Source organism: Mesonia maritima (genome assembly GCF_042433895.1).
Classification (GTDB): domain Bacteria; phylum Bacteroidota; class Bacteroidia; order Flavobacteriales; family Flavobacteriaceae; genus Mesonia; species Mesonia maritima.
Genome location: NZ_JBHLUA010000003.1, coordinates 1 through 57671, shown reverse-complemented (window position 1 = coordinate 57671; position 57671 = coordinate 1). Strand labels below are relative to the sequence as shown.

Sequence of the window (57671 nt, the reverse complement as noted above, 5' to 3'; positions counted from 1 at the left end):
AAATAAGAATAGCATTTGGTGGAACTTTTCCTCCGCCGGCGCCACGTTCTCCGTAAGCTAAATAAGGCGGAATAATAAATCTTGCTTTTTCACCTGTTTTCAACAATTGTATTCCTTCGTCCCAACCTGGGATAACTCTACCTACACCGATAGGTAATACAGCTGGTTGACCTCTATCGTATGAAGAATCGAATTTTGTTCCATCGGTTAACATTCCATTATAATGCACACGAACAAATTCTCCAGCTTTGGGTGTTTCACCTTCTGGATTTTCTTCTATCATTTTGTAGCGTAAACCGCTATCGGTTTTTTCGTAACCTTCAGCTAAAGTTTTAATTTCGTTTTCTAAAGCCTCTTTTCTTTTTTCTTCTTCCTCTTCTAAAGCGGCAATTTCTTGTTTAAAAACTTTAGGAGCATTAAAATTCTTTGCGTCTTCACCTTTTCGAATGATGTTGATTTCTTTAATAATAACATCTTCAGCAGGTTTGTCTTGCGCAGCTGTTTTTACTTTTCCGATAGAATCTACCACTGCTTGACCTTCTACCACTTTACCAAAAACGGTATGTCTTCCATTTAAATGTGGTGTTTCTTTAAGAGTAATAAAAAACTGACTTCCGTTGGTATTTGGGCCAGAATTTGCCATCGATAAAATTCCTTTGGAATTGTGCTGAAGCGTATCGTTAAATTCATCTGGGAAACTATAACCCGGTCCGCCAGAACCATTTCCTTTAGGATCTCCACCTTGAATCATAAAATTATCGATTACACGGTGAAAGCTTAAACCGTTGTAGAATTTTTTACCGGCGTAAGAAGAATCTACTTTTTCGTTGGTTCCTTCAGCTAAACTAATAAAGTTTGCTACTGTTATAGGTGTTGCTTTGTAATATAATTCAGTTACAAAAGTACCTTTATTCGTTACAAATTCTGCATAAATTCCATCTTCTAGATCTGGATATTTATTATTGCAGGATAATGCACTAAATGCAAATGCTAAAAGTAAAAGTAAGTGTTGTTTTCTCATTGATTTATGGATTATTTTGGTTTTCATTTTCAATTTTTTCAATAGAATTTAAGGTAATTGTAGAACGAATTGGTGTATTTCTGCCAATTCTGTCATTATCACCATAATACCCAAATGCTTTATGCGAAGGAAATAAAAATGTAGCGGTTTCTCCTTCTTTTAAAAGTTTTAATGCTTGGCGCAAACCGGTAAATAAATTTTCTTTATCCATTACATATTCTCGCAAACCTATTTCATCTTTAGAATAGATGGAATTCCCGTTTAAGGTAGCAATATCATAATTAAAGGTGACTAAGTCTCCAAATTGAGGTTTTAATAAAGAATCGGTTTGTACTTTGGTGTTGTAATAATACCAAAATCCGTTGGTAGAACTTAAATAATTATTGGTTGAATCTTGATGAATAATATTCAGGATTTTATCTTCCTCTTGCTTAATTAGTTTTTTATTTCGCTGAATTGATTCGTTTATAAATGAACCTGAATTATGAGAAACCGGTTTTCTAGCTTCAGGCGTTTTACAGGCTACCATACTTATCACAAGAAGTAGCAAAATGCTTATTTTGGTTTTCATGAGTTCAATTCTTTTTGATGCTTTTTTACAATTTCTTCGAAATAAGCAATTGTTTCTTGTAAGTTTTTATCACTTTTTCCTCCGGCTGCATTAATATGTCCGCCGCCATCAAAATATTTGCGAGCGAATTGATTCACATCAAAATCACCTTTAGATCGTAACGAAATTTTTATAATGTTTTCAGCTTTGTGTTCAATAAAAATAGCGGCAAAAACTATTCCTTTTACCGACAGTCCGTAATTTACAAAACCTTCAGTATCACCTTTTTTAAATTTATGATCGTCCAATTCTTTTTGTGAAAGACTAATATAAGCGGTATTGCAATCTTTTAAAACTTTTAAATTATTTAAAGCAACACCTAATAATTGCATTCGCTCATAAGAATTCGTATCGAAAGTTTGCTGATGAATAAGTGCGTTTTCAGCTCCTTTATCAATTAAATCGGCAATGACGCGATGCGTAATACTGGTTGTTGAAGGAAAACGAAAGCTTCCCGTATCTGTCATCACACCAATATAAAGACAAGTTGCAATTTCGGGTGTAATTTTATCGGTTTCTTCTAATTTTTCAAAAAAATGATAAACCAACTGGCAAGTAGAGGAAGCTGAAATGTCACTATACATAAACTTCGCGTAATCATCGGGTTGTTGATGATGGTCGATCATTACGTAGGTTGCAGAAGCCTTGCTTAAAACTTCTTCCATTAAACCACTTCGTGAAAAATGATTAAAATCGAGTGTAAAAATCAATTCCGCTTCGTTAACTAATTGTGTAGCTTTTTCAGTTTCATTTTCAAATTTAATAACTTCTTCTTCTCCAGGTAACCATTTTAAAAATTCAGGATAATCATTTGGAGAAACCACATGGCAATCGTGTCCTTTTGCTTTTAAAAAATGATGCAGCGCTAGCGTAGAGCCAATCGCATCACCGTCTGGGTTTTTATGCGGAACGATTACAATTTTTTTAGGCTCTTCTAGTAGTCCTTTTAATGTGGTTATTTCTTTTGAAGTCATAAGAAGCGAATATACAATTTATAATTTTTTTTCATATAATTTGCGGCTAATATTAAGGAACTGTAAAAAATTAGGTTTTACGTTCTAAATGATTACTTTTGCACAAATTTAAAAATTACGTGATGGCAGGAAATAAAACATTCACAATGATTAAACCTGATGCTGTTGAAAATGGACACATCGGCGCAATATTAGAACAAATTACCGCTTCTGGCTTTAGAATTGTAGCCATGAAATTAACGCAAATGACTAAAGCTGACGCTGAAGAATTTTACGCAGTTCATAACGAACGTCCGTTTTTTGGAGAATTAGTAGAGTTTATGACTCGCGGACCGATTGTAGCGGCAATTCTTGAAAAGGAAAATGCAGTTGAAGATTTTAGAACGCTTATAGGAGCGACAAATCCTGAAGAAGCTGCTGAAGGAACTATTAGAAAAAAATATGCAACTTCTATCGGTGAAAATGCTGTTCACGGAAGTGATAGCGACGAAAATGCTCAAATTGAAGGAGCGTTTCATTTTGCCGGAAGAGAAATGTTTTAAATCATTTCTTTAGAAGAAAAATATAAAAAAAGCGTTCATCAAATTGAACGCTTTTTTTATGAATAATTTTTAGTGAAGTTTTCCTATCGTAACACTAATTTTTTAATTAAATCTTTTCCTAACGCTTCGTTTAGCATTCTTATAATTTTCTCTTTTCCGTAGCTTAATTCTTCGCGAAGCACAGAAGAACTTAATTGTACGTAAAGTGTTTCGCCGTCTAACTTAATTGCGGTTGTGTAATTTTTTATTGCCGGTCCCATTTGGGCTTCCCAAACTTCCCGAACATTTACCTTATCGAGTCCTTTTTGTAATTTATTTTCATCTACAAAACTTTTTAAAACTTCGCTGATGCTTTTATGTTCATCACTTCGTGCCATCTTCTAAATATCCATTAAATCGTTCGTAAGAATATTCTATTCCGCGGTCATTTTTCACTTTAAACTTATCTTCTTCAAGTTCAATAATAGTTTCTTTCCACGAATCCATTTCAGTTGTATAATATAAATTAAACTGATTATCTTCAATTTTTGCTTGAAGTTGCTCGCGGTCGTTAAAAACTTTATACGTTCCGTCTATTTGCGGCTTTACTTTTTTTCTGAAACCGTTTCCGGTGCTATCAATCGAAATAAAATCGACCATTTCATTAAATTTATAAGCTTTTTTGGTGCCATCTTTTTGGGTAACTTCTTTAATTTCCCAATAGCCATTAAGTTGTTGTAAATCGTTTAATTCCGGTTTAGAATTACACGAAATTAAAAGCAAAAAACAAAGTGCAGAAAAAGTTAAACTGAATATTCTCATACACGCAAAGCTAATTTTTTTCAGAAAGGCAGACTAATTTTTGGCGTTAAAAACCGAATTAAAGTTGAATCATTTTATAATCTTGCGCGCTAGATTTTACTACATTTTCAGTCCGTTCGGCGTGCGTATCGCTTATAAATAATTGTCCCAAATCATCTTCAGTTACTAATTGAATAATGTGCGCAACGCGATTTTCATCTAATTTATCGAAAACATCATCTAATAATAAAATCGGTTTGGTTTGGGTTTGCTGTTTTATAAAGTCGTATTGAGCTAATTTTAAAGCGATTAAAAACGATTTTTGTTGCCCTTGCGAACCAAATTTTTTAACTGAATGATTTTCAATTTTCAAAATTAAATCATCTTTATGCGTTCCTACGCCGGTATATTGCAAGGCGCGATCTTTCTGTAAATTTTCAGCTAATAAATCTTTTAAATTATTATCGAATAACTGACTTTTATATCTCAGCTGAACCGTTTCTTTTGCATTGCTAATACTTTGATAACGTTTATTGAAAATAGGAATAAACGCTTCTAAAAAATCGATTCTCTTCGCATGAATTTTCTTTCCGAATTCTACTAGTTGTTCGTTGTAAATTTCCAGCGTAGTAGCATCAAACGTGTGGTTTGCGGCAAAATATTTTAATAAAGAATTGCGTTGCGAAAGGGTTTTGTTGTATTTCAGTAAAGTTTCTAAATAATTTTTATCGTGTTGAGAAATAATTCCATCAACAAATTTTCGGCGTGTTTCGCTTCCTTCCACAATTAAATCGCGATCTGCCGGAGAAATAATAACCACCGGAATTAAGCCGATATGTTCGCTAAATTTTTCGTAGGCTTTGTTATTTCTTTTTATAACTTTTTTCTGACCTTTTTTAGCGCTTACCACAATTTTTTCTTCGCGGTCGTTTTTTTCAAAAGTCCCGTCAATTACAAAAAAATCAGCTTCATGATTAATATTTTGACTCGTAACCGGATTAAAATAACTTTTTCCATAAGCCAAATGATAAATACTGTCTAAAACATTCGTTTTCCCGACACCATTAAAGCCAACCAGACAATTTATTTTGGTGTTAAACTGAAAAGATTGTGATTCAAAATTTTTATAGTGAAATAAAGAAAGATTTTTTAAGATCATAGAAAACTGATATTCAGTAAGTTTTTGGTTTTTAAGTAGTTTTTCTACAGCAGAAATCTATTCGAGCCAAAGTATTAAAAAATAACAAAACTTTTCTCTTTTAAATATGAATAAAAATTTTATTTTTGCCCTTCAATTAAGCAAGTTTTATGTCATCATACCAGAAAAGAGGTTACAAACCTAAGAATAAAAAAGAAGAAGAAGTTGTAACTGAAGAACAGTCAACAACAGCAGAAGTCTTTAATAACTTAGATGAAGGCGCAAACAAAACCGAAGAATGGGCTGCCAGAAACCAAAAACCAATTATTGTAGTAATTGCAGTAATTGTAGTGGCGGTACTTGCCTATTTAGGTTATAATAAATTTATTGCGCAACCTCAAGAAATTGAAGCTGCCGATGAACTTTCGCAAGCACAAGTATATTTTGAAAGCGCATTAGAAGCAGATATTTCAGAGCAAGATTCGCTTTATACCTTATCCTTAAATGGCGGAGCAGGAAAATTTGGTTTTGTTGATATTACTGAAGAATATGCCGGAACAAATGCAGCGAACTTAGCACATTATTATGCGGGAATCGCTTATTTAAATACTGGTGATTATCAAAAAGCAATCGATCATTTAGAAAAATTCTCTAGTGATGATGAAATTTTAGCGCCACTTGCAAAAGGAGCGATCGGCGATGCGTTTATGCAATTAGAGCAGCCTGAAGAAGCGTTAAGTTTTTACGAAGAAGCAGCATCAATGCGCGATAACGATTTTACTACACCAAGATTTTTGCTAAAAGCCGGAACAACCGCTTTAAAAGTTGGTAATGCTGATGCAGCTGAAAAACACCTTTCTCGAATAGAAGAAGAATATTCAGAATCTCCAGAAGCAGAAGAAGTTCCTGTATATTTAGGACAAGCCAAGGCAATGAAATAATTTATGGCAACCGAAGGAAAAAACTTATCACATTATAATAAAGAAGAAATCCCAAACGCGAAAAATTTTCGGTTTGGGATTATTGTTTCTGAATGGAATAGCAATATAACAGAAAACCTCTTTCAAGGCGCTTTTGATGTTTGGATAGAAAATCAGGTTTTTAAAGAAAATATTGTTCGTTGGAATGTTCCCGGTAGTTTTGAGCTCATCTACGCATGCAAAAAAATGCAAGAAACTTTCGAAATGCTCGATGCTATCGTGGTAGTTGGAAGTGTAATTAAAGGAGAAACCAAACATTTTGACTTTGTGTGCGAAGGTGTAACACAAGGCATAAAAGATTTAAATATTCAAAGTGACATTCCTGTGATTTTTTGTGTACTTACCGACGATCATATGCAACAATCGATTGATCGTTCTGGTGGAAAACACGGAAATAAAGGAGCCGAAGCTGCAGTTGCGGCTATAAAAATGGCACAATTACGAAAAGACGCTAAATTTTATAAAGGATAAATTCAATTTCCCTTTTTATTTTCTATTTAACTGTACAAATTTTTACTTTTCCAACTCGGCATTGTATTTGATTTTAAGTAACTTTGAAATCACTTATAATTATGGGAATTTTAAAGTCAAAATCTAACAAAAAATTTAGTTATTCGCCTCGTTATTATGACGATAAAGGCAAAGGGAATCCTTTTGAAATTCATTCAAAATTCGATGATTTCCGAAAAGCTACCGTCGATAATAAAGGCTTAGCAAATAAATTTAAAACTGCTTGGGCAGATTTAGAAGAAAAATCAGATCGAAAAACCAATACGCGTTTGTACATTATTATTGCGATTTTACTTTTAATTTTCTTGTTTATCATCGATTTTGACTTGTCAATATTCTATTCAAACTAATGACAGATATCATTCAGGTACTTCCCGATCACGTAGCTAACCAAATTGCTGCAGGAGAGGTGGTTCAACGCCCGGCTTCCGTAGTAAAAGAACTTATTGAAAATGCTGTAGATGCTGGAGGAACACGTATTGATTTACTTATAAAAGATGCCGGGAAAACATTAATTCAGGTTTCCGATAACGGCAAAGGAATGAGCGAAACCGATGCTCGTTTAAGTTTTGAGCGCCACGCGACTTCTAAAATTAAAATGGCTGAAGATCTATTCGACCTAAAAACGAAAGGTTTTCGTGGCGAAGCTTTAGCTTCAATTGCCGCAATTGCGCACGTAGAACTTAAAACCAAACAAACCGATAGTGAAATTGGTACGCAAATAAAAATTCAAGGAAGTAAAGTGGCTTCTCAAGAACCTTGCGTAACTTCTAATGGAACGGTGGTAAGCGTTAAAAATTTGTTTTATAATATTCCCGCAAGAAGAAATTTTTTAAAATCTAATTCAGTTGAAACACGTCACATAATTGATGAATTTCAGCGGGTAGCTTTGGCGCATCCACAGATTAGTTTTTCGCTTCATCATAACGGAAATGAATTATTTCAATTGCCGGAAACAAATCATAGACAACGTATTGTAAATATTTTTGGAGCGAAAACTAATGAGAAATTAGTTCCGGTAGAAGAGGAGACAGATTTGGTGAAAATCACAGGTTTTGTAGGAAAACCAGAATTTTCTAAACGAACTCGTGGCGAACAATTTTTCTTTGTAAATAACCGCTATATTAAAAGTCCGTATTTAAATCACGCGGTAAATGCTGCTTTTGAAGGATTGCTTAAGGACAAAAAAAATCCTGCTTATTTTCTATATTTATCGGTTGATCCTAAAAGTATCGATATAAATATTCATCCCACAAAAACTGAAATTAAGTTTGATGATGAACACGCGCTTTATGCGATTTTGCGAAGTTCAATTAAACACAGTTTGGGACAATTTAATGTAGCGCCGGTTTTAGATTTTGAACGTGATTCAAATTTAGATACGCCTTACGATTATAAGAAAAAGCCAATTTCAAATCCTACGATAGAAGTAGATCGTGATTTTAATCCGTTTGAGAGTTCTAATTTTTCGGAAAAAAGCACTCAACCCGTTAAAAGAAATTCCGGGAATTTTCAAAAACGAAGTTCTTCAGAAAGTTGGGAAACCTTATATAATGGGTTACAACAGGAAAATGCTGACAATAATTTTACAAACATTGAGTTTGAAAGTGAAGAAGTAAGCGGACATTTATTTGAAGAAGAAAAACAGGAAACACAAACGGGAACTTTTCAGCTTCAAAAAAAATATATCATCAGTTCTTTAAAAAACGGAATGATTGTCATCGATCAACATCGCGCACATTCCCGTATTTTGTATGAAGAATTACTGAAAAATATCACGGTAAAAGCTGCAGTGAGTCAACAATTATTATTTCCGTTACATTTGCAATTTAATGCACACGAGACAGCAATGTTAGAAGAATTGAAACCTTCGTTAGAGCAAACTGGTTTTGTATTTTCAAAGCTAAAAGCAGATGATGTTGAAATTACCGGAATTCCTAATTTAATTGCTGAAAGTGAAGTTTCAATTTTACTAGAACAATTACTATCAGATTTTGAGCATGAAGTTCCTGATAGTGGTTTTCTACAAACCGATTTATTGGCAAAATCATTAGCAAAAAGTATGGCCATAAAAGCCGGAACTCTGCTAAATATGGAAGAACAACTTGCTATTGTAAATGGTTTATTTGCGTGTAAAGAAGCAAATTTAACCCCGTATAACAAAAAAATCTTTATTCGGTTAACCGCAGAAGATTTAGAAAAAAAATTCATTTAAATGGCTAGAATAACCGAAACTGTAAAAATATTATTGGTTGCAAATATCCTATTTTTCTTAGGAACTCAATTTGTAGGTGATTATGCTTATCAATTATTTGCGATGTGGTTTCCAGAAAATGAAAATTTTAGGATTTGGCAAATTTTTACGCATATGTTTATGCACGGCGGTTTTACACATATTCTTTTTAATATGTTTGCGCTCTTTATGTTTGGAAGTATGCTGGAGCAAACCTTAGGGAAAAATAAATTTATTTTCCTTTATTTTTCTGCAGGTTTTGGGGCGGTTTTACTACATACGCTAGTAAATTATTTTAATTTTCAGTCGGGTTATAATGCGCTTGCAGACGCAGGAATGAGCAGCACGCAAATTCAAAATTTATTAGATAAAGCATTTAGAAGCTTAATGAGTTCGGGAAATTATAATGTAAATATTCCTGACACTGTTGATGGTTCTACTGTAAAATCTATGATTGGCGCGTATTCTTCTTCAGCAGTTGGAGCATCGGGTGCAATTTACGGAATACTTGTGGCGTTCGGGATGTTATTTCCGAACGTAAAATTATTTTTGATGTTTGTACCGATTCCTATTAAAGCTAAATATTTTATTCCGGGTTTAATTCTGTTAGATTTATTTTCAGGAATTACCGGTTATTCGTTAATGGGCGCTGGAATTGCACATTTCGCACATATTGGCGGTGCTTTGTTCGGTTTTATTACGATGTGGTATTGGAAAAGAAATCAGTTTAACAACAATAGGTGGAACTAATGCATTGGAGAGATCGTTTACAATATCAATACAATATGGCTGGAATGGTCGAAAAGCTTATTGCAATAAATGTGATTGCTTTTGTATTGACGTTCCTTTTTAACACGATTACTTTTTTATTTGATTTACCTGATGAATTTTTATTGAAATGGCTTGTATTTCCTAAAGAAATAGGAGAATTTATTTTTAAGCCATGGTCAATTATAACTTACGCTTTTTTACATAGCGGAATTTGGCACATACTCTCGAATATGATAATTCTCTACTTTTCGGGACGAATGTTTTTAACATTTTTCTCTGCAAAACGTTTACTGAATTATTATTTGTTAGGAGCGGTTTCCGGCGCGTTATTATATATGTTAAGCTATAATTTATTCCCGGTATTTCAAGGAACGGGACGTTCTTATTTAATAGGCGCTTCTGCCGCGGTTATGGCAATTCTGGTTGGTGTCGCTACGCAAGCACCAAATATGCAAGTGCGATTGATGTTTTTAGGAAATATAAAATTATGGTGGATCGCCGCTTTTTTTGTGGTCTTAGATATTGTACAAATCCCGATGAATAATCCCGGCGGACATTTAGCACATTTAGGTGGCGCTTTGTTAGGCTATATGTATACCTCACAATTAGCAAAAGGAAACGATATCGGAAGTTGGTCTGAAAATATAATCAACAGCATTGGGAATTTATTTTCAACGCGGAAGCAAAAACCGTTTAAAAACGTTTATCGAAATACAAAGAAAACACAAACTAGCGCTAAATCATCTAGTTTAAATAAAGACGAAAAGCAGAAAAAAATTGATGCAATTCTCGATAAAATAAGCAAAAGCGGCTACGAAAGTTTAAGTAAAGAAGAAAAGGATTTTTTATTTAACGCCGGTAAAGAATAAGAAAATGAAGAAGTTATCTATATTCGATAAATTCATTTTCTTTTTAAACATTTTGTTTTCTACCGCTTTATTGCTGGCTTATATTTTACCCTATATCCCGCCGAAAACTTTTCCTTTTTTATCCATATTAAGTCTCGGGATTCCTATTTTATTAATCAGTAATATTATTTTTCTTATTTATTGGTCGGTAAAACTAAAAAAGCAACTCATTTTATCGCTTTTAGTTTTGGTATTAGGCTTTAATCATATTATATCGCTCTATCGCGTTTCTGAAACAATTCATACGCCCAATGCGCAAGAAATTAAATTAATGAGTTACAATGTTCGGCAATTCAATAGATTTAATTGGATTAAAAACGATTCGGTTACCGAACAGATTATTCAATTTGTAGGAGATAAATCGCCCGATATTTTATGTGTTCAAGATTATTATCATAAAGAGAATGTTCGCTTTAAGAATTTCAAGGAAGAATATATTGAGTTAAAAGGAAATTCTTCCAAATTCGGGCAAGCCATTTTTTCTAATTATCCAATTATAAATAAAGGTTCGTTAGATTTTCAGGATACCTATAATAACGCTATTTACGCCGATTTAAAAATAGGGAATGACACTGTTCGTGTTTTTAATGTGCATTTAGAAAGTTTAAAATTGATTCCCGAAGTAAAAAAATTACAAGAGGAAGACAGCGATAAATTAATTCATCGGGTTGGGAAATCCTTCAGAAAACAACAATCGCAAACCGAATTAGTCTTAAAAAAAATAAAGGAAACACCGTACAAAACCATCATTTGCGGCGATTTAAATAATAGTGCTTTTTCTTACGTGTACCGAAAATTATCTGAAGGTTATACCGATGCGTTTACCGCGGCTGGAAATGGTTTTGGAGAAACTTATGTGTTCGATTTTATTCCGTTACGAATCGATGTAATGTTAATCGATCCTGCTTTTCAAGTAAATGAATTCAAGAATTTTGATGTTCACCTTTCAGATCATTATCCTATTATGTCGCGATTAAGCATTAAAACTGAAAAGAAGAAAAAATAATGAGCTAATAGGATATTTTAATTGAATTTTTCCTTTTCAATATTTCTTTAATAAAGCTTTCGTTAGTATCTGGGCTTATATAAATTTCGTTGTATTTTCCATATTTTATAATTAAACCGTTTCTTGCTGTAGCCGGTTTAAATCCTGCCCACATTGTATTTCCAACTTTTATTTCTTCAATTTCAGCAATTAAGATAGATCCGAAAATTGGTCCGCTTCGGTAAATTAGTTTTGTTTCAGTAATTATATAATAGGTTCTAAAATAAATCCAGAGTAGAAGAATTATAACTAACAGAGGGAGAATATTTAAAAAAATATTTCCGTTGTGCATATCCTCTTGAAATGAAAAAATAATAATACTTCCAAGGAAGAGAATAGCTATTAGAACTAAAATTTTAAAAGCTATATCTTTTCTACTTTTAAATTTCAATTTAAGAAAAGGTTAGCGGTTGATTTTCTAGATAATTCAAGGAATTCGGACCTTCATTAAACAATAAATCTAAAATGGAAAGATTTTTAAGAAATCCGAATTTTTCTTCAAATACTTGTGTGTATTTTTCCTGCGAAAATGGAATCGATTTTTTAGCTTCAATTAAATTGCGAGCATCAATAATTTCCTGTGATATTTCTTTATTTAGTTTAAATTCTTCGGCTTTTTTTAGTTCTTTTTCTAACTGAAGACAGTCCGAAATTACTTCAAAACATTCCAAATTAAAATCGAATAAAAAGGAAAACTTTTTTTCATATAATGGCTGAATTTCATCTTCGTAAAATTCAAAAAAAGGAGAAGTTCTATAAGCAGCTTCTAATGATCGCCAATGATTGGTTTGCCAGCGAAAATCATTTTCAATCTTAATATCTCTGTATTTTTGATGCTCTTTTTTTCCGCTGTGTTTAACCGGAATATTTAAAAGCAATTTCCCATTTGCGCCATAAATATATTGTCGCGTTCTATAGGTTTGCTTTTGGTAGTTGTCGTGCGCTTCAAAAATTATTTCTTGTGCTTGACTAATAGCTGAAAATTGATGAATCGAGCCAAAATAAGCCGGATGAATCAAAATTTTTTCCATTTAAATGTTAGGATTTTTTTCGTTTTCTGAAGAAATTAATTCCTAAAATTACGATTAAACCGATGAGGAAATAGTAAAAATAGGATACTGGTTTTCCTTCGCCACCAACGGTTGTAAAAAGTCGTTCCCATCTAATTTTATCGAAACCTGAAGCGTTGCTATCTAAACTCATCCAGATAAAAACAGGTTTTCCTACAATGTGTGTTTCGGGTACAAAACCCCAAAATCTACTATCTTCACTATTGTGTCTATTGTCACCCATCATAAAATAATAATTTTGTTTGAGGATGTAATTTTTAATCGGTTCACCATTTAATAAAATTTGTGTTCCGTTTTGGGTAAGTTTATTATCAATTCCCATTTCTTCGCCTTCATAAACTTCAATAATTCGCTTATAAAGTGGAAGTGATTCTGGCGTTAAAGCTATTGTTTTTCCTTGTTCAGGAATATAAAGTGGTCCAAATTGATCACGATTCCATTTTAAATCTTCGCTCTGCGGAAAAATAGATTGTTCAGCTCTTTCTGCAGGAGCTACAATTTTTTCAATCGAAGCTACATTCGGGTGGTTTTTAAATTTTTGAAAAGCTTCTTCTGAAATGGATACAAATCGATATAATCTTCTATCGCGATCTATCATTTCTATTCGATCGGTAATACCATAGTTTTCATAAAGTGCACGTAAATCAAACCCTTGACCTTTTCCTTGAACAATATATGAATATTGGGGTTTTGCACGATCTGGCAATTGCAACGGATTGTTATTAATGAACACTTTTCCATCTACAATTTTTAATGAATCACCAGGAATTCCCACTGCTCTTTTTACGTAATTCGATTTTTTATCGATCGGTTTTTTAAAGGTTTGGTTCCCGCGATAACCAAAAAACGGAACCGTATCTACCGGCCAGTTAAAAACAACAATATCATTTCGTTCAATATCTTCAAATCCTGGAAATCTAAAATAGGGGAGTTGTGGCCAATTAGTGTACGATTTTATTCCCAGACCTGGAATTGTATCGTGAACCATCGGAAACGAAATAGTGGTTTGTGGAGCACGCGCGCCATAATTTACTTTACTTACAAACAGAAAATCGCCAACCAATAAAGTTTTTTCCAATGAAGAAGTAGGAATGGTAAACGGTTGAATAAAATAAGTGTGAACAATAGTCGCGGCAACAACGGCAAAAAGTATAGAACTTACCCATTCTCCGGCAGAAGTTCGTGGTTTTAAACTTCGCTCTTCAATATAAGTAACATCTAGCGTATAATTTACATAGAAAATATAAAATCCTAATGTTAGAATAGTTAACCACGTATCTGTAGCAGAATGTCTTCCGAAACTGCGAACGGTTTCTACCCAAACCACCGGAATCATAATTAAATTTACAATCGGTATGAATAGTAAAATTGTCCACCACCAAGGGCGATTGATAATTTTCATTAAAATTACCGCATTATAAATAGGAATTAATGCTTCCCAAGCTTGTCTACCCGCTTTTTTATAAAGTTTCCAGGTTGCTAAAAATTGAATGAGTTGAATTACCAGAAATACGATTAACCATTGCGTAATTGTCATGCTATAAAATATGTTTGTTCAGTTAATAAGTATCTAATTTCATGAAATGTTACACATTTAAAACATCTTTCATGGTAAAGATACCCGTTTTATCTTTTAAAAATTCGGCTGCAATTATTGCGCCTAAAGCAAATCCCTCTCGAGAATGGGCGGTGTGCTTTATTTCAATATCATCAATGTCAGATGCATAATTTATGATATGCGTTCCGGGAACATCTTCAATTCTTTTTGCAGTTACGGGAATAGTTTTTTCTGAAATTGAGGTGTTTTCTTCCTTTAATTCCCAATTTGTATAAGCTGAATTTGCCAATATTTGTTCAGTTAGTGTTATTGCCGTTCCGCTAGGTTTATCTAGTTTTTTGGTATGATGAATTTCTTCCACATCAACTTTATACTGATCAAATTTTTTCATCAATTTAGCCAGTTGAGTATTCAGCTCAAAAAATAAATTTACGCCTAAGCTAAAATTAGAAGCGTAAATAAAAGCAGCATTTTCTTTCTTGCAAATTTTTACAGCTTCATCATATTTTTCTAACCAACCCGTCGTACCGCAAACTACAGGAATTTGATGCTGAAAGCACGTAGTGATATTTTTAAAAGCTGCTTCAGGAATGCTAAAATCTATGGCAACATCAGCTTTTTTTAATTCATCTTCTTTTAAACCAGAAGAAGTTTTGTAAACAATAGAATGACCTCGATTTTCTGCCAATTTCTCAATTGTTTTTCCCATTCTTCCGTATCCTAAAAGTGCAATTTTCATAGTGATAAACTTCTAAAAATTAAAATTGAGTGAAAGATTATAATTAGCTTTTCCTGAAAATTCATCTATGCCAAAATTTGGCCGTAAAGCTAAATCTTCACTCACGTTAAACTGACGTAAATGCGCTTCTACATTGGCGTCGATAATATTTAAAGCATATGCGGCAATTGTGACCAGCAGCGAAATTTCTTTATTTCTGCGGAATCTTTTTTGCGCATCAACCAGCGCGTCATCAGAAAGAATATTCATAAATTCATCATCTGTTTCGCCCGCTAATCTACTTTTATAAGCATCTCTATATTTATGATACTGCTTATTATTATAAACGTAAGCGTAAATTCCACCGCCAATCGCGCCGTAAACTAAAGGAATTTTCCAATAACTACCGTTGTAAGCTTGCCCTAAACCTGGTAAAACAGCAGAATAAAAAGCAGCTTTTGCCGGCGCTAACGGATTGTATTGTTCGAAATTTTTGGTGGTTTCAGGATTTACTTGCGAAATTCTTTCCGTTCGCATAGCGAGTGAATCCTTTTGCGCGTAACTAAACGAACTTAAAAAGAAAAAAATTGAAAGAAAAAACAGTAATTTATTCACCTTCAATTAACTTTTTTAACCGATTGAAATCTTCTTCCGAAGAAAAAGGAATAATTAATTTTCCGTTTCCTTTTTTCGAAACTTTTACGTCAACTTTGGCTCCAAAATATTCTGAAAAGTTTTTTACCGCACCTTTTATTTCTTTAGGAACTTTGGAAGTAGTAGATTTTTTTGACGAACCTGAACTTTTTTGTTGATTTTCGCGAACTAATTTTTCAGTTTCTCGAACCGATAAAGAGTTTGCTATAATCTTTTCGTAAATCGATAATTGCTCATCTAATTTTTCAAGATTTATTAACGCTCTTCCGTGACCCATCGATAAAAAGCCGTCGCGCATTCCGGTTTGAATAATCGGATCTAATTTTAATAAACGTAAATAATTAGCAATTGTAGAACGATTTTTTCCAATTCTGTCGCTTAATTGTTCTTGCGTTAAATCAATTTCATCTAACAAACGTTGGTAAGAAAGTGCGATTTCAATTGGATCTAAATCTTGACGCTGAATATTTTCAACAAGCGCCATTTCTAGCGATTCTTGATCGTTCGCAATTCTTATATAGGCGGGAATAGTTTTTAAACCGACTAATTTTGATGCACGATATCTGCGTTCACCAGAAACTAATTGATATTTATTGAAATCAATTTTTCGAACCGTAATGGGTTGAATAACACCAAGTTCTTTAATAGAAGATGCTAATTCTTGCAGCGCATCTTCGTTAAAACTTGTTCTGGGTTGAAACGGATTAACTTCAATCGCTTCTATATCAAGTTCAACAATACTACCAACAACTTTGTCGGCGTTTTTGTCTTTAGCTGATTTTATATCGTTGTCGGGATCTTTCAATAAAGCCGAAAGTCCACGTCCTAAGGCTTGTTTTTTTGTTGCTTTCGCCATGAATCTATCGGTTTTTCTTTATAATTTCTTCCGCTAAGCTTAAATAATTGCTAGCACCGCGACTTCCCGCATCATAATTTATAATACTTTCACCGTAACTTGGGGCTTCGCTTAAACGTACATTTCGCTGAATAATAGTTTCGAAAACCATTTCATCAAAATGTTTTTTCACCTCATCGACTACTTGATTTGAAAGTCGGAGACGAGCATCGTACATTGTTAATAAAAGTCCTTCAATATCTAATTTGGTGTTGTGAACTTTTTGAACACTTTTTATAGTATTCAACAATTTTCCTAAGCCTTCTAAGGCAAAATATTCACATTGAATAGGAATAATTACAGAATCTGCAGCGGTTAACGCATTCAGCGTAAGTAAACCAAGCGATGGAGCGCAATCTATTAAGATATAATCATATTTATCGCGTAAACCTTCTACCGCTTTTTTCAGCATCGACTCGCGTTGGTCTTGATCTACCAATTCAATTTCAATCGCCACCAAATCGATATGCGCCGGAATGATATCTACATTTGGAGATTCTGTTTTTATAATAGCGTTTTCAGCTTTTTGCGTATGTTCTAGTAATTGATACGTGCCTAACTCTACAGTTTCTACATCTATTCCTAAACCGGAAGTAGCGTTTGCCTGTGGATCTGCATCGATCAATAAAACTTTTTTTTCTAAAACTCCTAAAGAAGCAGCCAAATTGACTGATGTTGTGGTTTTTCCTACACCACCTTTTTGATTAGCAATTGCAATGATTTTACCCATTAACTCGTCTTAATTTAGAGAGTAAAAATACAATTAATTCTTCCAATTGAAAATGGAATTTGTTAACACTTTTTTGAAATGTGAATAACTAAAATTAACTATTTTTTTTCTGCTTAATCATTTGCTCTAATTGATCCCACATTTCTTCTGGAATTTGCTCTAATAAATTGAACTGTCCGGCGCCTTTTAACCATTCACCACCGTCTATTGTAATTACTTCGCCATTTACATAAGCAGAAAAATCTGACACTAAATAAGCCGCTAAATTGGCTAATTCTTGATGTTCACCAACTCGTTTTAAAGGAACTTTTTTAGCTAAATCGAATTTTTCTTTTAAATCGCCGGGTAATAATCTGTCCCAAGCACCTTTTGTAGGGAATGGACCCGGTGCGATGGCGTTAAACCGAATCCCGTATTTTGCCCATTCTACCGCAAGTGAACGCGTCATCGCTAAAACACCGGCTTTTGCTGTTGCGGAAGGAACCACATAAGCGGAACCTGTCCAGGCATAAGTGGTGACGATATTTAAAACGGTTTTATCTTTTTCTTTTTTGTCGATCCAATGTTTACCAAAGGCTAACGTACAGTTTTTACTTCCTTTTAGAACAATATCGATAATGGTATCAAAAGCGTTTGCTGAAAGTCGCTCGGTAGGAGAGATGAAGTTTCCTGCGGCATTGTTCAGCAACACATCTACGCTTCCCATTTTATAAATGGCTTCATTGCGCATTTTTTCAACTTGATCATAATGACGAACATCGCATTGAATGGCAAAACATTTTCCGCCAGTTTCTTTTTCTAATTCTTTGGTAGTATTTTGAAGTTTTTCTAGATTTCGGGAAGTAATGGCTACTTGTGCTCCCAGTTCTAAGAAGTATTTGGTCATGGCTTTTCCCAAACCACTTCCGCCGCCAGTTACTACAATATTTTTTCCTTTTAAAGCATCATCGCGAAGCATTTTTTTATTGAAATTCATGGGATTTAGTTTTCATTAAAAATATAACTTCTTTTAAAAATGACATCATTTAAGCATGAAAAATTAATACTATTCAAAAAAGAATTCAATTGTATGAGTGGCATTTTCGTATCCCTCTCTTTGATATTTTGTGTAAAAATTAGCTTGGTTTGTTTCAATAGAAATAGCCGATGAAAGATCCTTATTGGTTAAATGTGTAGAATGCTCTAAATTTTCTATAGCCTCTGTCATAGAAGAGCCGTAAACTTCGCTGCAGAATAATCTTCTTACTCGTTTACCAAAGGAGTTATCCAGTACAAAAGATTTTGTGTTTTTAATGCTTGAATAGCTGATATTAACTGTAGTTCCATTTGCCATTTCTATAGTTGTAAGATTATTACTTTCATCATATATAAATTTATTTTCAAAATCCATTACACCATCTAAATCTTGATCAATACCGGCTTTTATGACATTATCATTATTATCAAATTTTAAAATATGTCTTATGATAACTTCTGTATTAGGATTTTCAAGAGAACCTGTTAAACGTTCAAAATAGTCAATGTTATTTCCATTATGAATTATTCTGTAATAGCGGTTTATTTTTTCCCAATAGATCCCCGATAATTTTGAGTTATTGTCATAAAATAACTGCTGAGTTGTTCCTTGCGTTTTTTCAGAAATAGGATAAAATTCTGTAGTTTTTTCATTCTGATAGATGAAATAGTTGTATTGATTATCTTCCTTCAATTCATCATCAAAATAAGTTTCAACCGTATAATTCATAAATTTATTTTGAACAATATCGCCAGCAGTTATTTCTTTATAACTTTCATACCCATCAATAGCAGGTCTATCAATAGTTTCTTTAAAGGAATTAATTGTCAGGGATGATACAGTAGGATTAGTTGTAGAATCTACATCATCATCATCATCATCATCATCAGAATTACACGAAAATAAGATAAATGCAGATAAAATAATTAAAGCGTTTTTCATAATAAATAGGTTTATTTATATATGAAACGTTACGTTTTTTATTTAGTATTTACAAATAAAAAAAGAGAACGAATGTTCGTTCTCTTTTTTAAAAAATTTTCTATTGAAATAAAATTATTCAACCGAATCGATCAAGATTTCTAAAATCTGAATAGCAGCCTCACTAATTTTTGTTCCGGGACCAAAAACAGCTACCGCTCCAGCATCAAATAAATAATCATAATCTGCGGAAGGAATTACTCCACCAACAATTACCATTATATCTTCGCGACCGAATTTTTTTAATTCTTCAATTACCTGCGGAACCAAAGTTTTATGACCAGCTGCTAAAGAAGAAACACCTAAAACGTGGACATCATTTTCTACTGCTTGTTTTGCAGCTTCTTGAGGTGTTTGAAATAACGGACCAATATCTACATCAAAACCGACATCGGCGTAACCTGTCGCGACTACTTTTGCACCGCGATCGTGGCCATCTTGCCCCATCTTGGCAATCATAATTCGTGGACGTCTACCGTCTAATTCCGCGAATTCATTTGCTAATACTTTTGCTTTATTGAATGAAGCATCGTCTTTAATTTCTTTACTATACACGCCACTAAACGATTTAATTTGTGCTTTATGTCTTCCGTAAACTTTTTCTAAAGCCATACTAATTTCTCCAATGCTAGCTCGTTCTCTTGCTGCATCTACTGCTAAAGCTAATAAATTTCCTTCTTCTTTTTCCGCGGCTTCCGTTAATTTCGCTAAAGCTGCTTCTGTTTTTGAAGTGTTTCTTTCGGCTTTTATTTTTTCTAAACGTTCAATTTGTTGTTTTCGAACGGTTTTATTGTCAACTTCTAGTGTTACAATTGGGTCTTCTTTTTCTCTACGGTAACGATTTGTTCCTACAATAATATCTTGTCCGCTATCGATTCTTGCTTGTTTTTTAGCCGCAGCTTCTTCAATGCGCATTTTCGGGATTCCTTTTTCAATCGCTTTGGTCATTCCGCCTAATTCTTCAACTTCTTCAATAAGTTTCCAGGCTTTTTGCGCAATATCATCAGTCAGTTTTTCAACATAATAACTTCCTGCCCAAGGATCTACTGTTTTGGTGATTTGGGTTTCATCTTGTAAATAAAGCTGCGTATTTCTCGCAATTCTCGCAGAAAAATCGGTAGGTAAGGCAATTGCTTCATCTAAAGCGTTCGTATGTAAACTTTGCGTTCCACCAAATGCTGCTGCTGCAGCTTCAATACAAGTTCTCGCTACATTATTAAATGGATCTTGCTCGGTTAAGCTCCAACCGCTTGTTTGGCAATGTGTCCGTAACGAAAGCGATTTTGGATTTTTTGGGTTGAATTGTTTGACCAATTTAGCCCAAAGCATTCTTCCGGCGCGCATCTTAGCAATTTCCATAAAATGATTCATCCCAATTGCCCAGAAAAAAGAAAGACGCGGAGCGAAACTGTCAATATCCATTCCGGCTCCTAAACCTTTTCTAATGTATTCTAAACCGTCGGCTAAAGTGTAAGCTAATTCAATATCACACGTTGCGCCGGCTTCTTGCATATGATATCCTGAAATACTTATGCTGTTGAAACGAGGCATATTTTTAGAAGTATATTCAAAAATATCTGAAATGATTTTCATGGAAGGCGTAGGCGGATAAATGTAGGTATTTCGCACCATAAATTCCTTCAAAATATCATTTTGAATAGTTCCTGAAAGTTGTTCAGGTTTTACACCTTGTTCTTCAGCAGCGACAATATAAAATGCCATAATTGGCAAAACAGCGCCATTCATGGTCATTGATACCGACATTTTATCTAACGGAATCTGATCGAAGAGAACTTTCATATCTTCAACAGAATCTATCGCTACGCCTGCCATACCAACATCGCCAGCAACGCGTTCGTGATCGCTATCGTAACCGCGATGGGTAGCTAAATCGAACGCAACCGAAAGTCCTTTTTGTCCCGCCGCTAAATTTCTTCTGTAAAATGCATTACTTTTTTCCGCAGTAGAAAAACCGGCGTATTGACGTATGGTCCACGGACGTTTTACATACATTGTAGAATAAGGTCCGCGTAAATAAGGCGGAATTCCCGCTGCATAATTTAGATGCTGTAAATTTTCGAGATCGTCTGCTGAATATACTTTTTTAATTTTTATATTTTCAGCAGTTTTATAAGTCGCATTTTCCTGTTTTCTTGCAGGTGCTTTTTTGAGTTCTATATGTTGAAGGTCTTTTCTGCTCATCGTCTTTACTGATTCTCGGTTGCTAGTCGTTGTTGTTCACTTTTTTCAGCGAGGCGTTTTTGAATAATGGGTGCGATTAAAGTTTTACGTTTTTCATGTTTTAAAAACGGGTAAACTTCAATGTCTTGCTTCATTTTATCTTCTTCATTCAGATATTTGTTGGTGCCGACTAACGTGATTTCACCATTATCAAATTGGGTTTGTTCTTTATCGGCACTTTCTTTTATTTTTCGCTGAATTGTTCCTTCTTTTAATTCCTTTAAAAATCCACCACTTTTTTCGATGGTTTTAAAAACTTCTAAAGCTTTTTCTGCTAATTGTTCTGTAAGGGTTTCAATGTAATAACTTCCGTCGCTGATATTTGCTACTTTATCAAAATAGCTTTCGTTTTTTAAAACTAAAAGCTGATTTCTGGCAATTCTTCTTCCAAATTCGTTGTCGTGATGATAAATTTCATCGTAAGCAAAATTGCAAACCGAATCTGCGCCGCCTAAAATTCCGCTCATACATTCTGTTGTGGTCCGTAACATATTTACGTTATAATCGTAGAGTGTTTTGTTCCGTTTGGTCGGAAAAGCGATAATACTAATTTCTTCCGGCATTTCATAAGCTGAAGCAATCGTGGCATACAAATTACGTAAAGCTTTCAGTTTAGCAATTTCAAAGAAATAATTAGAACCTAATGCTATTTTAAAAGTCGGTTTAAATTTTTTAGCTTCTGTTGGGAAATTTGCTGAAATATGATTTAAATATTCATTAACGTGCGCCATTGCATAAGCCAATTGTTGCGTACAATTTGCCCCGGCGTTTTGATAAATTTCCGTATTAATGGAAATGCTACTTTCTAGTGAATTTTGTAATTCAATAAAAGCTGCAAGGTTTTCGTGATCGGCATCTATGTTTTGAAACCAATTTCCGCTTTCGGCAAGATTTCCGATTATATCGATTCCGACAGAAATTTTATGCTTTTTATCTTGAAGAAAAGCGGTTAATTCTTCGGCTTTATTTTTATTTAAAAACTGAAATTCTAAAAATATGGGAAGTTCAGCTAAATCTAATTTTTCTAGAATTTTAATAATATTTACTTCTGCTGAAGTAATTTGGAGCCACAAACTTTCAGAACCTTTTTCTAAACTCTCTTGGAGTTTTATATGAATATTTTCTTCGTCTTGAATTACAAAACGCTCGGTAATTTTCCAATCGGTTGGCGTTGCTGAAATAGTTTTTTCGGCTACATCTTCTTGATGATAAAATGGTTTTATATCAATTCCTTCATTGGTATGAAAAATAAGACTTTCATAATCGGCTCCTTTTAAATCTACCTGAATTTTTTGTTTCCATTCTTTGGCAGAAACCTCCGGAAAATCATTAAATAATTTTTTACTCATATTAATCTTTTTTGAGGCTGTCTTGGTATTCAATAATAAAGACTTCTTCGTTTTCGCGTTTCATAAAATATTCTTCACGGGCAAATTTTTCGAGTTCAAACGAATCGTCTAAACCTTTAATGATGGCTTTATCTTTACTGATTTCGGTTTGGTAATATTTTTTATTGTCGTTAAGATTGTTGATTTCTTGATCTAATTCGCGATGCACGAGCCAAGAATTGCTGTCGAGAAAAAACATCCAGATACCAAAAAATAAGAGAATAAGCACATATTTATTGCTTATAATCTTAAACCATTTTTTATCGCGAAGTTCTTTTAGACTCATCGCTACGAAGATACAAATTTAGTCTAAACGTTGCCTGATAATTGTTTGAACAATATCAACAGCTACGGTATTGTAACGATTATTCGGGATAATAATATCGGCAAATTCTTTCGTTGGTTCTATGAATTGCTGATGCATAGGTTTTAACGTAGTTTGGTAACGATTTAATACTTCGTCTAAATCGCGACCGCGTTCTTCAATATCACGTTTTAACCTTCTAATTAATCGCTCATCGCTATCTGCGTGGACGTAAATTTTTATATCGAATAATTTCCGCAATTCAGGATTGGTGAGAATTAAAATTCCTTCTACCAACATCACTTTTTTTGGTGGTGTTTCAATGGTTTCGCCGGTTCTGTTATGTTCTTTAAAAGAGTAAACCGGCTGCGGAATTGATTTGCCTTTTTTTAATTGCTTTAAATGTTCAACTAATAATTCAAAATCAATGGATTGCGGATGATCAAAATTTATTTTTGTGCGCTGTTCATAGGAAAGATCGCTGGTGTCGCGGTAATACGAATCTTGTGAAATTACAGCCACTTCTTCGTGTTGCAATTCTTCAATAATAGTATTTACAACGGTAGTTTTTCCGCTACCGGTTCCGCCGGCGATTCCAATAATGAGCATAATCTTGATTTTCCTGCAAAATTAATCATTATTTCGTGTTATGAAATACTTCCGCGAAAAATGAAAATTAATGATGATGACCTCCTTCATCTTTTTGAGATTCCGCTAATAAATAATACGCATTGTTGTAGGAGAATTTTGTATTAGGAGCTATTTCTTCTAATAAATTAAAAGCGATCCATTTTCCATCTTGTCCGGTCGGTTTTATTTCAATTGGTGTAAATATCCAAGTTGAATTTTTTTGTTCTGCTTTAAAAATAAAATGCTGATCGCCTTCTTGTACAATTGCACTTTCTGGCATCGCTAATTGCGAATTTTCTTCGGTTTGAATTTTTCCCTGAATATACATTCCCGGAATTAGATGTTCTTTTTTATCTTTTATTTCGGCGTGTACGTGAACCGCTTTTGGTTTTTCTTCAAACGTTTTACTAATGGAATAAATTTCGGCAGCTAATTCTGTATTGGCTAACGATTGCACGGTGAATCTAATTTTTTGTCCCTTTTCAATTTTATGAACATCTTTTTCATACACCATTAAATCGGCGTGAATGTGATGTGTATTTATAATTTCAAATAAATTGGTTTGCGGTTGTACAAATTGTCCTGTTTTCACTTCAACTTTTTGCACAAAACCTTCAATTGGACTTCGTAAAGCGACTTTTTCCTGAATATTTCCAAGTTGAATTGAATTCGCGTTTAAATTCAATAAACGTAATTTGGCTTCTAATCCGCTAACTTTTCCTTTTGTAGCACGATAATTGGCTTCAGCTTTTTGAAAATTCATACCCGATCCAACGCCACCTTCGTGTAATTTTTGCTGACGGTTAAATTCTTTTTCCAGAAATTGTAACTGATTAAAACTTTCGATATAATCACTCTGAAGTTCAATAATATTGGGATGCGATAGATACGCAACAATTTCTCCTTTTTTAACTTCATCGCCTTCAATTACTTCTATGGAAACTACATTTGCACCAATAACCGTAGTAACTGTAGCTTCGTTTTGTGGTGGAACTTCCAGTCGACCATTCGCTTCTACATAACCGCTCATATTTCGGTGAGTGAGCGTATCTACTTTTAGTTGAAGCGCGTTAAATAGTTTTTCTGAAAGTTTAATTCCTTCTTCGGTTTGTGTAATTTCTTCTTTTTGCGGTGTTTCTTTTTCTTTCTTTTCTTGTTCACACGAAGTGATTAAAATTAATAAGCTGAATAAAAAATATATAGGTTTCATAAGTTTTGTATTAAAGTTGATAGTATGCTAATTCAAAAAGTGCGTTTAAATAATTTTGATGCGCGTTTATAGCATTTAATTCGGTTTCTAAGGTTTCTTTCAGCAGTTCAGTAAAATCTCTAAAATCTATTGAACCTTCCCGATAAGCCAATAAAGCGCCTTTTTTTTGTTCTTCGGCTAAAGGCAAAGCCTCTTCTATATAAAACTGATAGGATTTTTGCCACTTTTCAAATTTTTGATAAGCAGAAGCATATTCAGCTTTTAACGCTTTTTTTCGGAAAGCCAATTCATTTTCTGAACGTTCAATTGCGATGGCAGAACTTTTCTTTATCTGTTTTTCATTTCCAGAAAATAAAGGAATTGAAATACCAGCTTGATAAGAATAATAACCGTTATTTCCACTTATTTGCTGGAAACCGTATTGCAAATTAAATTTTGGTAATAAATCTGCTTTTGCCACTTTATATTTGGCTTCAGCGGTTTCCAAATCACTTTTTAATAAGGAAATTTCAGGATGATTTTCAAGTGATATTTCTTTTGAATAAGGCTTTTCAATCATAGGATTTCTCTAGGAAACATCGTAAAACTCTTCAGTACTTAACCATAAATTTAGTTCTTGCAATTTCGCTTGATAATCGCTAAAAGCTTGCTCTTTCTGAAGTTTAATTTGAAGGGCTTTATTTTTCGCTGAAGTATAGGTGAGTTTTGAGATCGATTCTACCTCATAATTTAATTCTACAGCATTGAGAAATTTTTGATATAACGAATCTAATTCTTGATAAATAGCATAGGTTTTTTTAGCAGCGTAGGCTTTTACCCAAGCTTTTTTTACGGCTACTGCAACTTGTTCTCGCGATAGTTTTTGAGCATTTTCAGCGGAAGCTATTTTTAAATTCAAATATTTTTTCTTTGCTGAAACGCCCAATAAATCTATATTTTGCTGCGAAAAACCAATCACAGTATAAACGCCATTTTCTTGCTGAATTTCTTCTCCGCTGGTAAAAATTTTGGTAGACCCTAAATCCCAAACCTTACTTTTATACGTTTTCGATTGTTCAATATCGAGTTCAGTATTTTTTAACGGAATATAATTTTCCTGCGCCATTTTCACCGCTTCATTTAAATCGATTTCTGAACTTTTAGCTTTTTCTAAATCTTGACTGTTTGCAGCTGTTGGCAAAAAGAAAAAACCAATTATAAAAACAGGAATAATTTTTTTAAATGAAAATTTAGAAGTTGAATTTCTGTTTTCAATCCATTTATAAAGTATAGGAATTATAAATAAGGTTAGTAAAGTTGAGGTAATTAATCCGCCAATTACCACCGTTGCCAAAGGCCGTTGAACTTCCGCGCCCGAGGAAGTTGAAATTGCCATAGGTAAAAATCCTAACACATCAGTAAAAGCAGTTAGCATAATTGGGCGAACTCTTCTTCGGGTTCCTTTTAAAATTCGTGTCGAAAGATTATTTTCTCCTTCACTTTTTAATTCGTTTAACCCGTTAATTAACACTAATCCGTTTAAAACCGCTACGCCAAAAAGTACAATAAAACCAACACCGGCAGAAATGCTAAACGGCATATCACGTAGCCATAAAGCGAAAATTCCACCAATCGTTGCCATCGGTATCGCTAAATAAATCATCAAGGTTTGCGAAACCGATTTTAATGCAAAATAGATAAGAATGAAAATTAAAATTAAGGCAATGGGTACAACCGTTTGTAAACGATCACTCGCTCGTTCTAAATTTTCGAAAGCACCACCATAACGAATGTAATAGCCGGAAGGTAAATTAAATTCTTTGTCCAGTTTTTGCTGAATATCTTCCACCACCGATTTTACATCACGATCACGAATATTTATACCTACGTAAGTTCTTCGGTTGGTATTATCTCTACTAATTTGCATCGGTCCGGCTTGGTAGCTTATTTCTGCAACTTCACGTAAAGGAATTTGATTTCCATCGGGAAGATTTATAAATAAATTTTCTACATTTTGAATGGTACTTCGTTTGTTTTCAGCTAAGCGAACCACTAAATCATAGCGTTTTTCACCTTCAAAAATAACGCCTGCTTTTCCTCCTGCGAAAGCAGTTTGAATTAACGTGTTTAATTCATTTATTTCTAAACCGTATTGCGCTAATTTTTGTCGATTATAATTTATGGTAATTTGTGGTAAACCGGTAGTTGCTTCAACTTTCATATCGGCAACGCCATCTACGCTAGAAATTATTTCGCCCATTTCTTTGGCTTTATCTGCCAAGACTTGTAAATCTTCACCAAATAATTTTATAGCTACATCTTCACGAACACCAGTCAATAGTTCATTAAAACGCATTTCAATGGGTTGCGTAAATTCATAAGAAATACCGGGCAAAATACTTATCGATTTTTTTATTTTTTCAATAAGTTCAGCTTTACTATCGGCTGAAACCCATTCGCTTTTTGGTTTTAAAATAATAAAGGTATCGGCAATATCCATCGGCATCGGGTCGGTAGGAACATCGGCGACACCAATTCTGCTAATTACTTCTTTTGCTTCTGGAAATTCAGCTTTTATGATTTGTTCCACTTTTGTAGTGGTTTCTGTGGCTTCGGTTAGTGAACTTCCTGGTTTTAAAATTACGTGAAAAGCAATATCGCCTTCGTCTAACTGCGGAATAAATTCGCCACCCATTTTAGTAAAGGAGAAAATGGCTAAAATTAATAGTGCAATTGCTGAAAGAAAAACCCATTTTCCTTTTTGTAAACTCTTCAGCAATAATTTTTCATATTTATTTTCAACCCAAAATACAAATTTATCTCCCCAGCTTTTTTTCTCTTTTTTTGATACTTTCAGAAAAACTGAAGAAATCATTGGGACATAGGTTAAACACAAAATCATCGCGCCAAGCATTGCAAAAATGAAGGTAAGCGCCATGGGTTGAAACATTTTTCCTTCGACGCCTTCTAAAGCTAGAATAGGAAGAAATACAATCATGATGATTAACTGCCCGAAAAAGGCAGAGTTCATCATTTTTTTTGAAGAATTTTTTGTGAGTTTATCTTTCGTTGAAGAGGAAAGTTTTTCTCCTTTGTTGGCATAACGTAAGAATAGAAAAACGGTACTTTCTACAATAATTACAGCGCCATCTACAATAATTCCGAAGTCAATCGCGCCCAAACTCATTAAATTTGCCCAAACATCGAACACATTCATAAGAATAAATGCAAATAAAAGTGCGAGTGGAATAGTGGAAGCGACAATTAAACCGCCACGCCAATTCCCGAGTAAAAGCACGAGGATGAAAATAACAATGAGTCCGCCTTCTAATAAATTTTGTGTTACGGTTGAGGTTGTTTTGGAAATTAAATTGCTTCGATCTAAAAAAGGTTTAATGTGAATTCCTTCGGGAAGCGATTTTTCGATCTGAACGATGCGATCTTTTACGCGTTGAATCACTTCATTAGAATTTGCGCCTTTCAGCATTAAAATCATTCCGCCGACGGCTTCGCCTTTGCCGTTTTTTGTTAAAGCGCCATATCTAACCGCGTTTCCTATTTTTACTTCAGCAACATCATTTATTTTTATGGGAACGCCGTTTACATTTTTTATAACCATTTGCTCAATATCTTGAACATTTCTGGCTAGACCTTCGCCTCGGATAAAATTAGCACGATGATTTTTTTCAATATAAGCACCGCCGGTATTTTGGTTATTATTCTGAAGAGTTTTAAAAATTTCAGAAATACTGATGTTAATTGCTCTTAATTCATCAGGTTTTACGGCAACTTCGTATTGTTTAATTTTTCCACCAAAAGCGTTCACTTCAACTACACCGGGAACTAAAGCCATTTGTCGACGAATAATCCAATCTTGAATGCTACGCAGTTCGGTTAAGGAATATTCATTTTTATGTTCGTTCTCGATTTCTAGCGTATATTGATAAATTTCACCTAAACCGGTAGAGATTGGTCCCATTGCAGGTTTCCCGAAGCCTTCAGGAATTTTTTCCCTGACTTCGGTTAATTTTTCCGCAACTAATTGGCGCGGCAAATAGTTACCGGCTTCATCGTTAAAAACAATTGTCACCACCGATAAACCGAAACGGGAAACCGAGCGAATTTCTTTAACTTCCGGCAAATTACTCATCGCGACTTCTACGGGATAAGTGACAAATTGCTCGATATCTTCGGTGCCAAGATTGGGCGCTTGGGTAATTACTTGAACTTGATTGTTGGTAATGTCTGGCGTGGCATCGATAGGAACTTGTTTCATACTCCAAATTCCTAAGCCAATCCACGAAATTATAAACAACCCGATAATAAATTTATTACGGATTGAAAAATCGATGATTTTATTAATCATGAAAGTAGATTTAATTCAGTTAATTAAAATTTTTCCGCGATAGCGAAAAGACGTAGGTATTCTATTAAACTGAATTAAACGCGCGGAGGTTGCAGTAGCTCTTGGCTAAAATCTATTCCTGAATTGTTAAAATGAAGTGTTTCTTCTTTAGAGATTTCCGGTGCTAAAACTTCAAATGAAATGGGTGCGAAATTTAGCATATGAACGTGGCAGCAATGACATTGACAAAAAGGTGTGCACAAATCTGCTGCTGAAGAATGGTGATTATTATTTTCTGAAACTACTGAAACCGTATCTGTTTCTTGCGAATCACTATCACTACAAGGAATGACGGCAAGACCTAAAAAATAGAATGAGAATAAAATGGTCAGTAATTTCATAGTACAAATATATAAAATGAAAAATTAGGAACCATTTTAAATTGAATGAATTACGTAAACTTTTAAAAAAATATTGAGAGTTAAATGATTTTAAAAATAATAAGCTGCTATTAATTTTAACTAGAAGGAAATTTTTCCTAATAAATTTCTGAAAATTGTTGCTTTAATATTTTAAGATTAATTTCCTTTTGGGGTTGAAGAACTTTTTTTCCGTAGGCAGTAAAATAATTATGGTATTCTAAAAAATCGATATTCAATTTTACCCATTCTTTATTACTAAAACACATTTTTAAATGCTCGCTCCATTCTTTACGTAATAATCTATTTTTGGAGATGAAATTTTCTTTGCCCAAATGTGCCAAATCTGCATCGCAAAGTATTTCTTCCAACAAATTAGTAGGTGATTGTGGCATTCTGGTAGCCAAAATACATTTTACCACTTTTTCAATTTTGGCCGAATCAAAATTAATATTGTTCAAATATTCTGAAGCTTTTTTAGCACTTACATCCTCATGACCTTTAAAACAATCCATATTGCCAGTATCATGAAATAAGGCAGCTAGAAGTACAATTTCTAAATCATCCTCAGATAAATTTTCATGAGCACCAATTCTTTTAGCACTATTAAATACTTCTTTCGTATGCTGAGAGTTATGAAAAGCTAACTCATTACATCGACTTTCTGCAAGTAGTTGTTGACAGTGATTTTTGGTTCTTTCTAATAAAGCGTTCATACAGTTACATCTTTGAAAAGTAACTTTATATCATAAATTTGATTTTATTGATTAACTAAATTAATAAAAAAATATTGTCTAAGCTGTTAATTGAATTCTAATTAATTACCTCAATAATACTGCCACAACCTAACATGGAAGCACCGTAATAGGGATTTTTAATTTCTTCTTCTAAGCTTAACCATTTGGCTCCCTGATTGTTATTGGCCATTGGACATTTTTGAATGAATAGTTTTTTGGTTTGCTCAATTTGTTTAGAAACTGTAATCATTTCTTCAGAAAGTGAAATAAAAGCTTTTCGCTGTTTTTTTATGTCATTAGATTGACTCACAGCAGAGAATCCGTCATTTAAAGATTTGATTTTTTCTGAAATTTTTTCTTTTTCCGCATTGATGACTTTTAATTGTTCTATTGCTCTTTGGGCTGAGGTTTTTGCTTTTTCGGCATTATCATTTACCAAATCATTTTTTAGTTGAAGGTAACTTTCGATCACTTTTGAAAACTGTTGTTGCGTTTCTTGGGAAAGTTGAAGCTGATTATTTTCAGAAGTCATCATCGATTTTTTTCCTTGAAGTTGCGCTGCGGCATCTACAGTAAAAGTTCCGTTTGTCACAATTTCATCTCCTTTTTGCAGACCGCTTAAAATGGAATACTTATTTGCATTTTCAGAACCCAGTTTTACTTCCCGCATTTCAAAAGTAGGTGGGTTTTCATTGGTTTTTAAATAAACCAATGAACGCTCCCCCGTCCACATGACAGCCGATTTTGGTATGGAAATGTTCACTTTATTTTCAGCTTCACTTTTCACAGTGGCGGTGACAAACATTCCCGGTTTTAAAAGGTTGTTTTTATTTGCTAATTCTGCTCGTACGGTTACTGTTCGGGTTGAAGAATTGAATAAGGGATCTATAAAACTAATTTGCGCTTCAAAGTTTTTATCAGGATAGGCTTCTGTTTTTATCTGAATTTTTTGTCCTTCTTTTAAATTCTTAATCTCATTTTCATAAGCATCAAATTCTGCCCAAACTGTAGAAAGATTGGCTACTTTAAAAATAGGTTTGCCATCCATAATGTGTGAACCTTCGTTTACTTCAATAGAAGTGACAACCCCAGAAACGTGAGCATAAATCGTAATGTTGGTTTTAGGCTTTCCGCTTTCTTCAATTTCATGTAATTGTTGCTCGCTAATTCGCCAGTTATCAAATTTATTGCGAACTGCTTGGTACAACCGTGGCTGGCTTCCCCTTTTTTGATAAGCACTAATCAACTCTTGTTGTGCAGCGACCAACTCTGGAGAATAAACGCTTGCAACAGCTTGTCCCATGCGTACTTTTTCACCTAAAGATTTTACATAGAGCTTTTCAATTCTACCATTAAAATGCGCCGGTTGCGTAGCGATTTCATTTTCATTAGCGGCAACTTCTCCAGAAAGTTGTAGCATTCCCGCATCACTTTTAGCTTCTCCAACGACAGTAGTTTCAATATTGGCTAAAGCCATTGCATTTGCTGTCATCGTGAATTGATTTTCGCTCAATTCATTTCCGGCAGCATCCTTTGGAATTAATTCCATTCCGCAAATAGGGCAATCGCCCGGCTCGTTGCGGACAATTTGTGGATGCATGGAACATGTCCACAATTGGTCTTTTTCCGTTTGCGCATGTTGATGGGTTTCTTCCGAATTAGAAGAAGAGTTATTAAAAAACAGATAACCTAGAAAAATTCCGGCTATTAATAAAACAATGTACATCAGGTATTTTTTCATTCTATTTGTTCTAAAATGATTAATCAATATTAGCCGCTCGTAAGCGAAGCGCATTGGTAATAACCGAAACCGAACTAAAACTCATTGCCAAAGCTGCAATCATCGGAGAGAGTAAAATCCCGAAAAAAGGGAATAAAATTCCAGCAGCAACCGGTACGCCAATGCTGTTATAAATAAGTGCGAAAAACAAATTTTGTTTAATATTTTTCATCACTTTATCACTTAGATTTAGAGCTTTTACAATGCCGTGTAAATCGCCTTTTACTAAGGTTACTTCAGCACTTTCGATAGCAACATCGGTTCCCGTACCCATGGCAATCCCGATATTACTTTGGGCTAGGGCAGGAGCGTCGTTAATTCCGTCGCCGGCCATCGCAACTTGCTTTCCTTCGCTTTGCAAACGTTCTACTTCCTGTTGTTTTCCATCGGGAAGCATATTGGCTTTAAAATTATCTAATCCTATTTCTTTAGCCACTGCTTTAGCGGTTTGCTCATTATCACCGGTAAGCATCATTACTTCAATTCCTTTTTGATGAAGTTGGGCAATCGCTTTTTTTGCACTTTTCTTAATTGGGTCACCAATCACCACATAACCTAAAGCTTCTTTTTGATTCGCGAGGTAAGAAACAGTTTTCCCTTTTTGTTGTTGCTGAAGGATTTCCTGCTGAAGACTTTCATTAATACTAATCGAGTTTTCTTCCATCAGACGTTTATTTCCTAAGAAATAGGTTTCGTTCTCCACTTTTCCTTGAACTCCTTTTCCGGTAATGGCTTCAAAGTTTTCAGTTTGTTGAAGCTGAATATCTTTTTCGTTGGCAAAGTTAAGTGTCGCTTTTGCTAGCGGATGCTCACTATATTGATTTAACGAAGCAATTAATTGAAGTGCTTTTTCTTCTGAAATATTTTTAACGAATCCAACTTTTTCGACTTTGGGTTTTCCTTCTGTGAGCGTTCCGGTTTTATCCACGATAAGCGTATCGATTTTATTGAGTTTTTCGAGCGCTTCGGCATTTTTGATGAGTACGCCATTTTGCGCGCCTTTTCCAACACCAACCATTACCGACATTGGTGTGGCCAAACCTAACGCACAAGGACAAGCGATAATCAATACGGCAACAGCATTTACAAAGGCATAGACATAAGCCGGACTTGGACCTATCAATGCCCAAATAGTAAAGGTAATAATGGAAACGCCTACTACAATCGGTACAAAATAAGCAGAAATTTTATCGGCTAATTTTTGAATAGGTGCTTGGCTTCGGCTGGCTTTGTTCACCATTTCGATAATTTGGGAAAGCAAGGTTTCATTGCCAACTTTTTCCGCTTTCATCAAAAAGCTTTGTTGTCCGTTAATAGTTCCTGAGCTTACTTGGTCGTCTTTGTTTTTCTCTACAGGAATTGGTTCACCGGTAATCATCGATTCGTCAATAGAACTGGAACCTTCCGTAATCACACCGTCTACCGGAATTTTCTCTCCGGGTTTTACACGTAAAACATCACCAACTTCAATTTGGTCGACTGAAATTTTTTCTTCTTTCCCATTAACTACTTTAGTAGCTTCATTCGGGCTTAATTTAATCAATTCTTTTACGGCAGAATTGGTTTTACTATGTGCCCGTGCTTCCATCACTTGACCTAATAGTACCAAGGTGAGAATGACTGTAGCCGCTTCAAAATAAACGTGAACAGTTCCACTTTCCGTTTTGAATTGGGGTGGGAAAAGATTGGGAAACAGTAATGCCACGACACTAAAAATCCACGCCACTCCGGAGCCAATTCCAATAAGTGTAAACATATTGAGGTTCCAAGTTTTGATGGACTTATAGGCGCGTTCAAAAAACATCCAAGCAGCATAAAACACGACCGGAATCGATAAACCTAATTGAATCCAGTTCCAATACTTTAACTTCAAAATATCGTAAAGTGGATTGTTATGGAGCATTTCTGACATCGAAATGATAAATACCGGAAGGGTAAATGCCAGGGCGAGCCAGAATTTTTTACTCAGTTTACGGTAGCTTTTTTCTTCCGCAGATAAATCAGGTTCTTTAGGTACCAAATCCATTCCGCATTTGGGACATGAACCGGGATAATCTTGAACCACTTCAGGATGCATGGGGCAAGTATATTGAGTTCCTGTAGGTTTTGCAGAAACTTCTTCCACCAAATCCATTCCGCAAACCGGGCAATCACCGGGTTCTTCGTAAGTTTTTTCACCTTCGCAATGCATCGGACAGTAATAAACTCCGGTGCCATTTTTAGGTGAGTTTTTTTCTTTTTTTTGTGGTTGAATTTTTTCTTCAGGTAAGTGAATAGAATAATTTCCACCGTCGTTTTCTAAAGCTTCTTGAAATGTTTTAAGTGGAATGTGTTTTTCCATTTCAATTTCAGCTTTCGAATTGGCTAAATCGACTTCAATATTTTTTACTCCGCTAACTTTAGCTAAGGTTTGTTGTACGTGGTTTTGGCAACCCGAGCAAGACATTCCATGAATATGATACGTATGTTTCATGGTGTTAGAATGTTCTTGAGGAAGATGAATTGAGTAATTTCCACCATCGTTTTCTAAAGCTTCTTGAAATTTTTCAAGCGGAATGTGTTTTTCCATTTCAATTTCAGCTTGTTCTTTTTCAAGATTAACGTCAACATTTTTTACGTCGTTAACTTTGGCTAAGGTTTGTTGCACGTGGTTTTGGCAACCCGAGCAAGACATTCCGTGTATATGATAAGTGTGTTTCATTTTTTATACTTTATATACCAAAGTTAAAGCGTTTTCTTGCGTTCGATTTACAGAATTACCGATAGGATTTACACAATTTTATCGAGTGAAATTCGGTTCCAATCTTTACTGTTTTTGTATTCGCTCATCGTTATTCCCGTTAAATTTTTAAACTGATTGGATAAATGGTTGATGGAGTTATAATCGAGTCGATAAGCAATTTCTGAAAACGAAAATTTATTCATCTGAATCAATTCTTTTACCTTTTCTATTTTGAGTTTGATAAAGAATTTTTCTATGGTTTGCCCTTCGGTTTTTTTGAAGGTTTTACTCAATAAACTGTAATCTTTATGAAGCTGATTAGCTAGATAGCTTGAAATATTTTCTTCGGAATTGTTATTTTCAATTAGATGAATCAATTCAATCTTAATTTCTTCTGCAAGTTGAATTTCGGGATGCTTCATTAATTCGAATCCGTCTTTTTGTAAAGCTTCCCTAAACTTGGTTTCATCAAAATCATGAGGAATAATCAGTACAACTTTCCCTAATTGAATTTCTTCAGCTTCCGCATGAAAACGTTCTGCAATTTGCTGTACCACCATTTTGCAACGGTCGCAAACCATATTTTTGATGTAGAATTCTTTTTTCATTTTATAAAAAATACTTGACTATCATTCCGCCGGTCAACCAAACATAACAAACCAAGGCAGCATATTTTAAAATGCTTTCCAAGAGTTTGCTTTTGGGCGCCATTTCTTTCATATACATTAAATCTTTCTTTTTGAAAAATCCTAAATAAACTAGATATCCAGAAATAGCGATAAAAGCTAGGTTGAGGAAAAATGTATAATCAATTTTGAAAAATTCTTGGTCTTGAATATTTACTTGGGATGAATCCGGTAAAATACTCAACAAATCAAAGCTATAATGCAAGACAAGTGAAGTGCCGATTAAAGCGGTAAATAATAAAAACAAGATGAAAATTGACATTTTCCAGCCGTAATATTTGGCGTTGATCCGCAATACGGGAAATACGACCAAATCACTAAAAATAAAAGCCATTACTCCGGCAAAACTAACGCCTTTTCCAAAAAGCAAAGCTGCTAAAGGAATATTCCCCATCGAACCAATAAAGGTGAGAAAAGCGGTAACCGGACCAACGATGATATGTTCTAAAATGGTGAAAAAACCAAAGTCAGAGTTTCCGTTTCCGGTATTGATAAATAGCGTTTGAAAAAATGAATCGGGCACAAAAGCGGCTACAATCCCGGCGATGGTAAAACCAACAGTGACGTCTTTCCAGACCATTTTCCATTCCATTCCGTATTGTTTGGCCACTTTGGCCCAACTTTCTTCCGATTTAATTTTCTTTTTCCAAGATTTAGAAGAATCGTCTTCATCTTCTTCTTGATCTGAAAGATTTTTTCTCGCTTTTTCAATAAGTTTTTTAGGATTGATTATCCGAATGAGTAGCCAAGAAATAAGAATAAGTAGAATTCCGCCTACATATTCGCCCACTACAAATTGCCAACCTAAAAATATAGAAATGATAATTCCTAATTCAATCACCAAATTGGTCGATGCCAATAAAAAAGCGATGGAAGCTACAAAACTAGCCCCTTTTTTAAACAAAGATTTAGTCGTAGCCAAAGCTGCAAAACTGCACGAGCTACTAATAAAACCGAAAAAGGTTCCCAGTAAGACACCTTTTTTTTGGTCTTTGCCCATGGCATTTTGCATTTTCTTTTCAGTTACAAAAACTTGTATCATACTGCTTACAATGTAACCTAAGGCAAACGCCCATAGGGCCATCCAAAAGAAACCCAAGGTGGTATTGGCAGCTTCTCCCCATTGTTTTAGAAATGTCTGCATAAATTATTTTAGTACTTTTTCCACATTTCCGCATTTTAGCATTTTCTCACCGAAATATGGGTTTAAAATTTTATCGGAATCGGAAATCCAAAAAGCACCTTCGCCATTAAAAGCCATTGGGCAATATTGCTTATACAGCTTTCCGCCTTTAATATGTTGCGTTATCATTTCTTCCATTTCTTCACTTAATTTGAAAAAGGCTTCACGTTGTTTTTCAAGTTTATTTTCATTCTCTACAATTTGTTTTGCTAATTTTCCGGTTTCAGAATTTTCATTTTTTAAGATGATAATTTCTGCTATTTTTTTAGCCGAATAACTGTTGCTTCTTACAAGAGCATCTTTTAAATCCAGGTATAAACGAATGGTTTCATATTGATTTTCGCTTTCAAAAGCGAGTGGCTTGCTTTCGGTGTTTTCTTTTTCTTTTGTTCTTTTCTCTTCAGTTTTTTCGATTGAAGAATTTTCATTTTTTTTCTCCTCATTTTTACAAGAAGTTAAACTTAAAACTCCTAAAAGGCATCCTGTGATTAATAAATTTCGTTTCATAAGTGTAAAATTTAGTTACTGATATAGTTTATAATTGCGGTTTGTAAATAATAATTTTTGATAGCTTCTATTTGATGAAGTTGAAATTTGAGTTGTAATTCTTGAATATCCAATACATCCTGAAAATCGAGGATATCGGTTTCATATTGTTTCAATAAAATTTCTTCGGCATCTTTAGCTTTTTCTATATTTTTAAATTGCGTTTGGTAACTTATTCTAGCTGAAATTCGCTGCTGAATAGCTTCTTTTAAAGTAGTTTCTAAGTTATTTTTCATCTCTCTCTTTTGTGCTTCTATTTCTTGCTGCTGAATTTCGTGTTGTCGCGTTACCGATTTATATTTATTGTTAAAAATAGGAATTGAAACGGAAACCATCGGCATGAAAATATCTTTTCCGTTGTCGGTAAAATTCATCTCAGGACGTTTTTCTACGGCAATGTAATCGATACCAAAACCAATTGCAGGAGCATTTTCGGTTTGATTTAATTCTTCAGCTTCTTTAACCGATGCGTAGAGTTTATCATATTTTTCTAATTCTGGATGCACCTTTAAATCTTCAATCGCTAAAATGGGTTCTTCATCGGGAATTGTAAGTGAGTCTTCTACTAGAATATTGTTTTCAACTTCATTATTCAATAAATTATTAAATCGAGTTTCCAACGCAAGTTCATCGCCCATTAATAAATCTTTTTTCTCCATCAATTCATTTTGTCGAATTTGTAATCGCAACACATCTACTGAAGAAGCTTTGTTCACTTCTATCGCATTTAGTGCTAATTCTTCATAGGTATTTAACAAATCAATATTTTGTTGCAAGATTTTTTGTTTCGCTTTTAGCGCATAAAGTTTGTAATAGGTTTGCGTAACTGAAAGTGCTAATTTTCGTTTAGCGATAGCAATATCAACATAAGCGGCATCGGCTAGGGAAGTGCTGTAATTTTCGCGTGCAGTTATGGTTCCAAACCAAGGCATCATTTGTTTAATCGATAATTTTGCTTTTTGCGCTCCGGTTCGTGTTTCGGGTTCACTAACAAAATAGCCGGCGCCAACTTCTGTATTAGGTAACGTATTGGCTTCGTTCACTTTTTCTGAGGCAACTTTATATTTTAATTCTAGCGCTTCAATTTGGGGATTAGCATTTTGCGCTTGTTCAACATAATTCTCTAAAATTTGAGCGTTTGTATTGAATCCGAAAACTAAGATTATTATCAAACTTAATGTCAAATTTCCATTTAGGAAGTTTTGAATTTTAAATTTTAAATTTTGAATTTTCATATTACTTTTTATAATTTTCTAACTTCTAACTTCTAACTTCTAACTTCTAACTTCTAACTTCTAACTTCTAACTTTCATTTCTTTTTTCCAGCTAAATAATACCGGAACCACAAAAAGTGTAACTAAGGCAACTAACATTCCACCAAAACTAGGAATCGCCATCGGAATCATAATATCACTTCCTCTTCCCGTAGAAGTTAAAATAGGCAATAATGCCAATAAAGTAGTTGCTGTTGTCATTAAACAAGGTCGTATTCTTTTTTCGCCGGCTTCAACAACCGATTTTCTAATTTCTTTTTTGGTTTGCGGACTGTTTTTCTGGAATGTTTGCGTTAAATAGGTCGCCATTACTACGCCATCATCGGTTGCAATTCCAAAGAGTGCGATAAAACCAACCCAAACTGCCACGCTTAAATTAATGGTTTTTATGTTGAATAAATCTCGAAAATTTTCACCGAATAAATTAAAATTTAGAAACCAATCTTGCCCATATAACCAAATCATAATAAATCCGCCAGCAAAAGCTACTGCAATTCCACTGAAAACTATAAACGACGTAGAAACCGATTTAAACTGAAAATATAAAATCATAAAAATAATGAACAACGAAAGCGGAACAACAACTGATAAGGTTTTTTCAGCTCGAAGTTGATTTTCATAATTTCCGGTAAACTGAAAATTAATTCCGCTAGGAACTTTTAAACTTCCATCCTCTATTTTTTGTTGAATAAGTTGCTGCGCATTTTCAACTACGTTTACTTCAGCAAAGCCATCTTGTTTATCAAAAAGCACGTAACCTACTAAAAAAGTATCTTCACTTTTAATAACCTGCGGACCTTTTTCGTATTTAATTTCGGCAACTTCACTCAACGGAATCGGTTTTCCGTCTGCCACCGGAATATAAATTTGCTTTAAATCTTCTGGACTGTCTCGTAATTCTCTTGGATAGCGTACTCGAATTCCGTAACGTTCACGACCTTCTACAGTTTGCGAAAGTTGCATTCCGCCAACTGCGACTTCTAAAATTTGCTGAACATCATCAATTGTAATGCCGTAGCGTGCTAATTTCTCACGCTTTATATCGATTAATAAATAGGGTTTTCCTACAATTCTATCGGCAAAAACCGCTTCATCTTTAACACCTTCAGCTTGTTTTAAAATTTCTTCTAATTGCATCCCGAAACTTTCGATTTGTTTTAAATCTTGACCCTGAACTTTTATTCCCATCGGTGCGCGCATTCCGGTTTGCAACATAATTAATCGCGTTTCGATAGGTTGTAATTTTGGCGCTGAGGTAATTCCCGGTAATTTGGTGACTTGAGAAATTTCATTCCAAATATCATCTGGCGATTCAATTTCCGGACGCCAATTTCGATAATATTCACCATCTTCATCAGAAATGAGCTGTTCAGTTTTTATGCTCGTCCAAAGTGAAATTTCTTTATTATTTTCAGTTGAATCGACTTCATGGTTTTTATTGTAAGTTAAAGTTCCATTTTTCAACACAAAATATCCTTCATCATTAATTTTATAGCGCTGTTTTTCGCCATTTTCATTTCGTGCAAATTCCGATTTATATTGAATTATATTTTCGTACATCGAAAGCGGAGCAGGGTCGAGAGCCGACTCGGTTCTTCCTGCTTTTCCTACAACGGTTTCAATTTCCGGAATGTTGGCCACCGCCATATCAAGTTGCTGGAGAATACGTTTGTTTTCTTCAACGCCAGCGTGTGGAAGCGAAGTGGGCATGAGTAAGAAAGATCCTTCATTTAAGGAAGGCATAAATTCTTTTCCGGTGTTTCGCATAATTAAAATTCCGCAGATAATTAAAGCAGTTGGAATAGAAAGAAACAAGAGTTTATGATCGAGCGTCCACAGTAAAATTCGGGTGTATTTTTTTCTGAAGAGTGTAAAAGTTCCTAATATTCCGAAGACCAGAATAGCGACAAAAACAAGGTTCCAAAATATATTTTGTGAAATACTAAGAGGTCGCCAATATTCAGCTAAAAAATAAATAATGACTAATACGGAAAGTAAGATCTGAAGTTTATTACTATTTTTTTTCGATAGGTAATTTTGCTGTTGAAGGATATTAATTATCGCAAAACCCACCACGAAATATCCGACATAAAAACCGTAAATAATTGCTGAAATTCCAATGATGATTAATAAAATATTGAGTAGAAATATTCCTTTTTTTTGTTTTTTACGTTTTTTAAATAGTAAAGCCGCAAAAGGTGGAATAAAAAATAAAGCGACAACTAAAGAAGCCAAAAGCGCCATTGTTTTGGTAAATGCCAGCGGATGAAAAAGTTTTCCTTCGGCTCCTGTCATAGTAAAAACAGGAATAAAACTAATAATGGTAGTTAAAACAGCGGTTACAATTGCGCCTGAAACTTCTGAAGTCGCCTGATAAACAATTTTATTCCGATCTATGTTGGTATTCGCTTCTTCAAGATGCCTAATTATATTTTCCGTGAGAATAATTCCCATATCGACCATTGTTCCAATAGCGATAGCAATTCCTGAAAGGGCTACGATATTCGCGGTAACATCAAAAAACTTCATCGCAATAAAAACCATTAAAACCGCTACCGGCAATAATCCTGAAATAAGCAAGGAGGCGCGTAAATTGTAAACCATAATTACAATGACGAGAATGGTAATTAAAATTTCTAGGGTTAAAGCTTCATTTAAAGTTCCAAGCGTTTCCTGAATAAGTTCGGTTCTATCATAAAACGGAACAATAGTGAGTTGTGAAGTACGACCGTCTTTTAAAGTTTTTGAAGGTAAACCGCCGCTAATTTTATCAATTTTAGCTTTTACATTATTAATAACTTCCATCGGGTTTGCGCCGTAGCGAGCCGTCACAACGCCACCTACAACTTCAGCGCCTTCTTTATCGAGAATTCCACGGCGTGTTTCTGGGCCTAAATGAACTTTAGCAATATCTTTAATTCGAAGTGAAGTATAATTTTCTGCAGCAATTACAGTCTTTTCAATATCTTCAATCGATTTTACGTAGCCTAAACCACGCACCAAATATTCAGCTTTATTAATTTCTAAAGTTTGTGCGCCAATATCACGATTACTTTGTTTTACGGCTTTTACGATTTGCTGTAAACCAATATTATATTGCCGCATTTTTTCAGGCTGAACATCAATTTGGTATTCTTGAACAAAACCGCCAATCGAAGCAACCTCAGAAACGCCGCTTGCGCCGGATAAACCGTATTTTACGTAGTAATCTTGAATGCTACGAAGTTCTTGTAAATCCCAACCACCGGTTACATTTCCGTTTTTATCTCTTCCTTCGAGCGTATACCAAAATATTTGTCCAAGTCCAGTGGCATCTGGACCTAAACTCGGATTTACGCTCTGCGGAAGTAAATTTGCGGGTAACGAATTGAGTTTTTCTAAAATTCGACTACGACTCCAATAAAACTCTACATCTTCCTCAAAAATGATATAAATGCTGGAAAAACCAAACATCGAAGAACTTCGAATGGTTTTTACGCCAGGAATTCCCAAGAGCGCTGTAGTTAACGGATAAGTAATTTGGTCTTCAATATCTTGTGGAGACCTTCCTTGCCATTTCGTAAAAACGATTTGTTGATTTTCACCAATATTTGGAATCGCATCTACCGCTACCGGATTGTTAGGTAAAAACCCTAAATCCCAATTGAAAGGAGAATTGGTAAAACCCCAACCAACTAGCAATAGGAGTAGCAAAAATGCTACTAGTTTGTTATAAATTAGAAATTTAATGCTCTTATTCAGCATAGCTTTTCACTAAATTAGACGTTATTTTTTGAAAAATGCAGGTCGATTTTTGCGCAAGGGATAGAAGCGACATCCTTTTATATTCTCATTTTAAACGAAGTTGAAAAATGAGAATATAAAAGATATAGCGAATAGCCCGACCCGAAAGGGTTGCGCTCTAAAAAGATTATGCTAAATCAAAAAAGTTTCGTCTAACAGCTGAATATCGCTGACGAGTAGAGGAGGGGAATAATCTTTAAACGGAATAATTTGTTGATCTATTCTTGCAAATAAATTAATATACGTGTAGAAAAAGCTAGCTAAAAATAATTGCTGTGGAACGTGGAGTTCTAGTGTTGCTTTTATTTCATCTTGATCTTTTACGATTTTTTTATCGCTGCAGCAATTTTTCTTTGCAATATTACAGGTAGAAGGAATTTTTTGCTGATCTATTTTTTCCATTCCACAGGTTTTTGCTTTCGCAGAAAAAGAATAGTTGACCAACGTATTTCCACAATAATGCATACTTACCGCAAATGCAGAAGTAGAGAACAGCACCAAAAATGCCATTGTAAGCGCAATTATTTTGTGAAATGATTTCATTAAAAGCAAATTTAAGAAATAAAATCGACATACAATTATTGGAATTATTACAATATTTAGGAAATATTCCTTAATTTTGAATTATGGATGTAATAGATTTTGGCCCTATAAAACGAGCAAAACCCAGACATTCCGCTGAGGTTTCGATGCAAACTGGATTTCCGAGTCCGGCGACGCATTATTTAGAACGCAGCATCGATTTATCGGAAGTGTTGGTGGAAAATAAAGAAGCAACTTTTTTTATACGCATTGGCGGAAGCGCTTGGGAAAATTTAGGAATTTATAAAAAAGATGTTCTCATTATTGACCGTTCGCTAGGTTTCAAGCAGGGAAAAATTGCGTTGGTAATAAAAGAAGGTGAGTTTGATTTAATGAAATATCCTTCCCAAAAAGAAACTTTCGAATTGTGGGGAGTGGTTACTTATGTGATTCATTCGTTATGATTGCTTTAATTGATTGTAATAGTTTTTACGCTTCTTGCGAGCAAGTTTTTCGACCCGATTTAAAAGGAAAACCGGTTGTGGTATTGAGTAATAACGATGGTTGTGTGATCGCAGCTAACCAAGAGGCAAAAGCTTTAGCAGATATTCCTATGTTTGAGCCGGTATTTAAAATTAAAAAACAGTTAATTGAAAATGGAGTGACTTTTTTTTCTTCCAATTACACACTTTACGGAGAAATGTCTGATCGCGTGATGCGAATTTTACAAGAATTTTCACCTGTGGTAGAAATTTATAGCATCGACGAATCTTTTATTGATCTTTCTGGAATGAAACATCAAGATTTACGAGCTTATGGTATAGCAATTCGAGATCGAATTAAACGCTACACAGGTCTTCCTGTAGGCGTGGGAATTGCGCCCACTAAAGTATTAGCAAAACTTGCTAATAGAAGAGCAAAAAAAGAAGCGGGAAATAAAGATGTTTTTGTAATTGATTCTGAAGAAAAAAGAATTGATACGTTGAAATGGGCAAAAATAAAAGATGTTTGGGGCGTTGGAAGAAAACATGCGAAGCGAATTCAAGATACCGGAAACTATTCCGCATTTGATTTTACAAAAATGCCATTAAGTTGGGTACGAAAACAGATGACAGTTGTGGGTGAGCGTACTTGGCGCGAACTTCAAGGAGAAAATTGTTTGCCGCTCGAACGTTTACCAAAACCTAAAAAGGCAATAGGAACTGCAAAATCATTCGGGAAAAAACTCAAAAAGCTAGCGGTTATCGAAGAAGCTTGCTCCTATTATATAAATGAAGTAAGTGAAGTTTTACGAAGCCAAAATTGTTGTGCTAAATATTTAAAAATTTTTCTTCAGACTAATTATCATAGTGAACATGATAAACAATACCACAATAGTATTACTGTGACTTTAGAAGTTCCTACCGATAATACGTTTATTTTAAATGCTGAAGGAAAAAAAGCTTTACACCAAATTTTTAAACCGGGTTATCGCTACAAAAAAGTAGGGGTTTGTTTAAGCGGAATTATACCGAAAGAATATGTGCAAACCAGTTTATTTCAGCAAACTGACGAAAAAGCCGGTCTTATGGAAGCCTTTGATCGAATAAATCAAAAATTCGGAAAAACTGCTTTAGCTCCTGCACTAATGGATTCGCGAAGAATTGGGGAATGGGAATTAATTAAAAAAGAACGGAGTCCGCGTTATACAACCCAATGGAAAGAATTATTAGAAATTTCTTAAACGGAAGTTTTAATTTGATTGCGTTTGTATCGAAGAATTTTTTGTTCTGTTGAATACTTCCCCAAAAAATACAAAGGTTTCTTTTGCTTTTTCAATGGCTTCTTTCGTTTCTTTTTCAGAAAAATCTTTTTTCTTTAAAGCTTTGCAAAAATCTTTCCAGCCCGCTATATTTTTATGATTACCATCAAAAAAATGGTGGACGTCAATTTCGGTTAAATTTTTACATTCCGAAAGGTTTTTAGCGATGAGCATTCCGCCTAAAGCAGAACCTTCAACTACGTAAAGTGCACCCCAAGCGTCAGCTTCTGTTTGGCAAGAAAAATCGTTTTTAAACTCATTTACCAATTGAGTTGAAATATTTAATTGCGCTAAATCTTTTTCTAACCGTTTAGCTTTTGAAGGTTCAAAACTTGAAAGTTGTTTTGCAATTTCTGTTTCGGTAACGTGATAAGCAATATAATTTTGAAGCAATAATAATTTATAATCTGCTAAGCTTATTTTATGCGAAATAATATGTTCAGCAAGATTATCTTGTTCAATTTCTTCGTGTAATTTTTTAGTCGCTTCTCTTAACTTATCAAGTATCATTAGTCTTCTTGCTTGTATTCTATTTGTTCAATATTTTTTCTAATCTTATCAATATTGGTGCGTTGCTCTTCGTTATCGGCATTCATATTATCTAAATATTGATAAATTTGATTCACGGCGATTTTATTTTTTCTGATTTTTTCGCGCAGTTCTTCCTTTTCAATCATATTAAAAACAACTTTCTTCAGCAATGGGCGAAGTTTTTCGTCAAGATGTTTCATATGTTTTTTAAGAATAAATCCGCTAGCGCCGGCAAGAATGGTATTGGCTGCTAATTCGTCATCATCAATAGTTCCGGTTAAAAAAATAAACGGAATACTTTCATCTATTTTTTTTGATAATTGCAAGACATCCAATCCGTTACAAGTAGGAAGATTATAATCTGAAATAATTACATCTGGAACAAAATTTTGCAATTTTTGTTTACAATCTTCTAAATTATCAACAACTTCAATTTCAGGTTTCTCTACTATTTTTGCGATTTGTCTTTTGGTAAGATCGGCATCAACTTTAAAATCTTCTACCAATAAAATTCGTAAAGGTATTGTAATCATACATTTTCAGCTATTAGCGTTCTTCTTCAAGAAGCGTAAAATAAAAGGTAGATCCTTCATCAGGCTTGGTTTCTACCCAAATCTCTCCATCGTGCTTATCAACTACTTTTTTTGCAATAGCCAGCCCAATTCCTGAACCGGCATAATCATCGCCGGCTAAGCGCGAAAATACATCAAAAATTTTATCTTTTAAACTTGGGTCAAATCCAATTCCGTTATCTTTTATGAAAAAGATATTTTTTTCATTTTCGATTTTATATCCAATTTCAACTTTAGGATTTTTCGCTTTTGTAGAATATTTTAGCGCATTTCCCAATAAATTATTGATTAACTGTGAAATCATTCGGCGATCGCCTTCAATTTTTGGTAAATTTTCGTCAATAATTATTTCAGTTGAAGGATACGATTTTTTTACGTTGTGTTTTATTAAAACGTTCTCGACTAGCTTTTTTAAAGAGAAAGTTTCTAGTTGAAGTTTTCCTTTTCCTGCTTTGGCGTAGGTGAGAATATCTTCAATTAATACATCCATTTCTTCAGCAGATTCAATAATAGTTTGAATAGCTTCTTGAGCGTATTCTTCTAATTGATCGCTGTATTCTTCTTTTAAAATATTAGCATAACCGTCAATTCCACGAAGTGGTGCGCGTAAATCGTGTGAAACACTATAACTAAAGGTTTCTAATTCTTGGTTAGCTTCTACCAATTGCTCATTTAAGGTACTAATTTTGTCTTTTTGTTGCTGAACAATTACATACGTAATGCTGTCTTGAAGCGAATTTGCGGCTTCAAAATCGTAAGCTTGCCACGAACTGGAAACACCTGAAACTTTTTCTGACCAACGCTCGAAAGATTTCCGCGGACTTAAATATTCAACACCATCTTTTACCACGCCGTTTTTTTCAGGATTTCCACCCCAATCGACTACTTGAGATTCTTCAGGTCGAAACCAAATTAGATAATTTTCTTTTTCTTCGCTTCCTACTCGAATACTTAAAACTCCCGAAGCTTTATGTTTATATTTTTCTGCGGAAGGAAACTTTTTCATTAAACTTCGCGTATAAAAAAGCTTATTTTTTTCTTTGTTCAGTTTTTCTTCAATGAGTTGTAAAACATCCTTTTTTTCAGGTGTTTTTCCGCATAAAATTAGTTTACCATCCAGATAAACCGCTCCGCCGCCGCATTCAATTAAATCTGTAAATTTGGGTTTAAATTTGCATAACGCCCTTGAAATTTGATCCATTGAGCGCATTTGAATCACCAGTTTTTTTCTAATATCTTCGGAATACGCAATTTTTTCTAAAAAAGTATTGGTGGTTTTGAGTGCTAATTTATTGGAGAAAACTTGTGTTAAAAACTTACACGATTGGCGTTGGTGATAACTTACAAATTTTGGCGTGTTGTGATGACAAGCTAACAATCCCCAAAGCTTTCCGTTTAAAACAACCGCGGCTGTTAACGATGCGCCCACATTCATGTTTTTTAAATATTCAATATGAATAGGAGAGACGCCACGAATTTCAGATTTCGATAAATTTAGCGGTGCATTATTTATAGGCGAATTTACCGGTGAAATTCCTGCCGGTTCGTAATGAACATCGCTAATCATTCTTACGCCTTGTTTTAAGAAAATTTCGCGCGCCGGTTTTGGAATATCGGTTGCCGGATAATGCAAACCTAACCACGATTGCATTTCTTCTTCTTTTTCTTCAGCAATTACTTTTCCATTCCATTCTTCATCAAATTTGTAAAGCATTACGCGATCATAATCGAATAAATATTTTACTAAGGATGCCGCTTCTTGGCACATTTCTGAAATAGAATTAGCAGCGTCTAATTCATTTAAAATTTTAGTGAGTTGTTCTTGAAAAAAAAGCGGATCTAAAATTTTTCCAGTCGGTTCAAAATCTAGAATAAGATGATTATTTTCCAGATGCGGAATCATTAACCATTCTTTTTCTGCTAACTTAATTTGCTTCGGAAGAAAGGTTTTTTCTTCAGAAATAATTTTATCCAATTCTTTTACAAAAGCCGAAGGTAAAAGATTTTCAAGTGGTTGATCCAAAAGTTCATTCAGCTCAACATTTATATGCGTTATGGTATTTTCACTTCCTTGTGTAATTTTTAAGGAAGAAGGATCGCAAACCAATAAAAATCCATGCACTTGTATTTGCGGAATAATATGAATAGGTTCTTTATCACAATTGGTTATGGTGACGTTTTGCGCATAGTTTTCTTGACTCATTATTTCGCTTTAATTTTAAAATAAAACGTACTTCCCACGCCTAATTGTGAATCTACCCAAATAGTACCTTCATGTAATAAAACGATTTTTTCTACGTGTGCCAAACCAACGCCGGTTCCTTCATATTTTTCTTCTGTAGGAGCGCGATTAAAAATGGTGAAAATATTTTTTTGGTCTTCTTCTGAAATTCCAATTCCGTTATCCATTACTGAGAAAACCCAATATTCACCTTCTTGAAAGGCCGAAATTCTAATTTCCGGTTTGCGTTCTTTTGAAATATATTTTAACGCGTTGCTCAATAAATTCTGAAATAAAAGTCGAAGTTCTACTTCATAAGCTTTTATTTTTGGTAAAGAGCCGGCGTGAACACTTGCTTGTGTGTCGCGAATACGTTTACCTAAATCGTATTTTACAACTTCTACCAATTCTTTGGTATTCACTAATTTTTTCTCGGTATTTCTACCAATTCTGGAATGATCTAACAAGGCTTTTATTTGATTTGACAACCTGTCGGAAGCTTGATCGATATAAGAAATGTAATTTTTTCCTTTTTCATCGAGTTTATCGGCATACATTTTTCCGAGGACGTCGCTACCAAATTTAATAGTAGAAAGCGGTTCTTGTAAATCATGCGAACAAATGGAAACAAATTGTTCTAAATCGCGATTAATACGCTCGAGATCTGCTTTTTGTTTTCTAAGTTCGTCTTGTGTATTTTTTAATTCAGAAATATCGACACAGGTAAATCTGTTGGTTACGATATTACCGAGCTCGTCAAATTCTGCCGTAGAATGCATAATTACCGGAATAATCGCTCCGTCTTTGGTGAGCATTTCTTGTTCTACGTTTTTGAGCTCACCTTCTTTCTGAAAGATCTTATTCAGTTTTAGCGCTTTTAGTTGTGACTCATCTTCATAGAGATCATAAATAGGTTTACCGATAATTTCATCTTTCGATTTATAACCTAATTTCTCTACTGATTCTTCGTTACATTGAACGATAAGTGAATTATTTGGGTCGACGCTAAAATGCATTACCGGATCTTCTTCGTAAAACGATTTAAAACGTTTTTCACTCGCAACGAGTTTATTTTTAGCTTTTTGAAGCGATTCGATATCTACAAATGTAATTACTACGCCCTCGCGCTTGTCATCTGAATTAACAAAAGGTGAAATACGTTGTAAATAATTTTTTCCTTCTTTTGAAAGAATGTTGCGCTCTAAGATTTTTCCGGTTTGTAAAACTTTTTTACAGCGTGAAACTAAATCTTTTCCCGGACTTACACCAAAACTGGTGGTGAAATTATCAATTGGTCGACCAACATCAGAATTTATTAAACTAAAATGACGTCTAATAGCAGGTGTGAATTTTCTAATTCTAAGCGAACTATCTAAGAAAATGGTGCCAATATCGGTACTTTCCAGTAAATTATTCATATCGGCATTTAGCTGCGCGAGATCGTCCATTTTTTGAACGTTTTCAGCATTTACCGTATTTATTTCTTCGTTTACGCTTTGTAATTCTTCATTTGTACTTTGTAATTCTTCGTTAGAAGCTAACAATTCTTCATTTGCCGCTTGCAATTCTTCATTACTTGTTTCAATCTCTTCTAGTGATTGCTGAAGTTCTTCCTTTGTCTTTTTTAATTCCTCTTCAAGTTCATTAATATATTCTTCGGTTTGCGAGTTAAGCGTAACTTTTTCAACCGGTTTTATATCGTTTAGATTAATGTCTTTTTCAAGAAAAGTAAGTACAAAATTGGTTTCGTTTTCAAGATTGCTTTGGCGGAAAGGTTTTACGATTAAATCTAAGGCTTTTTCTTTTCCGTCGTGTTCGTAAATCGCACTTTCGTATCGGGTTTTTTTATTTTTTTTGCTCGCTTTTTTTACGGTAGATTGGACCACGTGCTTTAGATTAGCGTCCATCATATCCAGTAAATTAGTTGAAAAACCGCTTACCGGAAGACTGGCATATTTCCTAAATTCGCCAATAGCTTCTAAAATGTGATAATCTGAATCTATAAAAACACTTGCGCCGCCAAATTGTTCTAAAATTGCTTCGTTAAGCTCGTTTACAAATTTTTGTTTTTGCGTTCTACCATTTGTACGAGCACGTTTATAAGTATTTTGGGTTTTATTTTCTGAAAGATTATGATGTGTCGAAGTGCGTAAAGTTTCCGCTTTTAATCGCTTCCGTGGAAATACATTTCTAAATATTTTCCAGTTTCGGCTAATATCTTCAAAATGTTCACGATGCGTATGGACACTTTCACTCGTTCCTAATACTAAGATTCCGTTTTCTTTTAAGCCGTAATGCAATACATTTAAGGCTTTTTTCTGAATAGAAGATTGGAAATAGATTAATAAATTTCGGCAAAAAACCATATCCATTCTACTGAATGGTGGATTTTTAATAATGTTATGTTTTGAAAAAATGACCATACGTCGCACTTTTTCAATAACCTGATAACCACTTCCCTTTGGAATAAAATATTTATGTAATAATTCGGTTTCAATATCGGCTACAATACTTTCTGCATATAAACCTTGACTTCCAATATCTAAATGTTTTTGAGCAATATCGGTAGCGAAAATTTTGATTTCCAGTTTTTTTTGCTGACGCTCCATTTCTTCCATAAAGCACATTGCCAATGAATATGCTTCTTCACCGGTACTACAAGCAACATCCCAAACTTTTAGAGGTTCGCCTTCTTCATGTTCTTCAACCATTTCTGGAATAACATCTTGTTTTAAAATATCCCAAACTTGAGAATCTCTAAAAAATTTAGTTACTCCAATTAAAAATTCCCGATAAAGAATAGGAATTTCTTCTGGCGTTGAAAGCAAAACATTATGATATTCTTCTAACGAGTTGCATTTGCAAACATTAATTCTGCGTGCAATTCTTCTTGCTAACGTTGAATATTTATATTCTCGAAAATCTAAACCGGTTTCTTCATCAACTAATTGAAGAATTTTAGTCAGTGTTTTTTCGTCGTATTCAATATTTTTTTCATCTAATTGAAGTACTAATGGAGCATTAATAAATTCCTGCAATTCTGCGCCCATTTCTTCAACTGCCAAGGTATAATCTACCAATCCTGTATGCAACGCACTTTGTGGCATTCCATCGAATTTTGCTTGCTCAGGATCTTGAACCATTACCATTCCGCCTTGTTCTTTTATGGCTCTAATCCCGCGGGTTCCATCGCTTCCGGTTCCGCTTAATATAATAGCGATGGCTTTTTCTTTTTTAAAATTGGCTAGTGATTCTAGGAATAAATCGATTGGTAAATTTAACTTCTGATTTTTTGGTTTATCAATTAAATGAAGCATTTCATCTTCAATAACCAAATTGCTTACCGGTGGAATTAGATATATTCTGCCCGGTAAAATTTCTGTTTTATCTTTGATTTGCTCAATAGGCAAATGGGTAGATTTCGCCAATAATTCACCCATCATGCTTTTATAGTCGGGTGAAAGATGTTGAATCACGATGTAAGAATTACGATCTGATTCTGGGATATTGTCAAAAAAAGCTTTCAACGCTTCCAATCCGCCAGCACTCGCGCCTACTGCGATTATTCTGGAAGTTTCATTTTTTACTTGTGGTTGATTAATTTCTTTTTGGCTTGTTTTGGTCATAATTCTTTTCCGGAAAAAAGGTAAAAATACTAAAAAAATGGTCGGTTTAATTACCACAAATGGTAGTAATTATAACACATTTTATCTAGGTTTTCAAATTTTTATTCCTATATATTTGAAAATGCACTATTTATAGGTTCTAATAAAATTTTAAATTATATATGTTTGGATTAATTGTTGATCACAGAAATAATCGTTTTAAGAAAAATGAATTAAATTTTTATAAAACTTATTAAATGAAAAATGTTGCTTTAGTTACCGGAGTGAGTATTTGAATAGGAGTGGGTTAGTTTGCCAGCTATTGTAGGTTTAAAATGAATATAGTCTAAAAGACTTGAATACCGATTAAGTATGGCTATACGTATTTTTATGTACTGGCTTTTATTCATTTCTTGTTCTAAATTCTATTAAATAGGGTTTTAAAGGAATGTTTTCTTCTGTTCTAAAATTATTACTTATCAATAATTGATAGGTTTTGTTAGGTTCTAATTCTACAGGAATAGTCCAAGAAGTATTGTCTTCTGACCAAAATCTACCCTCAATGTCATTTTTCGGGAAAGCATCTTGTCCCAAATTTCCAAAATCTACACCTGTATTGTATCCGTTGAGTGGTTTTGAAAACTCAATAGTAATTTGCTCGATGCTTGGACTCACAGTCTTACAGTTATTCTCAAACTGTTTTACACCTAATACAATCGGTCGCTTTTTTTCAAAATTTTGATAAAGTTCTTCTAATGATGTTGAAAAAAATCCTGTTCCGTTTACAAATCTTTCGATTTCAGTTTCATTGCTGTAATCAAGTTCAATCATTTTTTTTATGGCCGACTTTTTGTCTTTTGCTTGGTCATAGTAAAGTTCACAAATTTGATAGCCAATATAATATCCTAAATCCCGAACATCAAATTCGTTTTCTGCGTCGCTCCAAAGCCATTGGTTAACATTATTGCCATAGAACATTTCTTGCTCAAATTTTTGTCTGACTTTATCATTCTTTCTGCCATATTCAATTGCAGGGGTTGAAGATTTTGTGTTCATTGCCTTTACAGATACAAGTTCTGCAACTCCTTCATAAATACAATAAGAAAGAAGGTTGTGAACAATTGGTTTTTGTTGTGTATGCACATACTCGTGAATGTTTAAAAGCACTAAATTGTCAATCGGGTTACTGTCAAAATATTTTCTTCTATTGGTTCCAATTTCTGTTGGAAATTCTGAAGTAATTGTGTTTTTGTCCGTCATTGCAATTTCACTACCAATAAGCACAAGGCTATCCATTGTTGTTCCGCCTGTTCTTAAAGCGCCGATGGTAAAATATATTTTGGCGGGTTTTAAATCGGGATATATTTTTTTGAGTTTTTCTCTTCCTGTTTCTAGATCTGAACTAAATTCATTTGTTCGCAAGGTATTTTTTCTAATCGACGCCCAAAATTTTGGATAATTATTTATGGCGTCTAAATATTCTTTAGCTGTATATCCTCGGTTTTCAATAATTGCTTTTAAACCTAATGTTCCTTTTTCAAGAAAAAGTTTGTCCAAATACTCATATTGTTGAATGGTGTCGTTAGTTGAATTAATTTTATCGTAAGCTTTCCAGAAATTTGTAATATCTTTTGCTACAATATTTTTTGAAGTTTGTCCTTTGGTTTGACAACTTGTGAAAATCAAGATCAAAATAAGTAAGGTTGATATTTTTTTCATTTTTTTAGTGTCTATAATTCAAATAAACAAATTTTCTTGATGGTCACGTTTTTTTTTAGCGTGTACATAACATTAACGGTTATGAATAAGTATCGGGAATAAGAAGCCGGATTTGTCAGCTTAGCCATTTGTTTTTTGGTTTTTAAATTACACTTTTTCAGCAAAACCCGCTCGCTATTTGCTATAACCCGTGTTGTGCTTAGCTTTTTTCGACATGTTTAATCAATTTCATTCACTGCGAATCCTCTTTTCCTAACATTTGCATTTCATCTTTTTCAAAAACGATATCCGGTTGTGTTCCGTGAGCATCTAATGTTTTTCCATTTCTTTGAAAAGAGAGTATTGTTGATATTTTAACCCTAATATTTGAATTTTTTAGATGAAAGTATTCGGACCGACCACTCGAACCATTGGTGTTGACACCCACTATTTTCACATTTGGTAGTCCTGTAAAAGCAGAAGTAAATACCGATGTGGCACTAAAAGTTTTTTCATTAACCAAAATGTAAATTGGACAATTTAAAGGGGAACCGTTACTATGTAAAACCATATAAAATGGTTTGCTGAATTTATTTACGCTATATTCCGTTTTGTATTTTTTTTTTAAAATATCTATTGCTTTCCTGTCAATATCCGATAGCAATTCTGAATTATAATTAAAAAGATATCTTGATTGCATTGAAGAAATATCTTCATTTAAAAACTGATCACTTCTCACATATGCTACATTTGCTATCCAAGGTGATTGTTCAGGTTTTACTAAGTATTTTGACAAAGTCTTTAGTATGTCTCTGGTTCCTCCACCATTACTACGAATATCAATAATGAAGGCTTTTGAATTCCTATATTTTTTCATCGTAGATTTCAGGTAGAATTCTAAATTGGGGTTCTCCTCATAACTTATCATTATAGGAATGGCGAGATACGCAATAGAATCGGTTAACCATCGGTCTAATTTATTTAAATCGTAATTTTTGTCTTTTCTGAAATCTGAATATTTTCTTTTAATCCATAACGAACACATATCAAACCATATATTTCTCTTATCACTTACGGGTAGAACCATTTGTTTGGTTTTCTGCCCATCGGTTAGGGTTAAATTTATTTGTTCAAGTGCGTTTTCGCCTTTTTTAAAATAGAGTTCACCTATATCTCTTATATCTTGAGCCCATCATTAAGTTTAGCGCGATCTGGAGAGCGTTTACGGGTATAGGCGTATTTATCAATAAACTCATTAATTTAAATTCCGTTTATACTTTTTAGATAAGGAAAATCTTTTAAGTAATATACGTACTCCTTTTTTAACTTGTTTATTTTTAGGGCAACAGCCTTACCATTTAAATTTGCTAATGAAAATGGTAAATAAAGGTTATACATATTATTTGCATCTTCATCGAAATCATCCATTTTGATATTGGCATTCCTATCAATCAATTCGGAAATTACTTTTTCTAACTCAAAAGCTAAAAAATATATTGGTATTGTGTTTTTTGAATTAATTTTTTGATTTCTGTCATTATTTTTTTAAAATTTAGCTATAACCGCTCTGGTTATGATTTCGTTGCGGATTGATTTGAGCGGACTTGTCCGCTTTGGACTAATTTAGCAAATATTCTTGGAATTAGCTTTAGAAAATTCTGCCATAATCCATCATAACCATTGTTGGCAAAAGTTATTTTACTCCCAATAATATAAAAAAAGGGATAATATTATTTATTGCATGCAGTAAATAACTTGATTTCAAAGAGTATTTAGTTACTATAAAAGCAAAATAAAAGCCGCCCATAACTCTACCAATTACAGATAGAAATGTTTGAACATTTACTTCTTCATAATTAGTCATATGAATTGCTCCAAAACAAATTGAAGTCAAATAAATCATTATAAAATAGTTTTGACTTATGATTTTATTTATAGTTAGTTGTATTTGGTAATATTTAATATAAAACAATGGAGTTATCATTATAAATAGTATTTTGATTGTTGTCAATATATTATTCTCAATGTAAATCAAACTTGCCATAATTGATATAAAGCTAATTAGGACTGAGTAATTTTTGCCTTAGGTACTAATAGAGGAGCTCTAAATATTATTTCTTCTATGATAGGAACTACGAGAACATAACTTATAACTGATTTCCAGTTTAGTTTTTCAAAATCTTCTTTAGCTATGAAATTGGTGTTGTAATAATAGCTTTTTAATAAACTGATTGAAATTCCAATTGTAAAAACAATAGAAAATAAGATTATGAAGTCCTTAAAGTATTTTTTTTCATTTTTAGTTTCTCCTGTTTTAAAAAGAAAACAACAAATTCTTTAAACATGTTTATTTTTTTTGATTTTAAGACAATTGTCAATAAGTCTTTGAAAGTTTTTATTTATGACGAATAATTTTAATAAATATTGCCGGCGGTTTTGATAACAACCAGTTGCAAAATTTATTAAAAACCAGGATAGCTAAATTTCTGATTTTTATGCTTGTGCGATTGTAGCCGAAGCACACAAAACCCCCATTGTTGCTACGGTGTTAACCACAGTTATTTTTTCAATGTCCAAGTTATTATTTTATTCAATGGAGCTTTATCCATTTTGTACAAAGAAGTTCCTATAGGTGCATTTTTTTCTGTCAGATAATGGTTGAGATCTTCAAAAATTTTCACCTCAATAAATTCATTCTGAAAGGATTTTATATAATCGGATTCCAGTTTTGCATTAAGAATTGCGTCATCAGAGCCTACAAAATAAAGTGTAGGAATAGATAAGTCATTAATAACTGTTTGATAATCTTTTCTGACCAATTCCATAAACACATCATCATTCATAAAGTCTTTGAGAAATTTTAAATATTTACGACTAAAGCCTTTTCTATCGAGTAATTCTTTAGTCTGTTCTTTCATATCTTTTGAATTTGAATTATCAGCCAATATTTTAAACATATCACCAAATAATTCAATAGTTTCTTCTTCAGTTTTACCTTTTTCAATAATGCTCGGGTTATTTTGTATGTCCTTTTCGATTCTATTTAAGATATAATTTCCATTTTTAAGTACTGGTGTTCCAATTAATACTAAGAAAGTCGGATTTAGACCATTTTGAATCATTTCTAAACTGGCCATTCCTCCGCGACTATGTCCGACGAATCCAATTTTTTTATCTTTGTAAGATGTTTTTAGCTTTTTAAATAAACTTGAAAGATCTTGTGATAATTTTGTCTCAGAGTCGGTATAACTACCTTCTGATTTTGCGATACCTCTTTCATCAAAACGATAAACTGCAATGCCATTCTTTAGTAATTCTTCTGCAAGAATAAAATGAGAATGTCTTGTGTCTTCGGTGCTACCAGGTATTATTACAATAATTTTATCATAATCTTTTTGGGGTTCTATTAATGTACCTGAAAGCTTAATTTCATCAATTGAATTGAAAAATCCAATTTCTATAAAGTTATACTCTTTTTTTTGTTTGATTTCTTTTTCATATTTGAATATATTTTGTGCATTTCCATTAAGAGAAATTAATAAAAATAGAAGGAAAAATTTTTTAGTCATAATTGTAGATAACGTCTCGGCTATGAGCAGTAGAGGATTTCATGCCCTAACTTATCGGTCTGACACCAACCTTAGTTTTATGTTTATATTTTAGTTTCATAACTTTCGCCCCAATTGCTTATAGCCGTCTTAAGTTTGATTCTCATTAAATTTAGATTGTAAATCAGAAAGAACAAAGAGAGGATTAAGGTTATGATATACGTTTAAGCGTTAGACTTCGACAACATTGATAATCCTCTCTCTTTAACTACTTAAACCACGTTCAGTTCTGTGAGGTCAGACCTCGTTTTCAAGTTGTTGTGATCAAGGTAGTATGTTCTTTCATAAAATCAGTTCTTATGGATAAATATAAAGAAACTTTTGGAGTTGATATCAGTAAAGATGTCTTTAATGTGTATGGTAGTAAATCTGGTCATTCTCAATTTAAGAATGATTCTTCCGGTTTTAAGTTATTTGCTAAGTCATTATCTAAAGACAGTCTTGTAGTAATGGAAGCTACAGGTTATTACCATTATCGACTTGCCCAGTTTCTTTCCACAAACGGTATACCGGTATCGGTGGTAAATCCTTTGTCAGTTAAGCGTTTTATTCAAATGAAACTCTCCAAAATAAAGACCGATAAGAGCGATGCCAAGGCTAATGGCAGTTACGCTTTGGCCAATGAGGCTTCGCTGTATAACTTCCTTAGTGATGTACAGGCAGAATGCCTGCAGCTCTTTCGCCTTATGGATAGTTACCTGAAGAAACGTACGGCGACCAAGAATAAACTTCACGCAGAAGAAGTTCTTGGCA

49 protein-coding genes and 1 pseudogene (1 of these 50 running past the window's edge) are annotated in these 57671 nt (G+C 33.9%); 11 read left to right on the top strand and 39 right to left on the bottom strand.

Annotated elements, in window-relative coordinates; translation table 11 throughout:
- The 3 genes in view from ACFFGL_RS01245 to ACFFGL_RS01235 are tightly spaced (each overlapping or abutting the next) and all read right to left on the bottom strand, a layout consistent with a single transcriptional unit that may run on beyond the window.
- Positions 1-1048: the 5' portion of a peptidylprolyl isomerase gene (locus ACFFGL_RS01245; protein ID WP_309727208.1), read on the bottom strand. The gene continues 35 nt to the left of window position 1, outside the view; 1048 of the gene's 1083 nt are visible here — the first part of the coding sequence; it begins with the start codon at positions 1046-1048; its stop codon lies off the left edge, out of view.
- Entirely contained in the window at positions 1026-1592 is a 567-nt protein-coding gene (gene gldI / locus ACFFGL_RS01240) for a gliding motility-associated peptidyl-prolyl isomerase GldI (RefSeq protein ID WP_309727207.1), read from the bottom strand. Before gldI ends, ACFFGL_RS01245 begins: the two co-directional genes overlap by 23 nt.
- Entirely contained in the window at positions 1589-2605 is a 1017-nt protein-coding gene (locus ACFFGL_RS01235) for a DHH family phosphoesterase (protein WP_309727206.1), read from the bottom strand. The genes gldI and ACFFGL_RS01235 overlap by 4 nt, the downstream gene beginning before the upstream one ends.
- Before the next feature lie 122 nt (positions 2606-2727).
- Here ACFFGL_RS01235 and ACFFGL_RS01230 point away from each other — a divergent pair, with 122 nt between their 5' ends.
- On the top strand, positions 2728-3147 hold the full coding sequence (locus ACFFGL_RS01230) for a nucleoside-diphosphate kinase (RefSeq protein WP_309727205.1): 420 nt from the start codon (positions 2728-2730) through the stop codon (positions 3145-3147).
- 83 nt (positions 3148-3230) lie between these two features.
- Here ACFFGL_RS01230 and ACFFGL_RS01225 read toward each other — a convergent pair whose 3' ends face one another.
- The 3 genes from ACFFGL_RS01225 to recF are packed head-to-tail and all read right to left on the bottom strand — an operon-like array spanning position 3231 to position 5086.
- Complete coding sequence (locus ACFFGL_RS01225) at positions 3231-3524, bottom strand: DUF721 domain-containing protein (RefSeq protein WP_309727204.1); 294 nt, start codon at positions 3522-3524, stop codon at positions 3231-3233.
- On the bottom strand, positions 3511-3948 hold the full coding sequence (locus ACFFGL_RS01220; RefSeq protein WP_309727203.1) for a hypothetical protein: 438 nt from the start codon (positions 3946-3948) through the stop codon (positions 3511-3513). The genes ACFFGL_RS01225 and ACFFGL_RS01220 overlap by 14 nt, the downstream gene beginning before the upstream one ends.
- Positions 3949-4006: 58 nt before the next feature.
- The gene (gene recF, locus ACFFGL_RS01215) at positions 4007-5086 is read right to left on the bottom strand and encodes a DNA replication/repair protein RecF (RefSeq protein WP_309727202.1); all 1080 of its coding nucleotides are present in this window, start codon (positions 5084-5086) and stop codon (positions 4007-4009) included.
- 149 nt (positions 5087-5235) lie between these two features.
- On the opposite strand from recF, the gene ACFFGL_RS01210 reads away from it, so the two are divergent.
- The 7 genes from ACFFGL_RS01210 (at position 5236) to ACFFGL_RS01180 (ending at position 11473) form a co-directional block, all read left to right on the top strand.
- The gene (locus ACFFGL_RS01210; RefSeq protein WP_309727201.1) at positions 5236-6006 is read left to right on the top strand and encodes a tetratricopeptide repeat protein; all 771 of its coding nucleotides are present in this window, start codon (positions 5236-5238) and stop codon (positions 6004-6006) included.
- A 3-nt stretch (positions 6007-6009) separates the two neighbouring features.
- Positions 6010-6516, top strand: a complete 507-nt coding sequence (gene ribH, locus ACFFGL_RS01205) for a 6,7-dimethyl-8-ribityllumazine synthase (RefSeq protein WP_309727200.1) — start codon at positions 6010-6012, stop codon at positions 6514-6516.
- Between the two features lie 101 nt (positions 6517-6617).
- Complete coding sequence (locus ACFFGL_RS01200) at positions 6618-6905, top strand: riboflavin synthase subunit beta (protein WP_309727199.1); 288 nt, start codon at positions 6618-6620, stop codon at positions 6903-6905.
- On the top strand, positions 6905-8770 hold the full coding sequence (gene mutL / locus ACFFGL_RS01195) for a DNA mismatch repair endonuclease MutL (RefSeq protein ID WP_309727198.1): 1866 nt from the start codon (positions 6905-6907) through the stop codon (positions 8768-8770). Before ACFFGL_RS01200 ends, mutL begins: the two co-directional genes overlap by 1 nt.
- Positions 8771-9538 (top strand): rhomboid family intramembrane serine protease, encoded by a 768-nt coding sequence (locus ACFFGL_RS01190; protein ID WP_309727197.1) that lies wholly within the window; start codon positions 8771-8773, stop codon positions 9536-9538. It abuts the gene before it with no gap.
- Complete coding sequence (locus ACFFGL_RS01185; protein ID WP_309727196.1) at positions 9538-10428, top strand: rhomboid family intramembrane serine protease; 891 nt, start codon at positions 9538-9540, stop codon at positions 10426-10428. The genes ACFFGL_RS01190 and ACFFGL_RS01185 overlap by 1 nt, the downstream gene beginning before the upstream one ends.
- A gap of 4 nt (positions 10429-10432) precedes the next feature.
- Positions 10433-11473 (top strand): endonuclease/exonuclease/phosphatase family protein, encoded by a 1041-nt coding sequence (locus ACFFGL_RS01180; RefSeq protein ID WP_309727195.1) that lies wholly within the window; start codon positions 10433-10435, stop codon positions 11471-11473.
- 4 nt (positions 11474-11477) lie between these two features.
- Here the strand turns inward: ACFFGL_RS01180 and ACFFGL_RS01175 are convergent, their stop codons facing one another.
- The 25 genes and pseudogenes from ACFFGL_RS01175 to ACFFGL_RS01055 all read right to left on the bottom strand — a co-directional run bounded on the left by ACFFGL_RS01175 (position 11478) and on the right by ACFFGL_RS01055 (position 42903).
- Positions 11478-11903, bottom strand: a complete 426-nt coding sequence (locus ACFFGL_RS01175; protein ID WP_309727194.1) for a PH domain-containing protein — start codon at positions 11901-11903, stop codon at positions 11478-11480.
- 1 nt (position 11904) lies between these two features.
- On the bottom strand, positions 11905-12543 hold the full coding sequence (locus tag ACFFGL_RS01170; RefSeq protein ID WP_309727193.1) for a WbqC family protein: 639 nt from the start codon (positions 12541-12543) through the stop codon (positions 11905-11907).
- Between the two features lie 7 nt (positions 12544-12550).
- Entirely contained in the window at positions 12551-14119 is a 1569-nt protein-coding gene (gene lepB / locus ACFFGL_RS01165) for a signal peptidase I (protein ID WP_309727192.1), read from the bottom strand.
- Between the two features lie 49 nt (positions 14120-14168).
- Entirely contained in the window at positions 14169-14879 is a 711-nt protein-coding gene (dapB, locus tag ACFFGL_RS01160; protein ID WP_309727191.1) for a 4-hydroxy-tetrahydrodipicolinate reductase, read from the bottom strand.
- A 12-nt stretch (positions 14880-14891) separates the two neighbouring features.
- The gene (locus ACFFGL_RS01155) at positions 14892-15473 is read right to left on the bottom strand and encodes a DUF5683 domain-containing protein (RefSeq protein WP_309727190.1); all 582 of its coding nucleotides are present in this window, start codon (positions 15471-15473) and stop codon (positions 14892-14894) included.
- Positions 15466-16368, bottom strand: coding sequence for a ParB/RepB/Spo0J family partition protein (locus ACFFGL_RS01150; protein ID WP_309727189.1), 903 nt, complete (start codon positions 16366-16368; stop codon positions 15466-15468). The genes ACFFGL_RS01155 and ACFFGL_RS01150 overlap by 8 nt, the downstream gene beginning before the upstream one ends.
- Before the next feature lie 4 nt (positions 16369-16372).
- Positions 16373-17137, bottom strand: coding sequence for a ParA family protein (locus ACFFGL_RS01145; RefSeq protein ID WP_309727188.1), 765 nt, complete (start codon positions 17135-17137; stop codon positions 16373-16375).
- 94 nt (positions 17138-17231) lie between these two features.
- The gene (locus tag ACFFGL_RS01140) at positions 17232-18113 is read right to left on the bottom strand and encodes an SDR family oxidoreductase (RefSeq protein ID WP_309727187.1); all 882 of its coding nucleotides are present in this window, start codon (positions 18111-18113) and stop codon (positions 17232-17234) included.
- 69 nt (positions 18114-18182) lie between these two features.
- Positions 18183-19094, bottom strand: coding sequence for a hypothetical protein (locus ACFFGL_RS01135; protein WP_309727186.1), 912 nt, complete (start codon positions 19092-19094; stop codon positions 18183-18185).
- Between the two features lie 114 nt (positions 19095-19208).
- Entirely contained in the window at positions 19209-21335 is a 2127-nt protein-coding gene (gene scpA / locus ACFFGL_RS01130; protein WP_309727185.1) for a methylmalonyl-CoA mutase, read from the bottom strand.
- 5 nt (positions 21336-21340) lie between these two features.
- Positions 21341-22723 (bottom strand): methylmalonyl-CoA mutase subunit beta, encoded by a 1383-nt coding sequence (locus tag ACFFGL_RS01125; protein WP_309727184.1) that lies wholly within the window; start codon positions 22721-22723, stop codon positions 21341-21343.
- Position 22724: 1 nt separating this feature from the next.
- Positions 22725-23048: an FtsB family cell division protein gene (locus ACFFGL_RS01120; protein WP_309727183.1), complete on the bottom strand. Its 324-nt coding sequence runs from the start codon at positions 23046-23048 to the stop codon at positions 22725-22727.
- Positions 23049-23066: 18 nt separating this feature from the next.
- Positions 23067-23675: a uridine kinase gene (udk, locus tag ACFFGL_RS01115; protein WP_309727182.1), complete on the bottom strand. Its 609-nt coding sequence runs from the start codon at positions 23673-23675 to the stop codon at positions 23067-23069.
- Between the two features lie 67 nt (positions 23676-23742).
- On the bottom strand, positions 23743-24906 hold the full coding sequence (locus ACFFGL_RS01110; protein WP_309727181.1) for an efflux RND transporter periplasmic adaptor subunit: 1164 nt from the start codon (positions 24904-24906) through the stop codon (positions 23743-23745).
- Between the two features lie 10 nt (positions 24907-24916).
- Positions 24917-29251: pseudogene (locus ACFFGL_RS01105) on the bottom strand (CusA/CzcA family heavy metal efflux RND transporter).
- Positions 29252-29325: 74 nt separating this feature from the next.
- Positions 29326-29631: a DUF6660 family protein gene (locus tag ACFFGL_RS01100; RefSeq protein WP_309727180.1), complete on the bottom strand. Its 306-nt coding sequence runs from the start codon at positions 29629-29631 to the stop codon at positions 29326-29328.
- A gap of 137 nt (positions 29632-29768) precedes the next feature.
- Positions 29769-30365: an HD domain-containing protein gene (locus ACFFGL_RS01095; protein ID WP_309727179.1), complete on the bottom strand. Its 597-nt coding sequence runs from the start codon at positions 30363-30365 to the stop codon at positions 29769-29771.
- 97 nt (positions 30366-30462) lie between these two features.
- The gene (locus ACFFGL_RS01090; protein ID WP_309727178.1) at positions 30463-32127 is read right to left on the bottom strand and encodes an efflux RND transporter periplasmic adaptor subunit; all 1665 of its coding nucleotides are present in this window, start codon (positions 32125-32127) and stop codon (positions 30463-30465) included.
- 19 nt (positions 32128-32146) lie between these two features.
- Positions 32147-34867 (bottom strand): heavy metal translocating P-type ATPase, encoded by a 2721-nt coding sequence (locus ACFFGL_RS01085; protein ID WP_309727177.1) that lies wholly within the window; start codon positions 34865-34867, stop codon positions 32147-32149.
- 68 nt (positions 34868-34935) lie between these two features.
- Positions 34936-35496 (bottom strand): helix-turn-helix domain-containing protein, encoded by a 561-nt coding sequence (locus ACFFGL_RS01080; RefSeq protein WP_309727176.1) that lies wholly within the window; start codon positions 35494-35496, stop codon positions 34936-34938.
- Position 35497: 1 nt separating this feature from the next.
- Positions 35498-36718 carry a permease gene (locus tag ACFFGL_RS01075; RefSeq protein WP_309727175.1) on the bottom strand — a complete coding sequence of 407 codons (1221 nt, stop codon included), beginning with the start codon at positions 36716-36718 and terminating at the stop codon, positions 35498-35500.
- Positions 36719-36721: 3 nt separating this feature from the next.
- Positions 36722-37264: a DUF3347 domain-containing protein gene (locus ACFFGL_RS01070; RefSeq protein WP_309727174.1), complete on the bottom strand. Its 543-nt coding sequence runs from the start codon at positions 37262-37264 to the stop codon at positions 36722-36724.
- An 11-nt stretch (positions 37265-37275) separates the two neighbouring features.
- Positions 37276-38538 (bottom strand): TolC family protein, encoded by a 1263-nt coding sequence (locus tag ACFFGL_RS01065; protein ID WP_309727173.1) that lies wholly within the window; start codon positions 38536-38538, stop codon positions 37276-37278.
- Positions 38539-38598: 60 nt separating this feature from the next.
- A complete protein-coding gene (locus tag ACFFGL_RS01060; RefSeq protein WP_309727172.1) occupies positions 38599-42321 on the bottom strand; it encodes an efflux RND transporter permease subunit in 3723 nt (1240 codons plus the stop codon).
- Positions 42322-42492: 171 nt separating this feature from the next.
- Positions 42493-42903 (bottom strand): HYC_CC_PP family protein, encoded by a 411-nt coding sequence (locus tag ACFFGL_RS01055; protein ID WP_309727171.1) that lies wholly within the window; start codon positions 42901-42903, stop codon positions 42493-42495.
- An 83-nt stretch (positions 42904-42986) separates the two neighbouring features.
- Between ACFFGL_RS01055 and ACFFGL_RS01050 the strand changes: the two genes are divergently transcribed.
- Positions 42987-43346 (top strand): S24 family peptidase, encoded by a 360-nt coding sequence (locus ACFFGL_RS01050; protein WP_309727170.1) that lies wholly within the window; start codon positions 42987-42989, stop codon positions 43344-43346.
- Complete coding sequence (locus tag ACFFGL_RS01045; RefSeq protein WP_309727169.1) at positions 43343-44605, top strand: Y-family DNA polymerase; 1263 nt, start codon at positions 43343-43345, stop codon at positions 44603-44605. Before ACFFGL_RS01050 ends, ACFFGL_RS01045 begins: the two co-directional genes overlap by 4 nt.
- A 9-nt stretch (positions 44606-44614) precedes the next feature.
- Here the strand turns inward: ACFFGL_RS01045 and ACFFGL_RS01040 are convergent, their stop codons facing one another.
- The 8 genes from ACFFGL_RS01040 to ACFFGL_RS01005 form a co-directional block, all read right to left on the bottom strand.
- On the bottom strand, positions 44615-45193 hold the full coding sequence (locus tag ACFFGL_RS01040) for a biliverdin-producing heme oxygenase (protein ID WP_309727168.1): 579 nt from the start codon (positions 45191-45193) through the stop codon (positions 44615-44617).
- Positions 45193-45747, bottom strand: a complete 555-nt coding sequence (locus ACFFGL_RS01035) for a response regulator (RefSeq protein ID WP_309727167.1) — start codon at positions 45745-45747, stop codon at positions 45193-45195. Before ACFFGL_RS01035 ends, ACFFGL_RS01040 begins: the two co-directional genes overlap by 1 nt.
- Before the next feature lie 13 nt (positions 45748-45760).
- Positions 45761-47989 carry an ATP-binding protein gene (locus ACFFGL_RS01030; protein ID WP_309727166.1) on the bottom strand — a complete coding sequence of 743 codons (2229 nt, stop codon included), beginning with the start codon at positions 47987-47989 and terminating at the stop codon, positions 45761-45763.
- On the bottom strand, positions 47989-51633 hold the full coding sequence (locus ACFFGL_RS01025; protein ID WP_309727165.1) for a CheR family methyltransferase: 3645 nt from the start codon (positions 51631-51633) through the stop codon (positions 47989-47991). The genes ACFFGL_RS01030 and ACFFGL_RS01025 overlap by 1 nt, the downstream gene beginning before the upstream one ends.
- A 381-nt stretch (positions 51634-52014) precedes the next feature.
- Positions 52015-53331 (bottom strand): gliding motility protein GldB-related protein, encoded by a 1317-nt coding sequence (locus ACFFGL_RS01020; RefSeq protein WP_309727164.1) that lies wholly within the window; start codon positions 53329-53331, stop codon positions 52015-52017.
- A gap of 232 nt (positions 53332-53563) precedes the next feature.
- On the bottom strand, positions 53564-54397 hold the full coding sequence (locus ACFFGL_RS01015; protein ID WP_309727163.1) for a S41 family peptidase: 834 nt from the start codon (positions 54395-54397) through the stop codon (positions 53564-53566).
- A gap of 606 nt (positions 54398-55003) precedes the next feature.
- Positions 55004-55213 (bottom strand): CPBP family glutamic-type intramembrane protease, encoded by a 210-nt coding sequence (locus ACFFGL_RS01010; RefSeq protein ID WP_374708750.1) that lies wholly within the window; start codon positions 55211-55213, stop codon positions 55004-55006.
- A 655-nt stretch (positions 55214-55868) separates the two neighbouring features.
- A complete protein-coding gene (locus ACFFGL_RS01005) occupies positions 55869-56879 on the bottom strand; it encodes an alpha/beta fold hydrolase (protein ID WP_309727162.1) in 1011 nt (336 codons plus the stop codon).
- A gap of 338 nt (positions 56880-57217) precedes the next feature.
- Here ACFFGL_RS01005 and ACFFGL_RS01000 point away from each other — a divergent pair.
- On the top strand, positions 57218-57671 hold a 454-nt coding region (locus tag ACFFGL_RS01000; protein ID WP_378927814.1), incomplete at its 3' end, for an IS110 family transposase.

Bases quoted from the DNA above. Each gene is read 5' to 3' on its own strand.
- gldI (WP_309727207.1), bottom strand. From the start codon at position 1,592: ATGAAAACCAAAATAAGCATTTTGCTACTTCTTGTGATAAGTATGGTA.
- ACFFGL_RS01235 (WP_309727206.1), bottom strand. From the start codon at position 2,605: ATGACTTCAAAAGAAATAACCACATTAAAAGGACTACTAGAAGAGCCT.
- ACFFGL_RS01230 (WP_309727205.1), top strand. From the start codon at position 2,728: ATGGCAGGAAATAAAACATTCACAATGATTAAACCTGATGCTGTTGAA.
- ACFFGL_RS01225 (WP_309727204.1), bottom strand. From the start codon at position 3,524: ATGGCACGAAGTGATGAACATAAAAGCATCAGCGAAGTTTTAAAAAGT.
- ACFFGL_RS01220 (WP_309727203.1), bottom strand. From the start codon at position 3,948: ATGAGAATATTCAGTTTAACTTTTTCTGCACTTTGTTTTTTGCTTTTA.
- recF (WP_309727202.1), bottom strand. From the start codon at position 5,086: ATGATCTTAAAAAATCTTTCTTTATTTCACTATAAAAATTTTGAATCA.
- ACFFGL_RS01210 (WP_309727201.1), top strand. From the start codon at position 5,236: ATGTCATCATACCAGAAAAGAGGTTACAAACCTAAGAATAAAAAAGAA.
- ribH (WP_309727200.1), top strand. From the start codon at position 6,010: ATGGCAACCGAAGGAAAAAACTTATCACATTATAATAAAGAAGAAATC.
- ACFFGL_RS01200 (WP_309727199.1), top strand. From the start codon at position 6,618: ATGGGAATTTTAAAGTCAAAATCTAACAAAAAATTTAGTTATTCGCCT.
- mutL (WP_309727198.1), top strand. From the start codon at position 6,905: ATGACAGATATCATTCAGGTACTTCCCGATCACGTAGCTAACCAAATT.
- ACFFGL_RS01190 (WP_309727197.1), top strand. From the start codon at position 8,771: ATGGCTAGAATAACCGAAACTGTAAAAATATTATTGGTTGCAAATATC.
- ACFFGL_RS01185 (WP_309727196.1), top strand. From the start codon at position 9,538: ATGCATTGGAGAGATCGTTTACAATATCAATACAATATGGCTGGAATG.
- ACFFGL_RS01180 (WP_309727195.1), top strand. From the start codon at position 10,433: ATGAAGAAGTTATCTATATTCGATAAATTCATTTTCTTTTTAAACATT.
- ACFFGL_RS01170 (WP_309727193.1), bottom strand. From the start codon at position 12,543: ATGGAAAAAATTTTGATTCATCCGGCTTATTTTGGCTCGATTCATCAA.
- lepB (WP_309727192.1), bottom strand. From the start codon at position 14,119: ATGACAATTACGCAATGGTTAATCGTATTTCTGGTAATTCAACTCATT.
- dapB (WP_309727191.1), bottom strand. From the start codon at position 14,879: ATGAAAATTGCACTTTTAGGATACGGAAGAATGGGAAAAACAATTGAG.
- ACFFGL_RS01150 (WP_309727189.1), bottom strand. From the start codon at position 16,368: ATGGCGAAAGCAACAAAAAAACAAGCCTTAGGACGTGGACTTTCGGCT.
- ACFFGL_RS01145 (WP_309727188.1), bottom strand. From the start codon at position 17,137: ATGGGTAAAATCATTGCAATTGCTAATCAAAAAGGTGGTGTAGGAAAA.
- ACFFGL_RS01140 (WP_309727187.1), bottom strand. From the start codon at position 18,113: ATGAATTTCAATAAAAAAATGCTTCGCGATGATGCTTTAAAAGGAAAA.
- ACFFGL_RS01135 (WP_309727186.1), bottom strand. From the start codon at position 19,094: ATGAAAAACGCTTTAATTATTTTATCTGCATTTATCTTATTTTCGTGT.
- scpA (WP_309727185.1), bottom strand. From the start codon at position 21,335: ATGAGCAGAAAAGACCTTCAACATATAGAACTCAAAAAAGCACCTGCA.
- ACFFGL_RS01125 (WP_309727184.1), bottom strand. From the start codon at position 22,723: ATGAGTAAAAAATTATTTAATGATTTTCCGGAGGTTTCTGCCAAAGAA.
- ACFFGL_RS01120 (WP_309727183.1), bottom strand. From the start codon at position 23,048: ATGAGTCTAAAAGAACTTCGCGATAAAAAATGGTTTAAGATTATAAGC.
- udk (WP_309727182.1), bottom strand. From the start codon at position 23,675: ATGCTCATTATTGGAATCGCCGGCGGAACCGGTAGCGGAAAAACTACC.
- ACFFGL_RS01110 (WP_309727181.1), bottom strand. From the start codon at position 24,906: ATGAAACCTATATATTTTTTATTCAGCTTATTAATTTTAATCACTTCG.
- ACFFGL_RS01100 (WP_309727180.1), bottom strand. From the start codon at position 29,631: ATGAAATTACTGACCATTTTATTCTCATTCTATTTTTTAGGTCTTGCC.
- ACFFGL_RS01095 (WP_309727179.1), bottom strand. From the start codon at position 30,365: ATGAACGCTTTATTAGAAAGAACCAAAAATCACTGTCAACAACTACTT.
- ACFFGL_RS01090 (WP_309727178.1), bottom strand. From the start codon at position 32,127: ATGAAAAAATACCTGATGTACATTGTTTTATTAATAGCCGGAATTTTT.
- ACFFGL_RS01085 (WP_309727177.1), bottom strand. From the start codon at position 34,867: ATGAAACACACTTATCATATACACGGAATGTCTTGCTCGGGTTGCCAA.
- ACFFGL_RS01080 (WP_309727176.1), bottom strand. From the start codon at position 35,496: ATGAAAAAAGAATTCTACATCAAAAATATGGTTTGCGACCGTTGCAAA.
- ACFFGL_RS01075 (WP_309727175.1), bottom strand. From the start codon at position 36,718: ATGCAGACATTTCTAAAACAATGGGGAGAAGCTGCCAATACCACCTTG.
- ACFFGL_RS01070 (WP_309727174.1), bottom strand. From the start codon at position 37,264: ATGAAACGAAATTTATTAATCACAGGATGCCTTTTAGGAGTTTTAAGT.
- ACFFGL_RS01065 (WP_309727173.1), bottom strand. From the start codon at position 38,538: ATGAAAATTCAAAATTTAAAATTTAAAATTCAAAACTTCCTAAATGGA.
- ACFFGL_RS01060 (WP_309727172.1), bottom strand. From the start codon at position 42,321: ATGCTGAATAAGAGCATTAAATTTCTAATTTATAACAAACTAGTAGCA.
- ACFFGL_RS01055 (WP_309727171.1), bottom strand. From the start codon at position 42,903: ATGAAATCATTTCACAAAATAATTGCGCTTACAATGGCATTTTTGGTG.
- ACFFGL_RS01050 (WP_309727170.1), top strand. From the start codon at position 42,987: ATGGATGTAATAGATTTTGGCCCTATAAAACGAGCAAAACCCAGACAT.
- ACFFGL_RS01045 (WP_309727169.1), top strand. From the start codon at position 43,343: ATGATTGCTTTAATTGATTGTAATAGTTTTTACGCTTCTTGCGAGCAA.
- ACFFGL_RS01040 (WP_309727168.1), bottom strand. From the start codon at position 45,193: ATGATACTTGATAAGTTAAGAGAAGCGACTAAAAAATTACACGAAGAA.
- ACFFGL_RS01035 (WP_309727167.1), bottom strand. From the start codon at position 45,747: ATGATTACAATACCTTTACGAATTTTATTGGTAGAAGATTTTAAAGTT.
- ACFFGL_RS01030 (WP_309727166.1), bottom strand. From the start codon at position 47,989: ATGAGTCAAGAAAACTATGCGCAAAACGTCACCATAACCAATTGTGAT.
- ACFFGL_RS01025 (WP_309727165.1), bottom strand. From the start codon at position 51,633: ATGACCAAAACAAGCCAAAAAGAAATTAATCAACCACAAGTAAAAAAT.
- ACFFGL_RS01020 (WP_309727164.1), bottom strand. From the start codon at position 53,331: ATGAAAAAAATATCAACCTTACTTATTTTGATCTTGATTTTCACAAGT.
- ACFFGL_RS01015 (WP_309727163.1), bottom strand. From the start codon at position 54,397: ATGGTTCTACCCGTAAGTGATAAGAGAAATATATGGTTTGATATGTGT.
- ACFFGL_RS01010 (WP_374708750.1), bottom strand. From the start codon at position 55,213: ATGATTTATTTGACTTCAATTTGTTTTGGAGCAATTCATATGACTAAT.
- ACFFGL_RS01005 (WP_309727162.1), bottom strand. From the start codon at position 56,879: ATGACTAAAAAATTTTTCCTTCTATTTTTATTAATTTCTCTTAATGGA.